Annotated in this window: 50 protein-coding genes, 1 pseudogene and 1 riboswitch; of the genes and pseudogenes, 36 read left to right on the top strand and 15 right to left on the bottom strand. The window is 39.7% G+C overall.

Features of this window, described 5'->3' with window-relative positions:
- Window positions 1-348: 348 nt before the first annotated feature.
- Window positions 349-1090 (top strand): annotated as a pseudogene (locus tag AC1TO9_RS23220) (IS1634 family transposase); the annotation flags it as partial.
- Window positions 1091-1323: 233 nt separating this feature from the next.
- On the opposite strand, the gene AC1TO9_RS23215 reads toward AC1TO9_RS23220, so the two are convergent.
- Entirely contained in the window at window positions 1324-1617 is a 294-nt protein-coding gene (locus AC1TO9_RS23215; protein ID WP_482060653.1) for a hypothetical protein, read from the bottom strand.
- A 994-nt stretch (window positions 1618-2611) separates the two neighbouring features.
- Window positions 2612-2956 carry an avidin-fold protein gene (locus AC1TO9_RS23210; RefSeq protein WP_482060652.1) on the bottom strand — a complete coding sequence of 115 codons (345 nt, stop codon included), beginning with the start codon at window positions 2954-2956 and terminating at the stop codon, window positions 2612-2614.
- Window positions 2957-4256: 1300 nt separating this feature from the next.
- Here AC1TO9_RS23210 and AC1TO9_RS23205 point away from each other — a divergent pair.
- The 6 genes from AC1TO9_RS23205 (at window position 4257) to AC1TO9_RS23180 (ending at window position 11134) form a co-directional block, all read left to right on the top strand.
- Window positions 4257-4826, top strand: coding sequence for a hypothetical protein (locus tag AC1TO9_RS23205; RefSeq protein WP_482060651.1), 570 nt, complete (start codon window positions 4257-4259; stop codon window positions 4824-4826).
- Between the two features lie 12 nt (window positions 4827-4838).
- Window positions 4839-6062, top strand: coding sequence for a DUF6421 family protein (locus tag AC1TO9_RS23200; protein ID WP_482060650.1), 1224 nt, complete (start codon window positions 4839-4841; stop codon window positions 6060-6062).
- Window positions 6063-6129: 67 nt separating this feature from the next.
- Window positions 6130-7383 (top strand): valine--pyruvate transaminase, encoded by a 1254-nt coding sequence (locus AC1TO9_RS23195; RefSeq protein ID WP_482060649.1) that lies wholly within the window; start codon window positions 6130-6132, stop codon window positions 7381-7383.
- 16 nt (window positions 7384-7399) lie between these two features.
- Window positions 7400-8581 carry an ATP-grasp domain-containing protein gene (locus AC1TO9_RS23190; RefSeq protein ID WP_482060648.1) on the top strand — a complete coding sequence of 394 codons (1182 nt, stop codon included), beginning with the start codon at window positions 7400-7402 and terminating at the stop codon, window positions 8579-8581.
- A 27-nt stretch (window positions 8582-8608) separates the two neighbouring features.
- Entirely contained in the window at window positions 8609-9877 is a 1269-nt protein-coding gene (locus AC1TO9_RS23185) for an ATP-grasp domain-containing protein (protein ID WP_482060647.1), read from the top strand.
- Window positions 9878-9940: 63 nt separating this feature from the next.
- The gene (locus AC1TO9_RS23180; protein ID WP_482060646.1) at window positions 9941-11134 is read left to right on the top strand and encodes an MDR family MFS transporter; all 1194 of its coding nucleotides are present in this window, start codon (window positions 9941-9943) and stop codon (window positions 11132-11134) included.
- Between the two features lie 950 nt (window positions 11135-12084).
- Here the strand turns inward: AC1TO9_RS23180 and AC1TO9_RS23175 are convergent.
- Window positions 12085-12342, bottom strand: coding sequence for a hypothetical protein (locus tag AC1TO9_RS23175; protein ID WP_482060645.1), 258 nt, complete (start codon window positions 12340-12342; stop codon window positions 12085-12087).
- A gap of 15 nt (window positions 12343-12357) precedes the next feature.
- Complete coding sequence (locus AC1TO9_RS23170; protein ID WP_482060644.1) at window positions 12358-12522, bottom strand: hypothetical protein; 165 nt, start codon at window positions 12520-12522, stop codon at window positions 12358-12360.
- A 292-nt stretch (window positions 12523-12814) separates the two neighbouring features.
- Between AC1TO9_RS23170 and yunB the strand changes: the two genes are divergently transcribed.
- Window positions 12815-13609 (top strand): sporulation protein YunB, encoded by a 795-nt coding sequence (gene yunB, locus AC1TO9_RS23165; RefSeq protein ID WP_482057589.1) that lies wholly within the window; start codon window positions 12815-12817, stop codon window positions 13607-13609.
- Window positions 13610-13713: 104 nt separating this feature from the next.
- Here yunB and AC1TO9_RS23160 read toward each other — a convergent pair whose 3' ends face one another.
- The gene (locus tag AC1TO9_RS23160) at window positions 13714-14802 is read right to left on the bottom strand and encodes a M23 family metallopeptidase (RefSeq protein ID WP_482057588.1); all 1089 of its coding nucleotides are present in this window, start codon (window positions 14800-14802) and stop codon (window positions 13714-13716) included.
- A 202-nt stretch (window positions 14803-15004) separates the two neighbouring features.
- On the opposite strand from AC1TO9_RS23160, the gene lipA reads away from it, so the two are divergent.
- Window positions 15005-15886, top strand: a complete 882-nt coding sequence (gene lipA, locus AC1TO9_RS23155; RefSeq protein WP_482057587.1) for a lipoyl synthase — start codon at window positions 15005-15007, stop codon at window positions 15884-15886.
- 38 nt (window positions 15887-15924) lie between these two features.
- Entirely contained in the window at window positions 15925-16227 is a 303-nt protein-coding gene (locus AC1TO9_RS23150; RefSeq protein ID WP_482057586.1) for a YutD family protein, read from the top strand.
- A gap of 31 nt (window positions 16228-16258) precedes the next feature.
- Here AC1TO9_RS23150 and AC1TO9_RS23145 read toward each other — a convergent pair whose 3' ends face one another.
- A complete protein-coding gene (locus AC1TO9_RS23145) occupies window positions 16259-17062 on the bottom strand; it encodes an NAD kinase (RefSeq protein WP_482057585.1) in 804 nt (267 codons plus the stop codon).
- A gap of 67 nt (window positions 17063-17129) precedes the next feature.
- Entirely contained in the window at window positions 17130-18389 is a 1260-nt protein-coding gene (gene ylbJ, locus AC1TO9_RS23140; protein ID WP_482060643.1) for a sporulation integral membrane protein YlbJ, read from the bottom strand.
- A gap of 425 nt (window positions 18390-18814) precedes the next feature.
- Here ylbJ and AC1TO9_RS23135 point away from each other — a divergent pair, with 425 nt between their 5' ends.
- Window positions 18815-19177 (top strand): globin domain-containing protein, encoded by a 363-nt coding sequence (locus tag AC1TO9_RS23135; RefSeq protein ID WP_482057609.1) that lies wholly within the window; start codon window positions 18815-18817, stop codon window positions 19175-19177.
- Window positions 19178-19405: 228 nt separating this feature from the next.
- On the top strand, window positions 19406-20116 hold the full coding sequence (locus AC1TO9_RS23130; RefSeq protein WP_482060642.1) for a DUF2225 domain-containing protein: 711 nt from the start codon (window positions 19406-19408) through the stop codon (window positions 20114-20116).
- 84 nt (window positions 20117-20200) lie between these two features.
- Here the strand turns inward: AC1TO9_RS23130 and AC1TO9_RS23125 are convergent, their stop codons facing one another.
- Entirely contained in the window at window positions 20201-20431 is a 231-nt protein-coding gene (locus AC1TO9_RS23125) for a hypothetical protein (protein ID WP_482057582.1), read from the bottom strand.
- Entirely contained in the window at window positions 20428-20595 is a 168-nt protein-coding gene (locus AC1TO9_RS23120; RefSeq protein ID WP_482057581.1) for a YycC family protein, read from the bottom strand. The genes AC1TO9_RS23125 and AC1TO9_RS23120 overlap by 4 nt, the downstream gene beginning before the upstream one ends.
- A gap of 120 nt (window positions 20596-20715) precedes the next feature.
- On the opposite strand from AC1TO9_RS23120, the gene AC1TO9_RS23115 reads away from it, so the two are divergent.
- The 3 genes from AC1TO9_RS23115 to AC1TO9_RS23105 all read left to right on the top strand — a co-directional run bounded on the left by AC1TO9_RS23115 (window position 20716) and on the right by AC1TO9_RS23105 (window position 23183).
- On the top strand, window positions 20716-22515 hold the full coding sequence (locus AC1TO9_RS23115; protein ID WP_482060641.1) for a M3 family oligoendopeptidase: 1800 nt from the start codon (window positions 20716-20718) through the stop codon (window positions 22513-22515).
- A gap of 7 nt (window positions 22516-22522) precedes the next feature.
- Complete coding sequence (locus AC1TO9_RS23110) at window positions 22523-22660, top strand: hypothetical protein (protein WP_482057579.1); 138 nt, start codon at window positions 22523-22525, stop codon at window positions 22658-22660.
- A gap of 115 nt (window positions 22661-22775) precedes the next feature.
- Window positions 22776-23183, top strand: a complete 408-nt coding sequence (locus tag AC1TO9_RS23105) for an O-methyltransferase (RefSeq protein ID WP_482060640.1) — start codon at window positions 22776-22778, stop codon at window positions 23181-23183.
- 101 nt (window positions 23184-23284) lie between these two features.
- Here AC1TO9_RS23105 and acnA read toward each other — a convergent pair whose 3' ends face one another.
- Window positions 23285-25999 (bottom strand): aconitate hydratase AcnA, encoded by a 2715-nt coding sequence (gene acnA, locus AC1TO9_RS23100; protein ID WP_482057577.1) that lies wholly within the window; start codon window positions 25997-25999, stop codon window positions 23285-23287.
- Between the two features lie 259 nt (window positions 26000-26258).
- On the opposite strand from acnA, the gene AC1TO9_RS23095 reads away from it, so the two are divergent.
- The 14 genes from AC1TO9_RS23095 to AC1TO9_RS23030 all read left to right on the top strand — a co-directional run bounded on the left by AC1TO9_RS23095 (window position 26259) and on the right by AC1TO9_RS23030 (window position 42242).
- The gene (locus AC1TO9_RS23095) at window positions 26259-27272 is read left to right on the top strand and encodes an amidase domain-containing protein (RefSeq protein ID WP_482057576.1); all 1014 of its coding nucleotides are present in this window, start codon (window positions 26259-26261) and stop codon (window positions 27270-27272) included.
- Window positions 27273-27323: 51 nt separating this feature from the next.
- Complete coding sequence (locus AC1TO9_RS23090; RefSeq protein ID WP_482057575.1) at window positions 27324-28418, top strand: D-alanine--D-alanine ligase; 1095 nt, start codon at window positions 27324-27326, stop codon at window positions 28416-28418.
- Between the two features lie 39 nt (window positions 28419-28457).
- Window positions 28458-28778: a hypothetical protein gene (locus tag AC1TO9_RS23085; RefSeq protein ID WP_438349173.1), complete on the top strand. Its 321-nt coding sequence runs from the start codon at window positions 28458-28460 to the stop codon at window positions 28776-28778.
- On the top strand, window positions 28775-29776 hold the full coding sequence (uvsE, locus tag AC1TO9_RS23080) for a UV DNA damage repair endonuclease UvsE (RefSeq protein WP_482057574.1): 1002 nt from the start codon (window positions 28775-28777) through the stop codon (window positions 29774-29776). Before AC1TO9_RS23085 ends, uvsE begins: the two co-directional genes overlap by 4 nt.
- Before the next feature lie 159 nt (window positions 29777-29935).
- A complete protein-coding gene (locus AC1TO9_RS23075) occupies window positions 29936-30814 on the top strand; it encodes an inositol monophosphatase family protein (RefSeq protein ID WP_482057573.1) in 879 nt (292 codons plus the stop codon).
- A gap of 166 nt (window positions 30815-30980) precedes the next feature.
- Window positions 30981-32243, top strand: coding sequence for a stalk domain-containing protein (locus AC1TO9_RS23070; protein ID WP_482060639.1), 1263 nt, complete (start codon window positions 30981-30983; stop codon window positions 32241-32243).
- A 658-nt stretch (window positions 32244-32901) separates the two neighbouring features.
- A complete protein-coding gene (locus AC1TO9_RS23065) occupies window positions 32902-34659 on the top strand; it encodes a sensor histidine kinase (RefSeq protein WP_482060638.1) in 1758 nt (585 codons plus the stop codon).
- The gene (locus AC1TO9_RS23060) at window positions 34660-36219 is read left to right on the top strand and encodes a response regulator transcription factor (RefSeq protein ID WP_482060637.1); all 1560 of its coding nucleotides are present in this window, start codon (window positions 34660-34662) and stop codon (window positions 36217-36219) included. It begins immediately after the preceding gene.
- 184 nt (window positions 36220-36403) lie between these two features.
- Entirely contained in the window at window positions 36404-37708 is a 1305-nt protein-coding gene (locus AC1TO9_RS23055; protein ID WP_482060663.1) for an ABC transporter substrate-binding protein, read from the top strand.
- 156 nt (window positions 37709-37864) lie between these two features.
- A complete protein-coding gene (locus tag AC1TO9_RS23050; protein WP_482057607.1) occupies window positions 37865-38752 on the top strand; it encodes a carbohydrate ABC transporter permease in 888 nt (295 codons plus the stop codon).
- A 5-nt stretch (window positions 38753-38757) separates the two neighbouring features.
- Window positions 38758-39594, top strand: a complete 837-nt coding sequence (locus tag AC1TO9_RS23045; protein WP_482057569.1) for a carbohydrate ABC transporter permease — start codon at window positions 38758-38760, stop codon at window positions 39592-39594.
- Window positions 39595-39615: 21 nt separating this feature from the next.
- A complete protein-coding gene (locus tag AC1TO9_RS23040; protein WP_482060636.1) occupies window positions 39616-40752 on the top strand; it encodes a rhamnogalacturonan acetylesterase in 1137 nt (378 codons plus the stop codon).
- A gap of 44 nt (window positions 40753-40796) precedes the next feature.
- Complete coding sequence (locus AC1TO9_RS23035; RefSeq protein ID WP_482060635.1) at window positions 40797-41831, top strand: glycoside hydrolase family 88/105 protein; 1035 nt, start codon at window positions 40797-40799, stop codon at window positions 41829-41831.
- 15 nt (window positions 41832-41846) lie between these two features.
- Window positions 41847-42242 carry a sensory rhodopsin transducer gene (locus AC1TO9_RS23030; RefSeq protein ID WP_482060634.1) on the top strand — a complete coding sequence of 132 codons (396 nt, stop codon included), beginning with the start codon at window positions 41847-41849 and terminating at the stop codon, window positions 42240-42242.
- 108 nt (window positions 42243-42350) lie between these two features.
- On the opposite strand, the gene AC1TO9_RS23025 is transcribed toward AC1TO9_RS23030, so the two are convergent.
- On the bottom strand, window positions 42351-43655 hold the full coding sequence (locus AC1TO9_RS23025; RefSeq protein WP_482060662.1) for a glutamate-1-semialdehyde 2,1-aminomutase: 1305 nt from the start codon (window positions 43653-43655) through the stop codon (window positions 42351-42353).
- Between the two features lie 18 nt (window positions 43656-43673).
- Window positions 43674-44684, bottom strand: coding sequence for an LCP family protein (locus AC1TO9_RS23020; RefSeq protein WP_482060633.1), 1011 nt, complete (start codon window positions 44682-44684; stop codon window positions 43674-43676).
- A gap of 148 nt (window positions 44685-44832) precedes the next feature.
- On the opposite strand from AC1TO9_RS23020, the gene bcp reads away from it, so the two are divergent.
- On the top strand, window positions 44833-45303 hold the full coding sequence (gene bcp / locus AC1TO9_RS23015; RefSeq protein WP_482057564.1) for a thioredoxin-dependent thiol peroxidase: 471 nt from the start codon (window positions 44833-44835) through the stop codon (window positions 45301-45303).
- Window positions 45304-45426: 123 nt separating this feature from the next.
- Here the strand turns inward: bcp and clpP are convergent, their stop codons facing one another.
- The 3 genes from clpP to AC1TO9_RS23000 form a co-directional block, all read right to left on the bottom strand.
- Window positions 45427-46011 (bottom strand): ATP-dependent Clp endopeptidase proteolytic subunit ClpP, encoded by a 585-nt coding sequence (gene clpP / locus AC1TO9_RS23010; RefSeq protein ID WP_482060632.1) that lies wholly within the window; start codon window positions 46009-46011, stop codon window positions 45427-45429.
- Between the two features lie 156 nt (window positions 46012-46167).
- Window positions 46168-46857, bottom strand: coding sequence for a sigma-70 family RNA polymerase sigma factor (locus AC1TO9_RS23005; protein ID WP_482060631.1), 690 nt, complete (start codon window positions 46855-46857; stop codon window positions 46168-46170).
- A gap of 141 nt (window positions 46858-46998) precedes the next feature.
- Window positions 46999-47646 (bottom strand): DedA family protein, encoded by a 648-nt coding sequence (locus AC1TO9_RS23000; RefSeq protein WP_482060630.1) that lies wholly within the window; start codon window positions 47644-47646, stop codon window positions 46999-47001.
- 117 nt (window positions 47647-47763) lie between these two features.
- Here AC1TO9_RS23000 and AC1TO9_RS22995 point away from each other — a divergent pair, with 117 nt between their 5' ends.
- The 6 genes from AC1TO9_RS22995 (at window position 47764) to AC1TO9_RS22970 (ending at window position 57193) form a co-directional block, all read left to right on the top strand.
- Window positions 47764-49137, top strand: a complete 1374-nt coding sequence (locus AC1TO9_RS22995) for a polysaccharide deacetylase (RefSeq protein WP_482060629.1) — start codon at window positions 47764-47766, stop codon at window positions 49135-49137.
- A 150-nt stretch (window positions 49138-49287) separates the two neighbouring features.
- Window positions 49288-50220: an AAA family ATPase gene (locus tag AC1TO9_RS22990; RefSeq protein WP_482057605.1), complete on the top strand. Its 933-nt coding sequence runs from the start codon at window positions 49288-49290 to the stop codon at window positions 50218-50220.
- Window positions 50217-51515, top strand: a complete 1299-nt coding sequence (locus tag AC1TO9_RS22985) for a DUF58 domain-containing protein (RefSeq protein ID WP_482060628.1) — start codon at window positions 50217-50219, stop codon at window positions 51513-51515. Before AC1TO9_RS22990 ends, AC1TO9_RS22985 begins: the two co-directional genes overlap by 4 nt.
- Entirely contained in the window at window positions 51475-53775 is a 2301-nt protein-coding gene (locus AC1TO9_RS22980) for a transglutaminase TgpA family protein (protein ID WP_482060627.1), read from the top strand. Before AC1TO9_RS22985 ends, AC1TO9_RS22980 begins: the two co-directional genes overlap by 41 nt.
- Window positions 53776-53848: 73 nt before the next feature.
- Entirely contained in the window at window positions 53849-55387 is a 1539-nt protein-coding gene (gene guaA, locus AC1TO9_RS22975; RefSeq protein WP_482060626.1) for a glutamine-hydrolyzing GMP synthase, read from the top strand.
- Window positions 55388-55571: 184 nt separating this feature from the next.
- A riboswitch (purine riboswitch) is annotated at window positions 55572-55670 on the top strand.
- Window positions 55671-55822: 152 nt separating this feature from the next.
- Window positions 55823-57193 (top strand): NCS2 family permease, encoded by a 1371-nt coding sequence (locus tag AC1TO9_RS22970; RefSeq protein WP_482057542.1) that lies wholly within the window; start codon window positions 55823-55825, stop codon window positions 57191-57193.
- Window positions 57194-57671: the final 478 nt, after the last annotated feature.

Here is a 57671-nt window from a genome sequence, read left to right as displayed (position 1 = left end):
TGATGTTATCCCCCACATTGGTATTATGTTCATATCCAGCTTTTCATGTTCGTGATTTTGCTTGCGGACAATAACTCTTCTTCAAGGCCATCGATTATTTTGTTTTAGATGCTCTTGTCATCCGTTGCTTTCTGGCTATTAGAGTAGAGATGAAAAGATACCCTCCTGATATCTTTGATTATTTGGCCACTTCGTTTTTTCACTTCTTTATAATTCCAATTCATCATAAATGAATGGTAATACAGATTGTACTTTCTTCAATACGTTGGGTGAAAAGTTAGGTGTCGTAGTGGATTGAAGCAATGTTTTTCCGATAAGTATAAGCAGATTCTGTCCATTGCTTACTATCTAATCATGGATCGCCGATTCTACAGCGAAGGGAACATCAACGCCTTGTACCAGAATCATCTTAAGTTTCTCATTGGTGTCAAAGTACGCTGAAAATTGTACAAACTGAACTGACTCATGCCAGAACCTTCATTCAAAATTGGGAGAACTTCCATCCTGGTTATAATCTTTATGCCCATTCATTCATGATCACTTGGAAGTATACCCAAGAGCGTCTCTATAAAGGGACGTGCTGGAGGGAGAATGCCGCGCTTATCTTCACCTCTATTTTAATAAAGAGAAGGAGACAGAGAATGCTTTTAAACTCAATCGGTTACTTATCAAGCTAAAGGACGAACTGGAAAATGGAAAACGTGATCCCGCGCATGAAAAACAATATAACAAGTACTTTGAAGTGAAATCAACGCCTAAACGTGGGACAACCATTTATCTTAAACAGGAAGCCATTAATGAGGCAGTGGAAAATAATAGTTGCTTTGTCCTGCTCAGTAATGAAATCAAGGATCCGATTGAAGCACTTGAAATATACCGGAACAAGGATATCATTGAAAAGGCGTTTGGTAACTTAAAAGAACGCTTAAACTTCCGTCGGATGGAAGTATCGTCGGAAATAAGCCTAGATGAGTTTGACATTATCGAATGCTACGAGCAACCCGGGCTCAGTTTGCGATTAGGCGAAATGACCAAGCGTCAGATGGATTTATATAATGCGTTGGAGGTTGTACCACCAACCTCGTTATAACTTTGGCGGGGATTCAGGTTATTTGGATAAGCCCAGACGAGTATAAATTTCTTATTCAGCTATCCTACCGCAGATTCCGAAGAGATGATTACTCCTCTTTCATATTTTTTGATGCCGAATTCTTTTTATTACAATAGAATCACCCTGTGTAGCCGTTAATGTTCCGTACATAACAATTCTATATGATCGCGTTTCATGTTCCAAAAAAGTAGTATCGTTTTTTTCATTAAACCTTAGTCTTCTACATAAACGAATGTTGTAGTACTAACGTCTTTCCATAAGTGAGGTAAATATTGCTGATGTTGAGGTTTTATCGTTAAGTTAACAAAGGTGACTAGGTCGACTTTAGATGTATACTTAAAGCTACCGATGATCACACCATATTGACCAGCAATGTTAATATCCAGAACACTATTTTCCAGTTGTTCTGACGATAGTGTTTCAGCGGCTAAAGCCTTAGCCATGCTGAATTGAGCAATCGTTAACAATAAGACAATTATAACCAATACAGCTATTATCCTTCTCATGACGTTTGTTCCTAAAATGTTTGCTTTGTTTATATTACCATCTCTTGTTTTAAAACTAAACTTCTGTAAGTTATCACTCGATATGGTAATATAACTATAAAAAGGAGATGTATGTGGGTTGAGATATTGTGGAGGTCGCGCAATCTCTATAAGAGGGGTTTCGAGTAAAGATTGGTTGAGGGATAAAATGATTAAAAGAGAATTTCGATCCATACCTATAAATCTATAAACGACCTGTCCATTTATGGGTAACAACCATAGTGGTCAAGTAGAGTATTTTTAATAAGAAAATATCTGCAGACAGAAATATAAAGATTCATCAGATTCGCAACTCTACTCGATCTGTTTACTACAAAGATTTGAAGAAAGTAACTACTGTTCTAAAGCTCAATTACAAAACCGTAAATGGAGAAATAGCTCTGTTGGAACTGGACCCGTTTTTGGGGACCTGTGATAGCAGCTGGAAGCTTGATTTAACGTTTGTATGCAAGCCAACGGAGGTGTTGCAGAACAAGTTACAAAGTTTCAAATAGAACTTGGTAACAAGAACGAAGGATGAAGACACTAACTCGTGAATTAAAACGAAGAGATGCCACATTAGCTGTATCGGCAACTAGGGGGAAATCTATTTTACAAACTATATCTTTAGTGGAACGGCGGGGAATTTCGTACTAAGCAAGCAATTTTAATGCTTTATAGTAGTTCCCACTATCCTCGTGTATTTCCTTTAAAGGGAGGATACATGAAAGAAAGGAAGTGGAAACTTCATACACTTAAACACTTAAAATTTACATGATGAACATTATATTTTGCGTGGCAGTTTAATTATTCTTTACCATTATCTGAAGTGTAAGCTTGTGTATGAGTTCAAGAACTTCCCCATAAAAAGGAAAGGATCTTCTACTATTAAACGTACTCTAATGGGTATATTTGTTTAGGAACGTCTATCTCTTACTTGAATATACTAAATGGTAGAGTTAGCTTCATCAACTATCTAAACTTCTTCTATTATTGAATGTCCATTTGAATTGTCTTTACAAGTCCATTTCCATTCTTCATAAAGTCTAATCTTACCTCGAGTAGTGATTTCAGGTCTCGACCAACATGTTCCTGTCATTAATTCGTTATTATCGTTAACATGCTGATATCTTATATCTAGATACCCCAACTCATCAACCAATGCCAATAAATTTCCATTTACTATTCCTCCTCCAGAATAAATTGCCCAAACAATATTTTTTTCCTGGTAATAGTAAAATAAAGTTTCGGAATTGACTTCACCATTGTCTGAATTGCTAATTGATCTAAATATTTTTCCGTTGTAATTGATTTGATCCATCTTATATCAAACCCTCCAATGTTTAATTGTATTTTATTTTACTCTTCCATGTTCAATTGTTATATAAATTTTAATAGATAAATAGATCTTGGGAGTTCTTCATAACTTATTAGTAGATGATAGTAGTCCTCTTATATGTTTTATAGTTTTGTGATGGAGAGATGTAGAAGGATAAAGAGAACATAAAGAGAACATAAAGCAAGCCGGAGAGTTGGTTTATTATTAAATTTACTCTTTTAAATCTATTAATGATCAAAAGTTTATTGGAATCCTAAATAGGTAAGTATCTTCAAACACTGATACTAGGTAAATCAATAAAATATATAAAATCTGTATAATACAGGGATATATTAACTATTCGTGAGTGACTAGTTAATATATCAGTGGTAGGCTAAAAAAGTATTATTATAAATTTGGAAAAAATAAAAGCCACATTAGGAGTTCAGTCGAAAGTAATCATCGGATAAGGAACATTGTTTAGTTTTTGAATCACTTTTACAATCTTAGAATATGTATTCAATAAATCAAGGATGATGCAGTTCTCTCTTTAGTAAGAAGTACCTTTTCAAAAAAAAAGTCTATTTAATCAGTTGTTAGCTGCATTAAGAATGAACGTTCTCTTGGAATAATTATAAGACGACTACAAGTCATTCGTTAATGGCAGATGTATGGTTGATTGAGATTTTTATAATTATATATATATAATCATTTGTACGTCTAAAAACCGGAAAAACTGTTTAATAAACATGCGAAGAATAACCTTATCTAAGGCTATTTATTCTTTATGAATCGATCCCGAAATATTATTGAAAAAATCTGAATTTAGGGTTGATAACTCATGTATTAATGTATTTAAATAAAAAGATAAGTCTAAAGAGGTATGATATTCTATGCACTTTATTCTGTCTATAACTATCCCATTTTTGTATTGTGATATTCAAAAAAAGTAATTGACTAATTCTCCTATTAATTGTATTGTTTATAAAAACATACAAAACAATATAAAAAATGCACCATGTCAACTTGGCGGGAGCCATGGCGCATAATGTACGCATCACCATAATCATGATGTATACATTTAATATTATAATGAAGTGTAGCTCGAATTTCAATGGAAAATTGATCCACTTTGTTATACTTAAAGGACTCCTGTGATATACAGGAGTCCTTTTTTTATGAAATTTTTTATTGTTAGAGAGGAGATTTTTCTGTAAGCAAATATAATTGTTCTATTCTCAAAAAAACGATTCAAGACAAATTAGTATTTTGTTGTGGGTCGGGTTAAAAATTAGGAGGAAATATGTATAAATATGGGTCTGTAATGGAAGAACTGCTGTCCACGGATTGGAAACAAAGCATCAAATCTATCTATACTTTAGGTCCTTCTGGTACAAATTGTGAGTTTGCTGCAAATAAGTGGCTCACTAAGAATAAATTAATTGGGAGCGTACATTTGCTTTCAACATTAGAAGAAGCAGTTATTCAAGTTATAGGTAGTCCGGGCAATGCCCTCCTTGGTTGTATAGTATATCCTGACCTTCACAAGATTGTTTTTGAAAATTTGGGAAAATTAATTTTGATGGATAGCTTTATTACGCCTACCATGAATATGGTGCTAGCAAGTAAGAACGGTAATCTCAACAAGGAAAATCCAGTAATATTTTCACACCCTGCACCAGTAGCCCTAACAATGGGATTCAGTAATAATATTTCTACGGTAAACAGTAACTCACAGGCAGCCATAGACTGTCGTAAGGGGAAATGTGACGCTTGTATTACAACAATCGCAGCTGCTAAAAAAAATGGTTTGGCTATCATAAAGGATTTTGGTCCAGTTTCAATGGGGTTTACCATTCATATTTCCGTATAAGGAGACGATAAAGTGGAATTTTCCGATAATTATGTACAAGCTATTAAGAATGAAATTGACAATGAGATTGTAAATAAAGTGAATTTATTTCGAACTCTACAGAACAATAAAGGTTGCATAATTAGAGATGTTGAGCTAGCTGAAATGTTGCTACGAGAAATATATGCTGCTGTTAATATTGTATGCAATAAATTAAATTCAGTGCATTTTGCTCAAACGTTTGAGAATGATTGCTTAGCTTGGATAGAGGGGGGACTTCATGAAAGACCATATTTTGACAAAAGTCTCAAATCATATCGTGTGCCTGAAAATCATGAATTATCATTCTTTATAGCACCTTTTAACGCTCCAAATGGTCCAAGGCCAAAAGGATATTTTCTAGAATGTTTTTTGACCATTAGGGAGGAAGTTGAAGAAACAGATTCATTATCAGTGCAATATCCTCATCCCAAAAACGCTTGTCAATCTACACACTTGATAACTGGTTCTAAAGGTTTGCTTGGTGGGAATTGCATTGTTTTTTTTCCAGAGAATGTGTCAACTAGTGCAAAAGTCATATCACAGAAGTTTGCCTTATTTTTCTTTAATAAATTTAAAGATATATATATAAATGAAACCGTCCCACGCATAAAACAATTGCTTGGAGAATTAGAGTTGTCTTCTACAGAATTATCTTATCAAGAATTTTACCGTGCACGCTGTGTATGGGGTTACCTACATGATTATTTTCATCACATTGGAGTCAGACCATTGGATGAAAATTTACAAGCCAAATTAAACTTTTTTGCGGGACTATTAGAGGAAGTTAAAGTTGATTGTCAAACAGCGATTGTTTCATCGAAACCCGGTGTTCCATTTGGAACAGAAGTAGTCGAGTTTATACTATTTGAACGACTCTTCCGGTATCCTGCTCAACCTGATTCTCTTGTGAATTTTGATTCAGCAACTGGATTCTTTATGTTTGATTGGTTGATTAAAAATGGGTATGGATTCGTAGAGGAGGAAGGGAAATTAAAATTTGATATTGGTAGTTGTCTTAAGGGGCTCCCTTTATTAATTAGTGAGATTGAAGAGATAGAACAAATTGAAGATAATCAGCAGTATAAAATAGCTGCAGAACAGTATGTACGGAATTTTCTTCCTACAGGTGATGAGGGTGGTAAATATAAAGTCCCAAACTCGTACAGAAACCTGATTGATTTGAAATTGAATTTTTTTAATACAGCTGGAAATTGAGAATAGACTGCAGAGATTTTTCTTGTTACTAAATGGAGATGACATCAAAGTACTTGGAGGAGACCGAATGCAATTATCAAAGATCGGGCAAAAAATGAATCATTTATCAGGTGTTCGTTCGATTATGAAAGATATAAAAGAAACTTTACTAAACAACCAAACCGTAAACTATGTTAATCTTAGTGCCGGAAATCCCCTCATTCTTCCTGAAGTTGATGCAATTTGGAGAGAGCATACAAATTATATTCTACAATCGAGCTTTAGTGAAGTGGTAGGTAGGTACGGTTCTAGTCAAGGATACGAGTGCTTTATTGATGCAATCGTTAATCTATTTAATGAATTATATAATTGGAACTTAACCCCAAAGAATGTACTTATAACATCTGGTAGCCAAAGTCTATATTTTATAGCAACAAATACATTCTGTGGTATGGATGAATCAGGAAAGGTTAGGAAGGTCTTATTACCCATGTCTCCTGATTATACTGGATATGGGGGAGTGGTTTTGGATGAAAATATGATTGTTTCTAATAAACCAAAGATCGAAAAAACTGGATCCCACAGATTTAAGTATAATATAGATTTTGATTCATTAAATATTGATTATAGTATTGGTGCAGTGTTGTTATCAAGGCCTTCTAACCCAAGTGGAAATATAATACCAATGGATGATCTCAAAAAGGTAGTTGGTATGGCAAGAGAATATCAAGTGCCAGTATTTATAGACGCAGCTTATTCATCGCCATTTCCAAATCTTGTATATACGGATATGGACCACATCTGGGATGATAATGTTATTCATTGTTTAAGTTTTTCAAAGGCCGGATTACCTGGTGAAAGAATTGGCATTGCTATTGGGCCGGAAAAATATATAGACACAATGGAATCGTTTCAATCGAATTTATATCTTCATTCATCGAGATTTGGCCAAGCACTAGCTGCTCAAGCTATTTCGTCTGGTGATATGTTGAGGGTATCTAAGGAAACTATTCGTCCTTTCTACTTAAAGAAGAAGGAGTTACTTGAGCATGCGTTAGATAGAGAAATGCCAGATATTTCTTGGTATCTTCACGAAATTGAAGGTGGGCTATTTGGTTGGTTATGGTTTGAGGGTATGCCTATTTCAGATATTAATCTTTATGAGATGTTGAAAAAGGAAGGATTATTGATTGTTCCAGGATTCAGTTTTTTCTCTGGTTCTTATTACGATTGGAAACATAAAAATGAATGCATCCGAATAAGTCTTACGGCATCCGATGAGGATTTACTAAAGGCTGTAGCTATTCTTGGGAAAGTTATAAAAGCTCTATATACGGATTAAGGGAGGAAGATTATAGATGGCAATACTTATCATTTCTAGAAATCAGAAATATTCTTATGCAGAGTGGTTAGCTGATTCTGGGGAAGACTTGGTAATCTTATCGCAAGAAACAAGAAATGATTTTCCCAAATATGCATATTCTGAAGTGATTCCACATTTTGATCAGTCAAGTATGTATGAAACGCGTGCTATTGAATTGAACGAAAAATTTCGATTTACTAGCATTATTGCTACTTCCGAGTTAGACATTTTAAGAGCGGCATATTTACGTGAATACTTTAGAATTCATGGTCAAGGTGTAGAGAGTGCCTTGGCGTTTCGGAATAAATATATAATGAAAAATTACGTTAATAAATCTAAAGTTCTTTTACCGAAGTATGCTCTAATAAATAATGCAGTCGAAATACGGAGATTTGTTGAGAATGTACAATATCCAATAGTATTGAAACCAGTAGATGGTGGAGGTGGGATCAATACATTTATAATTAAGGATAATGAGTATCTTAATATGATAAGCAGCCAAATAAATCCTACTAACCTATTTTTGGTAGAACAATTTATATCAGGTGATATGTATCATGTAGATGGAATTATGATGAATGGCCAACTAGTGTTTGTATGTGCTGGAAAGTACATTAATGGTTGTTTAGCATATCAAGATGGAAAATCGCTGGGTAGTATATTGATTGATAAAAAGAGTGGATTATACAAGGAGTTGGAGTACAATCTGCTATCAGTACTAGAAAGTTTACCAACGGATGCAGTAATTCCTTTTCATGCTGAGTTTTTTATTATGCTAACAGGCGATGTCGTATTCTGTGAAATTGCTAGTCGAATTGGAGGAGCTGGAGTAAATGACACTGTAGAGAGTGTTTACAATATTAATCTCATTAAAGGCTGGATTCGCCTTCAATCGAATCTAACAATTGATGATGTCATTAACGAAGAGCCAGAAGAACTTGGAGGATGGCTTATTGTACCGCCACAAGTTGGAACTATTCGAGATTATCCTAAGAACATACCGTTTAGTTGGGTCGTTAAATATACTCCTACTATTCATGGTCATTTAACCGAGAATGCTAAACATTGTGTGGATAATATTGCTGAATTTGTAGTTAGGGACTCTACAGAGGATGGTTTATCAAAAAAAATAATTGAGTTGGACAGCTGGTTCAGACAATCTGTTAAGTGGGAATAATAATATATGATAAAGTAGGTGGATATTTTGAAGTTTAAACATATCGCGATAATATATCAAAATCTAAACATACCATTCATCTTTGAAGAGGCGGAAAATCTACAGTGTCGGGTTACACTTATTTTACCATTAAGTAATACTCAATCCGTTACTTTTCCTATCGTGCAGCGTATCTTGAAACTTAATATATTTGATCAAGCGGAGGAGTCATTAAAAGTAATGGAAGAACTCCATTGTAAAGATCCATTTGATGGAGTTTTGACCCTATATGATCCTGCTGTTCTATTTACTTCTATATTGGCTGGTCGACTTAACTTGCCTTATATTTCAGAGGACGCAGCATTGTTATCCAGAGACAAGAAGTTAATGAGGGATAAGTTTGTTGAGTATGGATGTAATTACCCCAAATTCTTTAGCATTTCAAACTCATATGATGAAATCCAATTAGACAACTATCAGTTCCCATTAATTGTTAAACCAGTAAGTGGATTTTCTAGTCAAGGAGTGGTGCGAGTCGAAAATCAGAAGGAACTATCTGATGCATTAAAAATTGTTGATGGAATTAATCAAGATAAAATCAAAATGTTATCTAATTTTAGAGGAGAGCCATTTTCTGGGATATTAATAGAAGAATATATCGATGGACCAGAATATGCGGCTGAATGTTTCGTTTATAAAGGAAATGTATTTGTTTTATCAATTGGTTATAAGGGATATATACAAGGGCCGTACTTTGAAGAAACAATTTATCTGGCTCCTGCAGATTTAGGCCTGGATGTTCAGAATGTAGTAATGAAAGAGGTGAAAAAGGCAGTTGCTTCTATTGGTATCGAGAATGGCCCTGTTCATGTGGAATTACGGATACGGCAGTTGGACCAAAAGCCATATATTATTGAGTTAGGTGCACGAATTGGTGGTTCAGGGATATCACATTACATCGTAAATAATAGCACGGGTGTAAACTTTGCTCAACTTACATTACAATTTATATTAGGTGAAACAATATACGATTTGGGTGATTTACCTGTTATTAAAAGTTATTCCAGTAATTACATTATACAAGTTAACGGTAATGGAACTGTTGAGAAAATAGAAGGAATAAAAGAATTACGCGAACATCCGTCAGTGAAAGCAGTTATTCAGATGATGAAACCTGGAGACTATGTACCGCCATATCCGAAATTTGGAGGATATCCGGGATTTGTACTTTCCCTCCATGAAACTTTCGAGGAAGGGATAGAATTTTACAAATTTATTGAGAAGCAAGTAAGGATACATTATGTTGATATTTCTTGATAGGTCTAATGAAATACTGAAATGGATGTGTAATTTAAATTGATATCTATACCGAATTATGGAATGGTATTATGGATCAGAATTATTGGTAACGGACTAACTTCGGGTCTACAGTTTATGATAAGACCTTTCATGGTGCTTTACTTACACGACCGCTTAGGTAACAGTGTGTATATTCCACTTCTGATCGTCAGTCTTCAGCCCCTCGCTGCAACTCTAGCTACGTTAATAAGTGGTAGATTAGCAGATATATATGGCCGAAAATTATTAATGATCTGGGGTCTTTCTTTACAAATTCTAGGTATGGCAGGCTTCATTTTGGAATATAACGCTTTATTTTATGCGGTTATGACAATATTATATGGAATAGGATGTAGCTTGTTTCTACCTGCTGGTCAAGCACAAATTGCTGATTTGGTAGATGCCGACAAACGGAAAGAAGTATTTTCTATGATGCATCTTGCACTAAATCTTGGTGCTGCAGTAGGTCCAATTCTAGGATTGTTTTTATTTCAAATTAATCCGTCGTATGTTTTTATTTTCGTAGTTACATCGTTGGTAGTATTCCTTTTATTACTTATTTGGAGAATTCCTGAGACGATTCCGCAGGGTGAAGAACAGGAAAAGTTTGAAAAGAACACTATTGAAATTAATAAGACATCCTCTAAGAATTTGTGGATAATGATGATATTGGTTTTACCTGCTGGAATCTTATATTCTCAAATGGGTAGTATACTACCTCTTCATCTAAAGGATAACTTTGATAATTATGTTCCGATTTTAGCAATTCTAACATCTATTAATGCTATTTGTGTTGTGCTTCTTCAAATGAAGGTAACCCGAATGAGTACTTATTTCTCTACTCATTATTTAATTTTGTCTTCCTACATGGCATTAGGGCTAGTTTCTATAGTTTACGGTTATGGAACTCTTTTATGGATTCTCATAATTGGGGAGTTATTATTTTCAATAGCTGAGATGGTGTTATGGCCGCAATTACAACAAATCATATCGGATATTGCCCCTCCTTCTGAGAGAGGAAAATATTTTTCGATATATCAAATGCAATTCTATGTTTCGGGTTTTCTAGGTCCCATGACAATGGGGTTTTGTTACGAGTATTGGAATGGGGGAGTGTCATTCACTCTAATTGGCATAATACTTTTAATAACGGGTGTAATGCAATTTAGGTTCTTAAAAACGTTATTTAGAGAAAAACAACATAGAGAAAAAGTTGAATTCTCAAGTAATGTTTGAATTATAAAATGAATACTAATACTTAGTATTCTAAATCCTGAGTGGATTAAGGCTTCATGGTAAATTTGAATGCAGATTAAAATAATTTGAAAAGTTGGATAACGGAATACGTGTTTTGTTATCTCTCACCGCTACAAAGTAAAACCATATCCGCAATGCAGATATGATTTTACTTTGTATTTAATTTCAGATATTAAAATATAGGTATATAGGTTTTTTATTTTTCGGAATTTACTAATATAAGTTCGCATCAAGGACTCCTATAACCCTTAGTGAATTATCTGATGACATTTTTATCTCCCTAATTCAAACTTCGGAGCTTGAGTTAGGGAGATAATTTTTGATGTAACTGTATAAATCAGCATTCCATTGTTGGAGTTGACTTTTGATTAATTTAGCAAGCTTCTTATTGGGTTGGATAGAAACTTTCTAAATTAACTCAAGGAGTTGCTGTAAGACGACCGCCCAGTCAATGAGCTGACTTCATCGCATAACAAATAAAATAATTCGCTAAGTGTCCGCGAGTCGGTGCTACCACGCGAGCAGAATATAGCGGGAAAATACTAGTCTTGAAACTCTTTTTACAAGCGCATCAAGGATTGTACACATTTAAAGAACACCTCAATGACCAAGGGATGGAGTAGATTTGAATGATTTCATGGGCACTTAGCATGAGGTCGGTGGAGAGGATTTCTCTCCACCCTTGTTTCTTTGTTAGATGCCGAATAATGATCACCTGAAGGGAAATGCCTGGTATCGGTTGCGTTTGGATTGATCTAAGGATATCAGACTTTTCCTTTCAACTTGTGGGGTTACTTGATACCAATCCTTCAAGGATAAGCGTTTTCCGTTCACAAGATATCGCTTTTTTTCATTATTATTCATCCCAATGATTGGAAGATCTCGGTCTACGAGGATCTGGATCAACTGTCTAATAAGACGTAAGAGGTCTAGGCTTCGGCAGCGATCGTGCGATCAATCATAGAAACAACAACCCTTGGGGCAGGAAGTAGCGCTTCTTCCCGGCGTTTATTGCCGATGCTTCGTTTGTCAATGCTGTCTGTCATAACATTGATCTGCGATTTCATGGAGCTAAGTAAAGCAAAATCTATAGGGATAAACGTATGCCTGTCCGACCACTCCATCATCAACATGCAAAAGCCTTTATAATAGGCTCCACTGGTATGATCACTAAATCTTGCTAGCACCTTGATTCAGAGGTTTTATTTTCCGGGTGAGATCCCATCAATTTTATTTAGGATATTCTCGGTTTTCTCCAATGTGTCCGGATCTAGAATTACATCTACTGCTTTCACATTTTCTTCAATCTGCTCAGGTTTGCTGGCGCCGATCAGAGCAAAGCTGAGATTGCTTTGACGAAACCTCATGCAAGGGAGAGCCTATATAGTCTAAGATCTAGACTGATGGACAAATCGTTCAGTTCTTGTACAACGTCAAGTACGTTATCTCTGAAACAACTTCGGATCACCTGATTGACGGAATTGTCCTAGGGGATGCTTTGATCAAGTTTGTATTTGCTTGTTATAATTTCTATTATAGTTTACAGCAATTAAATTAGATGTACCAGTTTATCAATCATCCAAACAGCACGTTCTTCTTTTTCGCTACACCTCATCATATGCTTGTATAGAGACGTGTTGTTGGCATTGGAGGTTAACGATGAGAAGAAGGGTGAAGTGGCGTAGCCAACGAAGCAGGAAACCTGGTAGTAGACGGAGGGTGTGGCTCGTAGGAATCCTTGTTTTTTCAATCATTCTAATTCAGGGATTAGCGTACATAGATCGTAATTTGAAACCTCCTATTATGCATCTTGCGAAGATCAAGGTGAAGCAAATAGCAACGAAAGCGATTAATGAGGCTATTAGCTCACAGGTAACACAAGGACAAGAATTCGATAAATTGGTCAATTGGAAAATGGATACATCAGGTAGAGTAGCTGGGTTTATGTTAAATTATGCGGAGCATATGAGAATTACAGCAAGTACATTTAATGTCGTTCAAGCTACCTTAAATGATGTTCATCAATTATCAGAACATATTCCGGTGGGAATGGCATTAGGAAGTCCTATGCTGGCTTCATTCGGTCCAAGCATTCCAGTTCGAATTGAACCACAAGGAGCGGCTAAGGTAGAGCTATCTACGAGACAGCATGATGCTGGCATCAATATGATTCTAGTAGAAGTGTATATTCATGTTAGTGTAGATGTCGCTGTAGTTATTCCCTTCGATATGGAGCAGGATGTGGTAGATACAGAAATTCCAATATCGTATTTGCTTGTGGTGGGTGATGTGCCTATGTATTATTATAATTCAAAGGGTCAGCCTGTTGGAGGAAATGGAGAAAATGCTCCGAACATTTCAATACCATTAGGGGAAGGTAGTAAATCAGGAGACGTTAGTGACATCAACCCAGTAACCGCCACCCCCAAACAGTCCGAATTTGAAAATCCATGAAATAAACAAAAATCAATACTTACATAAATACAAGGCTAATGTTCGAAGTAGTGAAGGTAACCGAATTGTCCTGAAGCAGCAACAGCGATCGTAAGGACAATTCGTTATCTTAGCGGTCTTCCAATATTCCTTTTACTTTGTTTATGTGATTTCTCTTCTTCTTGCTCCCAGCGATGAAGAAGCGGATATGGATCAAAAGACCATTCATTCAGTCCGCTATCGCGATAGATGCCATAATGGAGATGTGGGGGGAACTTCCCTTGAGTACCCGGTTTACCATATCCAGAACTACCCACATAGCCAATGATCTGCCCAGCTGTAACGATATCCCCTGTTTTCAATCCTTTTTCATACCCTAACAAATGTGCGAAGTAGTGATAATGGTTGTTAATATCTCGAATACCGATTCGCCATCCTCCGAATGAATTCCAGCCTTTCATTTCTACGATTCCATAGCTTGTACTCCGAACAGGGACACCATATTCAGCGAAGAGATCCGTTCCTTCATGAATACGATAACCACCCCAATTACGCCCAGTACCCCAGGTGCTACGGTAAGAATACTGGCTCTTCAGGGGAAGAGGGAAGGCGTGATGAGTTAATTCTAATGCAGTGAATTTTTCGTATAATTTAGAGAATTGTTGAATACGTTGAACGGCACGACTATTATGGTAATATTCCCAAAGAGCAATGCTGAAATCATTCTGAGATTGTCCGTATTGAAGCAAGTAAGTAGCCATACTATATACGATATCCATATCGTTATTGACATCTGCAAGTTGGTCGCCTGATCCATCTCTACCTAAGCCACCAAATATGGATATAGATAATGGATTATTATCAATCAGATTAGGATTGAGCGCTCCAGACCAGGCAGGTGAAGAAATATAGACACCGCTAAGACGAGGAGGATGTGATCGACTTTTTGGATTGGCTTTTGTTAAGGTTCGTTCATATTGATCAATGGCTGCAAGGCGATACCAAGGAATTTGGGTGACTGTGCTGATTTTATCATAGAGTATTCTTCGCGATGAATAGACGTCGTTATTCTGAAGTACGTCACTTCCTTTCGATACCTGAGGGGCTTCAGTAGCATCCAGAGGAGTGCTGTAGTATAACGTTAGGGCGGCAGCGATTGAGATACTAATCGATCTGCATAAATGTTTGCTATTTGTATTGCGAAGGGGAAACATCTGTCTACCTCCTTATTGTTTGAAGATCACTTCGTACCATTGGATTGGATTCACTCAACAGTGCCTTTCCTTAGGTTGAATCAACAGGGACGATTTTATCCAAACTGTTTAAGTGAGGTGTGAAAATAAGGTAATTAGCTAGCTTTCGTGATATACTAAGAAAATTGAAGCGATATAAGTGTATGAAAGGTGGTATATTTAATTGTCGAGAAGTACCACGAAAGAACCTAAACCGGATTGGATAAAGATTAAGTTAACTACTGGAGATAATTATCAAGAAATAAAGAGTATGATGCGAGCGAAGACTCTTCATACGGTGTGCGAAGAGGCGAGATGTCCGAACATTTATGAATGCTGGGCTAACCGTACGGCAACATTTATGATTCTGGGTGATATATGTACACGGGCTTGCCGATTCTGTGCAGTCAATACGGGTATGCCAACAGAATTGGATCTAGAAGAACCTGAACGTGTAGCTGAAGCTGCGGAGAGTATGAATTTGCAGCACTGTGTTATTACTAGTGTTGCGCGTGATGACTTGCAAGATGGTGGGGCATCTATTTTCGTAGCTACAATACATGCTGTTCGTAAACGTTTACCACTATGTAGTGTGGAAGTATTAATTCCGGATTTCCAAGGGAATGCGGATGCATTACGGATTGTTATGGAGGCTAAGCCTGATATACTGAATCACAACATTGAGACGGTAGAGCGTCTATCTGATCGTGTGCGTGCTAAAGCTAAATATAGTCGCTCTCTAGAATTATTACACAATGCTAAAGTGTTAAAGCCTACGATTCCAACGAAGTCGAGTATTATGCTTGGGCTTGGAGAAGAATGGGATGAAATTTTACAGGCTATGGATGATTTGCGAGCGGTTGATTGCAATATATTAACGTTAGGCCAGTATTTACAACCTTCACCGAAGCATCTGGATGTAGTAAAGTATATACCACCTGGAGACTTCGCATTATTGAAAGAAGAAGGATTGAAAAGGGGCTTTAGCCACGTAGAATCGGCTCCACTTGTTCGTAGTTCATATCGTGCGCATGAACAAGTGAAGTCTGCAGCTCAACATATGTAGGATGGATTCACTTATGAGGAAAGGCAGGGGAATAGGGCTTGATTGTTGAAGATGGAAAAAACTACGAAATATTAAAAGATCATAGAGATGGCTGGAACCCAGAGGCCTTCCATGATCGGTATAGCGATGTGTTGGAAAGATACGATTATATTATTGGTGACTGGGGATATAGTCAATTGCGTTTGAAGGGCTTCTACCGAGACAACCATCCAAAGGCTACGAAGGAGTCCTCATTCTCTAGTATGGTGGATTATATTAACGAATACTGTAATTTTGGATGTGCTTACTTTGTTCTTCAGAAGAGCCGTGAAACGCAGCCAAAGGAAAAGAGCAACCCTTAACTTTAGGGTTGCTCTTTTTTTATTGAATGGATTAGCGTAGAAAGGCTGATCGTACTCGATTCCAGAAAGGATAAGGTCGGTATCTTGCAAAGCTAATTTTGTGTTCAGCTACTTTGCAACTAATTGATATCAAGTCATCGACGGGTATGGCAATATGGTCAATGGTAATTAATAACCGTTGATCTTTATTAGGGTAAATATCGCAATGGTGATGTTTGGGAAGCAGAAGGGGAGCTCCCATTGTACGGTAAACACGATTATTAATGGAGGCGATTTCGGCAATTTGTATGGCTTCAATAGATGGATGAACCATCGCTCCTCCGAGACTTTTATTATAGGCCGTACTTCCTGAAGGTGTTGAGACACAAATACCATCACCTCTAAACATTTCGAAGGTGGTATCGTTAATGTCGATTTGAGCTACAAGTGTGCTATAAACACCTTTGAGTGTAAATTCATTCAGAGCGATGTAAGTGCTAGTACCTGACTGCTTATGGATAGTAAGCTCTAGAAGTGGGTACTCCACGATGCGTGCAGTGTTGTCTTCAGATAAGAGATTAGTACTCATAAGGTCAACTAATTCGGCCAGTTCGTCTGATTTCCAATCTGAGTAAAACCCTAAATGGCCCGTATGAACTCCAACAAATGCAATGTTAGGAATATGGTCAGCAAACGTATGAAAGGCGTGCAACATGGTGCCATCCCCGCCAATCGAAATTACAATTTCGGGTGTTTCTGCATCCATTTCAAAATTACGCTGTGCCGCAAGTTTATGGAATTGTTCTGCCAAGTCAACAGATAATTGATCCCCGCGGTCCAGAACATAGTATCTCAAGGGTGATAAGCTCCTTTATCGTGAGTTTACATCGATCATAATCAATATTGCGAAAGAACACAACTGTTCATTTACTAATAATGTGTATTAGATGCGTCCATAATGATCTGATGTAGGTACAAATAATGGATAGTATGGTTATTGCAAAGAGCATCAATACAAAGATACAAAGGACATACATATATCCTTGCGGCGAAGGAATGAAGGTTGAGACCTGGGTAGACAAACCAACAGGACTAATTGTGCTCTGGGACTCTATCCCTCCAGCTAGCGGCACCCAAAGTATTTGTACGATGCAAGCGGCGATAATTCCATGTGCCAAACGTGCAACGAGAAAAGGCCAGTATCTTAAATTTGTAGAATGGAGGATACTTACAATTTGTGCATGAACGGATAGTCCACCCCATGAGAGTATAAAAGCTGCAGCAGTCACTTTAAAGGAAAGAGGTATGATGGCTGTAGGCTCACCGGCATACCGTGCACCCAATGTAACTTCGAAGATCCCCCCAACTAATGATTTGGATAGAGCAGGAGGCATTCCGAAGAATGACAGTAGTTGCTCAATAGCGAGATACAGCCACTTCATAACGCCCACTTGTGTAAGTAGTTCCAGAAACACAGAGAAGAAGACGACCAGGCCCCCAACGACAATAATAAGGTGTAATGAGGATTGTATAGCTTGTTGAAGAAGTTCGCTCAAGTTTCTGCCATCCTGCATTCGTGCTTTATGCATAGCTCTCAGTGCTTCTCTCAGACGATTATGATGTGGTTTAGTATGTATATTAGATATAAGGTTCGCTTGTTGTAATGATCTTGCACCGTGATAACGCATAAGAATACCGACCAGAAATCCTCCACCGTAGTGAGCAATGGCCAATATGGGAGCAATCAGTTGGTTATGAAAAAAACCTATAGAAACCGCACCAATTAGGAAAATGGGGTCAGAAGATGTAGTAAAAGCAACTAAACGTTCTCCTTCATCTCTGTCTATCATTTTTTGTTCCCATAATTGCGCTGTCAATTTAGCCCCTATTGGATAACCAGATACATAACCCATGGCTGCAACGAACCCTCCACTTCCAGGGATGCGAAAGATGGGCTTCATAAAGGGATCGAGTAGCGTACCCATCAAATGAACGATACCAATTCCGAGTAGAACTTCAGATAGGATAAAGAAAGGGAAGAGTGAAGGGAATAACACATCCCACCAAATAGCCAATCCGCGTATGGCTGCTTCTAGGTATGCAGCTGGATACACAAACATGAGCAAACATAGCCCCGTTAGAAGGGTGATAAAAATTTGGACTCCCAAGGATTTAATACTCAATATTTGCGCCTCCCGACCTAGTGGAATCTTATACAAATACCTTCTGTCATACCTATTTTTATGACACAGATAGGACAAACAGTACTACAATAATTTGGCAAGCGCTTACATTGTGCGTGTATTTTTAGAAAAACTATGATAAAATAGATATATTGACGCTTATCTTCTAATGATATATATGATAAGGATGGAGTGATGGGATCGTGGGTATTATTGCTGGTATTATCGTCTGTGCTTTCGTGTATGTCATTCGTGCCTCATTAATTCATTCTGGTGAAGAGGATTGGAGAAGCTATTAATGTTACATAAGGGCGCTGAACACAATCGTGTTTAGCGCCTTTTTCTATTTTAAGGTATAATATAATTCAGTTCTATATATTATTGAATTGAAAGTTGGTGTCTTCTAATTGGATCCAAATCAAAGTATGTATGATAATCTTGGCGGGGAAGCAGCCTTGCGTGCGCTAGTTGAAGCTTTTTATCCGAAAGTACAAAATGATCCGTTATTGAGTCCGTTATTTCCAGCGGATATAAACCCTGTTATGGAGAAACAGTATATGTTCTTAAGTCAATTCTTGGGGGGGCCTACTCTGTATTCTGATGAATTTGGACATCCTATGATGAGGGCAAGACATTTACCTTTTCCAATTACAGAAAAGCATGGCGAGGCATGGCTCAAATGTATGGGAGAAGCTCTTACTGATATTGGTACAGAGGAGACTCTACGTAGTTTTGTATTAAATAGACTTTCTGGTCCTGCACGTCACTTCGTAAATACTCCTTCATAAGGTAGCGATATTGAAATAGAATGCATAAGTGCGAGTTCAAAAAGTCAGGTTTTCAGCACCAAGAAGATTGAATGAAGATAGGGAGTGAGGAGCGGAGCGTAGGCAGTACCTACGTGAGCACCGGAAGGACCGGCTGAATTCAATCTTCGATGTCGAGTAGGCTTCTTGCTATACTTCGTGATCAAAAGATGACTTTTTGAACAACCTCTATTAAGAAAGGAAGTTGAAATGTTGAGTACGTTGGAACCTCTATATACGATCAAAGTGACTTGTTTAAATTGCAATCATGAATTTAAGACCTCACGAGTGCGTCCTAGCTTCAAGAAAGCGGTGCGTACGGATGCTGATTTCTGCGCATATTATAAGAACGAGAATCCTGATTACTATGTGGTGCGTGTATGTCCTAAATGTGGATTTACATCTACTGAAAATTCGGCTGTGAGGATTACGGAGAATCAAAAGAAACTTATCAAGACACAAATAAATATACGCTGGATTGAACGGGATTTCGGTGGAAAGCGAGATTGGGAGACAGCACTCGAGACATATAAGTTAGCATTACTATCAGCCCAGACCATTGGCGATTCCCAGACCATTATTGCAAGTCTTCTTCAACATATTGCATGGTTGTATCGTTATAAGGGAGATCATGAACAGGAACAACGATTTTTGAATTTCTGCTTAGATTCGTACATTCATGTGTATGAGAATGAAGGCATAGGAACGAATAATGCTCGTTTATTATATTTGATTGGAGAAATCAATCGAAGAGTAGGCAACTTTAATGAAGCTGTGAAGTGGTTCTCACGCGTTATTAATGATAAAAGGATAATGGATGCTGCCATGATTCGTGCTTCAAGAGAACAATGGACCGTCTTACGAGAGCAAATGATGGCCAAACAAATGGATTTGCCTGACCAGATGAAGGATTCGAAATAATGATATGCGCTTAGAGAATAACAGATGTCGCATATCAGTATGCCTACCTGTTGAACTCTAAGCGTGCTTTCATTTAATGTTGGGTTAGCGAATAGGTTGATCAGATAATAAGTAATCGGTATCAGTGTCAATGATATTGATCTTATTATTGCAACAGGGAAAGACAAGAAGTTTTTTCTTTCCCTCATGGATGACTTGAAGTTCCTTCGGTTTCATAGGAATGAGAATATTGTTTTCTGCACAAAAGGGACAAGTTTGTACATAAATATCACCCATAATAATGTCATAAGGCCAAGTGTTTTGGAATGGAATCACGATGGATCCTTTTCAACAGAAGGCTTGGGAGCTTCCTCTGTGCTAAGCTCAGCAATTTTTTGCATTAGAATATGTTGTGGCATATGCATGAGGTGTTCAATGGGAACACCTAATTTTTTCGATAGAGTGATGGCCGTTTCGGCTGATATTTGTAATGGTCTCATGTTACTATCCCTCCAATATAAATATGTTTTAGTACGATCGCATATTATAGTTATACCGTTTCCTGTAGTTCAATTCAAATGAAATATGAATATAGTAGAGTTTGAAAGGGGATTTACATTATGAAATCCAAGTTATCATTAACATGGAATCTAGAATCTGTTTTTCCAGGTGGGTCATCATCTAAAGAATTTAGCGATTTTTTAGGCAAATTAGACGAAGATGTAAAGCAGATTCAGACAACTATTATGGAAGCGTCTGCTCCTTCTGATATTGAAGGGACCAAAGCGTTCGACGGATTTATTGCAGCATATGCAAGTTGTATAGAGCGGGCTTCTGAAGCTAGTTCTTTCGTCTCTTGTTTGGGAGCTCAAGATCAACAAGATAAGAGGGCCGTGCAATTATCTGGTAAAGTGACAAATTTACAAGCACAGATTCAGAGTGTTAGCGCTGAGTTTGAACATTTGCTACGTAGTACAGAAGATGGAATCTGGAAGCAATGGATGGAGCGGGAGGAGGTTCGTGAACTTTCATTTGTTCTAAGTGAGAGTCGTGAACAGGCCCGGGAGAAGTTAAGTCCAGAACTTGAAAGCCTTGCGCTTGATTTGGCTGTGGATGGATATCATGGGTGGGGTGAATTCTATGATACGATTGTCAGTCATGTGCAAATTCCATTCGATGATAATGGCACAACAGTAATGTTGTCTGCAGGGCAAGCAGCCAACAAACTTCATGATTCGAGTCGAGATACCAGAGAGGCTATGTTCGACAAATGGGAAGAAACGTGGACGAATGCAGAGGACTACTGTGCAGATACATTGAATCACTTGGCAGGCTTCCGTCTTAAATTGTACGATCGTCGTGGCTGGGATGAAATACTTAAGGAACCACTGGCGATTAACCGTATGTCTCAACAAACATTAGATGCGATGTGGAACGTCATTATTGATAACAAGCCTGTGTTTGTAAAGTATTTGGAGCGCAAAGCACAAATTCTTGGTGTGGAGAAATTAAGTTGGGCAGATGTGGAAGCACCGATTGGCACAGTGTCAGGCAAAATTACTTATCAGGAAGCAGCAGAAGAAATCGTCAAGCAGTTCCGTACGTTCAGTCCGAAATTGGCTGAATTCACAGAGATGGCTTTTGATAATGAGTGGATTGAAGCGGAAGATCGTCCTGGTAAACGCCCAGGAGGGTTCTGCACCTCACTTTCTGTAAGTAAAGAAACACGGATATTCATGACTTATGCTGGTACAGCTTCTAACGTATCCACGCTTGCTCACGAGCTTGGCCATGGGTATCATCAGCATGTTATGAATGAATTGCATGTATTGAATCAAAACTATGCGATGAATGTCGCAGAGACGGCATCTACATTTGCTGAGATGATTGTAGCAGATGCATTAGTCAAGGCTGCGGTAGATCCACAGGAGAAGCTTGCTTTGCTGGAAGAGAAGATTCAGAATAGTATCGCTTTTTTTATGAATATTCATTCCCGATTCTTATTCGAAACTCGTTTCTATGATCTTCGCAAGAAAGGTCTTGTCAGTGCTACAGAATTAAGTAAGCTTATGGAAGAGGCGCAGCAAGAAGCTTTCTGTGGAGCATTATCGTCTTATCATCCACATTTCTGGGCGGCAAAGCTCCATTTCTATATCACGGATGTTCCATTCTATAATTTTCCCTATACATTTGGGTACATGTTTAGTACAGGACTTTATGTTCGCGCACAACAGGAAGGTGCATCATTTGCCGAGAAATATGATCTTTTGTTACAGGACACGGGTATGATGACTGTGGAAGAATTGGCACTTAAGCATCTAGGCGTAGATTTGACGGGACCTGAATTCTGGCAAAGTGCTATTGATCTATGTGTCGCCGATGTGAATGAGTTTATGGAGATGACAGAACATTTGGTGTGAGTAGATAGTGAATAAATATAACGCAGAAAAGGATGCCCTCTTTGAAAAAGGATGGCGTCCTTTTCTACTTGATAGTGCACCTAATATTGCTGTCGAATTAGAACGACTTTTAGCTAAAATTATCGTAAAAAAATATCATAATTAATATTTTATAGGGATAAGTACCTAATTATGTATAATTATGTTGATGGTATTTTGGTGACCATCTATAATAAGTCGTAAGCCCTATATCAAGGGCGTGAAAAGGGGAGGGTGGTTTAGTGATCAAGATTGATCAATTATCGTTAGCGCGGCAAATGGACATCGTATTTAAAGAATTAGAACATGAATTAGCTGGATTAACTGCTGGCACTTTGTTTATGCAAATACGCAATAATGTGGTTGGTAAATTTGGAATTCGTCATAATCCAATCGCGGGACGCAATGGTGGGTTCTCATTATCTAATGAGGGACTTAATGCAACACAACAACTATCTTTTAGGAACATGGCAATAGAAAGTCTTAAGTATAAGCATCATTGGACGCACGGGGAGATTAGTTACGACTTCATGTTACGACAGGGGATTCTTATGGTAGATGCTCTTCTTGAATCCAATTACAACATGGCGAATCTAATGATCCGGTATTCGCGTCATACATATCGAGAAGCTTCATCGGACTTATTATAATTATATAGAAATATTTTATTTGTTAATGAATACTGATTGGTCAAAAAAGAACAGAGTCCCCTTAGTTACAAATGTAACTAAGGGGACTCTGTCAATTTTCATTATTGATCTTTAATCATTTGGCGTAATACAGTTTGTAGAATACCACCGTTATGGTAGTAATCAACGTCTACCATACTATCTAATCTCGCAATTACTGTGAAATTGAACGATGTACCATCTTCACGAGTCGCAGTGACGGTAAGCTCTTGACTAGGCTTGATATCATTGCTAACACCAACGATATCGAAGGTTTCACGGCCATTTAATCCAAGAGTAGTCCAGCTAGAACCGTCTTGGAATTGTAGAGGTAGCACACCCATACCTACAAGATTACTACGGTGAATACGCTCATAACTTTCGGCAATAACGGCTTTGACGCCAAGCAGAGTAGTTCCCTTAGCAGCCCAGTCACGCGAACTGCCTGTTCCATATTCTTTTCCAGCAATGACAATAAGATTCTGATTGTGATCTTGGTAGTCCATGGAAGCATCGTAGATAGACATAACTTCATCCGTCAATAGATTCGTCGTTACACCGCCTTCTGTTCCGGGAGCGACTTGGTTACGTATACGGATATTAGCAAAAGTTCCTCTCATCATAACTTCATGGTTACCACGACGGGAACCATAGGAGTTAAAGTCTTTGCGTTCCACATTATGCTCCTTCAAGTAAAGACCAGCAGGGCTAGAAGGTGAAATATTACCTGCTGGAGAGATATGATCCGTTGTAACCGAATCACCTAGAAGAGCTAGAACACGAGCAGAGCGAATATCTTTAATGTCTGTAAGTTCAGGCTCTAGATTCTCGAAGAAAGGAGGGTTCTGAATGTAAGTGGACTTATCGTCCCATTCATACAATTCACCTTCCGGTACAGCAATAGCATTCCAGCGTTCATTGGCTGTAAATACATTCGCATATTTGCGACGGAACATCTCAGGAGTAAGAGACATCTCGATGGCTTCTTTAATCTCAGCTGATGTTGGCCAAATATCTTTTAGATATACAGGTTGATTGTTCTGATCATAACCCAGTGGATCATTGTTCAGATCGATATTGACTGTACCTGCAAGGGCGTAAGCAACAACCAATGGAGGAGATGCTAAATAGTTAGCTTTCACTTGTGCGTGAACACGACCTTCAAAGTTACGGTTACCTGAGAGAACCGCAGCCACAGTTAAATCGTTATCTGTAATAGCTTGGCTTACTTCATCTGGAAGTGGGCCTGAATTACCGATACATGTAGCACATCCGTATCCAGCGAGGTAGAAACCAAGTGCTTCTAGTGATTCCAGTAGTCCGGCTTTCATCAAATATTCGGTAACGACAAGCGAACCTGGTGTCAAGCTGCTCTTCACATAACCTGGTTTCTTGAGACCCCGTTCTACTGCCTTCTTCGCTAGTAGTCCAGCACCTAGCATGACACTTGGATTGGAAGTGTTCGTACAGCTTGTAATTGCAGCAATAACGACTGCTCCCGTTCCAAGTTGACTAACAGAACCGTCAGTGTGTTGAACGCTTATGGTTTGATCAATTTTCTCTTCACTAAGACCATAGCCACCTTTATCAACAGGGGTTCGTATAATTTCATTGAAAGCTTCTTTCATATTGGTCAATTCGATACGGTCCTGTGGACGTTTCGGTCCAGCTAAGCTTGGTACAACAGAAGCCAAATCTAATTCAATGACATCTGAAAACACTGGATCAACAGTATCTTCGGTACGGAACATATCTTGTGCTTTATAATAAGCTTCTACGAGCTCAACCTGTTCATCAGAACGACCTGTATTTCTCAGGTAAGACAGCGTTTCTTTATCAACAGGGAAGTAGCCAATCGTTGCCCCATATTCTGGAGCCATGTTAGCAATCGTTGCACGGTCAGCAAGACTAAGATTGAGTAATCCAGGTCCGAAGAATTCAACGAACTTACCGACAACGCCACTTTTTCGCAAAATTTGTGTCACAGTGAGAGCTAAATCAGTCGCTGTAGCTCCTTCATTCAGACTACCTGTGAGCTTGAATCCAATAACTTCAGGCATGATGAAGTATAGTGGTTGTCCAAGCATACCTGCTTCAGCTTCAATCCCACCTACACCCCATCCTACAATACCGAGACCGTTGATCATTGTTGTATGTGAATCCGTTCCTACTAGGGAATCAGGATAAACAACCGTTTGACCATCAATGACTTTGGTTGCTGCTACAGAGGCAAGGTACTCAAGATTGACTTGATGTACGATTCCTGTTGCTGGTGGAACAGCTCGGAAATTGTTAAATGCCGTTTGAGCCCAACGTAAGAAACGGTAGCGCTCCTCATTACGTTCAAATTCAACTTCCATATTATATTCCAACGCATCTGCTGTCCCGAATGCATCTACCATAACGGAGTGATCAATTACGAGGTCCACAGGTACAAGTGGATTGATCTGCTTAGGATCACCGCCAGCGTTCTTCACGGTGTCTCGCATTGCGGCAAGATCTACTACGACAGGCACGCCTGTGAAATCTTGAAGTACAATTCTTGCTGGAATAAATGGGATTTCATTGTTCTCGTTACCACCCTTATTCCAATCTGCAAGTAATTTAATATGATCTTCTGTAATTGCTCGCCCATCGAATTGGCGGATAGCAGCTTCTAGTAGTACTTTAATGGAATAAGGAAGTGTAGAAATGCTTCCTATACCCTGCTCTTCAAGAGATTGTAGACTGTAGTAACGGTAGTTCTTGCCACCGACTTCTAAATTACGAGCAGTAGAGAAGTGATCCTTTCCTGGCATACGTATTCCTCCTTAGTTATATAAATCTCATTTAACCGTTTCATCAGGTGAAACATAATTTCAAAATTTCAATGTTTTCTTAATTATAACGTTTACAATGAAGAGAGTAAAGGGATATCTGGATCTAATTCCAGCTTTGAATGGTAAATATGACTTGATTAAGGTACTTCATAAGAATTAATGGATAGTGTGAGGTCCACGTTCATATATTGTTATCAATAGGGCGTATATCATTCGGAATAAGGGGAGAATTGATCTTATGGGACAGGTATGGAAGCAGGCATTATACACTTATGTTAATCAATATAATCAAAGTCAGATTGATTGCAGAGCGGAGACGAGACAACAAGTTGTAACGGATGTTACTTATTTAATGGACAAATCTGAGCGAATGAAGAGATTGACGGATTGGTATGAAAAGCGTGAATCTCAACCATTGCGAAGTGAGACACGAGCAAAATTACTACGAATGATACGGGAAACAGGGCAAGAGGTGATCGCTGATATGCAACTTCATACACAAATTCTGTACATGAAGGGAGGAATGAATCATCGTGAAGATACGATACAAAGAGAGCGTCTAACACTGATCCGTGATGGGGAGCAATGGGTAATTGTATCGGTAGAGCAACTGATTATTGAACGTCACCCTGCATCATCAAAGACCATATTGTCGAATGGTGAGGAGATAAAAGATAGTGGGGGAACAGAGTCAGGAATCTACTTGAATTCAAATGTATGGGGGAACGGGGTTGGGAGTCGCCGTCCTACGAAGTATATGCGTGAAGAAGCTGTGGCCTACGCAGATCGTTGGTGGGATTCTGAGAATCCTGAGTTCATAACGTTTGACGTGAATTGTACGAACTATATCTCACAATGTCTCTTTGCAGGGGGGGCTCCAATCCATTATACTGGTAACAGAGCTTCAGGATGGTGGTACAAAGGATATGCCAGTGGTAAAGAGTGGTGGAGTTATAGTTGGGCAGTAGCCAATAGCCTAGAGTATTTGTTAAGTAGCAGTACTTCGGGCTTGAGAGCTGAAGTTGTTGATCGAGCGGAACAATTAATGCTGGGTGATGTAATCATTTATGATTGGGATGGTGATGGAACCTACCAACATAGCACGATTGTAACGGCCTTTGATGCAGGTGGAATGCCGCTGGTTAATGCGCATACAGTAAGCAGCCAACACCGTTATTGGGATTATAAAAATTCTTATGCGTGGCAAGAGAATACTAAATATAGGTTTTTGCATATTCCAGACGTATTTTAAGGTGAAAGATAAATACGAAATTCATTATATTAGGATAGAAAGAGGTTAGGCATGAGTAAATATATAGTAGGTCTTGTATACGGCGGTAAATCCGGAGAACATGAGGTATCATTACAAACAGCTTTCGCGGTGATGAATGCCTTTGATTATAATAAATATGACATTATTCCTTTCTATATCACGAAGCAAGGTGAATGGCGTAAAGGGGAGATTCGACACACTCCTTTTACAGAGATTGAAGATCTTAAGCTTGCCGTAAATTCAGAAGGAACACAGGTTGCGTTAAATGTATTGTTCAGCCGATTAACTGGTGATGAGTCTGCCCACAAGGTCGATCTTATGTTCCCACTTCTTCATGGGACCTTTGGTGAAGACGGTACAATTCAAGGGTTATTCGAAATGGCTAACATGCCTTATGTTGGTGCTGGAGTATTGGCATCTGCAGCAGGGATGGATAAGGTGATTATGAAAAAGTTGTTTGCTGAAGCAGGTTTACCACAATGTGGTTACCGTTATTTCACACGTAATCAATGGAAGCACGAGAGCTATGAACTGATTGTAGGCGTAGAAGATGACTTGGGATATCCATGTTTTGTCAAGCCCGCCAATCTAGGTTCCAGTGTAGGGATATCTAAAGCTAAAGATCGGGAAGAGTTGAAACAGGCGATAGAATTTGCCTTTCGTTATGATATCAAAGTAATTGTTGAGGAATTTGTAGATGCTAGAGAGATTGAAGTGAGTGTGCTTGGGAATGATGAACCTATGGCATCAGTTCCTGGTGAGATTGTATCCTCAAGTGAGTATTATGACTATGCTGCGAAGTATACCGATGGTCAATCCCAAATGCTGATTCCAGCACCTTTGGATTCCGAATTAGCAGATCGAATTACTGAAGCGGCTATTGTCGCATTTCAGGCGATTGAAGGAAATGGTATCAGCCGTGCAGATTTCTTCGTACGTAGATCGGATCAGGCTATTCTTATTAATGAAGTGAACACCATGCCTGGCTTCACACCATACAGTATGTATCCTTTATTATGGCGGGAAACAGGATTAAGTTATGCTGCGCTACTCGATCGTATGATTGAATTGGCATTAGAACGGTACGCCAGTAAACAGGCACTAGATTATAATAACGATTTGTAATCATGTCGTCCTAACTTGAATAGAAGAGGGGAATCACTAATGGGATTTCAGACGGAATTCAATTCAGTATGTAAATTCAAGAATGAACAGGAACTTTACGAATTAATGGAGTATGGGCGTGGTAAAATGGTGAAGAAAGGCTTCCGTGTTTTTCCAACGGGGCAAAAGGTTATAGCGTATACGCCCGATAATCTAGCGATTGCCATCGTTAAAATTGTTGGGTACATCGCTGAGATTAACTTTCAAGGGGAAGAAGTCACGGAAGTGGAGATGGAATTTATTCGTAAGCTGAACGATGAAGAATCTCGTATTCAGACGGATCTAGCATACGAGATGTTCTTTCGGGAACAACAAGAATGATTGTTCGCCTAGGATATGTAGCAATGTCTAAGGTGTTGCATAATGCATCTCCTTCCAAGACGATGACGATGACGAATTTTAATAAGCTAGCAGATCGAGAAGCGGCTCTTCAGAAGCTAGAACAAATTGCACAGATTAATTTGCATAATACACTTCGGCTTCTGAAACATAGTGTCGCTCATGATATTAAGGTATATCGATTTTCATCCAAGCTAATACCATTAGCAACACATTCAGATCTTAAAGATTGGGACCCTATGCCAGCGCTGAAAGATTCATTTGCTGAAGTAGGAGAGTATGTAAAGAGTCATGAGATGAGAGTGTCGTTTCATCCAGACCATTTCACTGTATTAAGCACGCCTCGTAAAGAGGTGTTAATTAACTCTGTACATGATCTGCATCATCATGTGAACATGTTGAATGCAATGGGACTTAATGCTACAGCTAAGAACAACATTCATATAGGCGGAGCATATGGGGACAAGCTTTCTGCGGCGGGTCGGTTTGAAGATCACTTCTTACAACTGAGTCGGGAAATTCAAGAGAGGTTAACCCTTGAGAACGACGATAAGACATTTAATGCTGTAGAGACTTTGGATGTATGCTTGAACTTAGGGCTACCCATGGTTATGGACATTCATCATCAATGGGTGAACAATGAAGGAGAGAAACCATGGGATTTATGGCCAGACATTCTTAAGACATGGCAGAGTGAATTGGCACAAACTGACGTACAAGTAGATAAACCACTGGCACCCAAGATTCATGTGTCCAGTCCTCGAAGTACGACGAATATTAGAAGCCATGCAGATGGTGTGGAAGTATCTGTGTTACTAGAATTTCTGCGGAACATTGCTAGGGATACGCCGTATCTCGATGTTATGATTGAAGCTAAAAGTAAAGATGTTGCGCTGTTTGAGCTTATGCAGGACTTGGAGCAGTTCACATCTGAAGGGGTATCTATTCTGGATGGAGCAAGTATTGAAATCCTTCCGTAAACATCATGAAAGTTAGGGATCAATGATAGTAGCCCTTGAAACATGAGGTAAAATAAGGTACTTTTAAATATGAATACAATGAGACTCGGAAAAAGACGAATCATATTATTATGATAGCGTTATTCGTCCGAATCTTTAAATAGAAAGTAGTTGAGTGCATTGAATCAAAAGGATAAAGTTCCTTATGTTGTGACAAGCAAGGGCCATACTGCTGTTGCTATTAATGCAGCGGCAAAAGCTGGAGAATGGATTAGGAGTAAACTTGGTACAGTGAAAGAATTAAATACCAAATATTCATCTCAAGATCTAGTGACGGAAGTAGATAAGGGTGCAGAACAAATGATTCGCAAACTTATTCTGACTCATTTCCCGGATCATGAGATTCTTGGTGAAGAGGGTGTAGAGCCTGGACCAGAAGCATCTACACAAGCATTACAGGGCTCACTGGATGCGAACTCGGATTATTTATGGATTATAGACCCTGTGGATGGTACTACGAATTATGTGCATGGTTTTCCATTCTTCGCTGTGTCCATTGCTCTTGCTTATAAAGGAGAGGTCATAGTAGGTGTTATTTACGATCCCTCAAAAGATGAGTTATTTGTTGCCGAAAAAGGTAAGGGTGCGTATGTTCATGGAAGCCCCACCAAGGTCTCTCAGGAAATGTCGCTAGGAACAAGTCTTCTTGCAACAGGATTTCCGCCGGATCAGAATTTCGCCTTTCCAGTAAATATGGCAGGTTTACAGCATATAGCTCCTCAAGCTCGTAGTATTCGGGCAGGGGGTTCAGCTGCCTTGCATATGGCGTATGTTGCGGCTGGAAGGCTTAGTGGATTCTGGGAAATTGGACTGAATTCATGGGATTTAGCTGCTGGAGTTCTGTTGGTGAAGGAATCAGGTGGGGAAGTCACGGATACGTTGGGACGTCCTTATGAATTGGGAGTTAGACATGTCGTAGCTAGTAACGGTTATATTCATAATGAACTGATTGAATCATTGAAACAGGCGAAAGCGACAGGACTGACTGTGAAAAGTTAGCAGATGCGTGATTAAGAAACATTCGTTAGAACGGCGTAAAGAGTAAATTCCCTTCAAAAATAAGGGGGTTTACTCTTTTTTATGTATACATGTAATGGTAATATAAACATACCGAGTCCTAAATGATCATCATTGGGTAGCGAGTAATAAAAGAGGGGTTGAAGATTTGCTACAAGTATGGAAAAAGAGGATTTCAGCAGTAAGCGTTAGCTTGATGCTGTCTGTTGTGCTAATGAGCAGTGTTAGTATGTCAACGTCAGTACAGGCACAAAAGGTTGATCCGGAAACGTATCGCATTGTTGCACTTGGTGATTCCCTGACCGCTGGATATGAGCCTGGTATGGATCTCAGTAGTATACCTTATGGGTTCGTAGATAGGCTACATGAACAGGGATTGTTCCATGGTCGGACGCAGACGTTAAACTATGGAATTTTGGGATTAAAAGGAACAGGGTTAGAGAATTACGTAGAAGCAGCAAAGTTGGGTAAGGTGATTACGTCAGATGCGATTCAACCTGGACTTGTTGATCCAAGAGCTGAGCAGTTGGGTGCTTCAGCAGTTCAATTGAAATCTGATCTTGAATCAGCAGATCTCATCACCATTACGATTGGCGGGAATGATCTTGCGATCATTATTACGGAAGCATCAACCTTGGGAAGCGATGAGCTTACTTTAAGAATAGAGCAATTATTAACTTCTTATAAGTCGACGATGACGACGGTGATTGCTGATTTGCATGAATTGAACAAGGATGCACTTATCGTAATAGCTGATCAATATCAGCCTATTCCTAAAGTCGCTAATCAGGCAATGTATCCAAAGTTAATTGAAGCTGCGCAGTTATTTACAGATGTTGTAGAGAAACTTGCTGCGGATTCACAGAGTAAAGGTATCCAAGTGAAAGTTGCTCATATAGCTAAAGAATTTGAGGGTCGTGAGGGGACGATGACCCATATCATGAAGAATCGGGATATTCACCCTAATCAACCGGGATATGCTGCTATAGCTCAAGTGTTCGCAGGAGAAATTTGGGGTGAGCATCGTAAGCCAACGACAATCGATAAAGACTTACCTATGACGATTGTTGTGAAGGGGCAGGAACTGAAGACTCCTTATCAGCCAGTTCTACGTAGTAACCAGAACTTCGTCGCGATCAGGGATATCGTCGATGCTGTCGGCGCAACCTCGGTATGGGATAGTGCATCTTCGAGTGCTACCATTACATATGGTGATCGAACCGTTGTTATTACAATAGGCTCATCAAGTGTTATTGTGGATGGAGAAGCCGTAGCTGTAGATTCACCAGCGTTTCTTAACAAGGTTGGGAACGAGGGTAAGACTTATGTTCCTTTGGCCGTATTGGCAACAGGACTTGGGTTTGATGTACAGTATATCTCCTCGTTAAGAACGGCTTTTATTAATCTTTAAGACAATTCCGTTACCTTCGCTACATCGAACTTGATTCCTTGTTTTCTGTAAGTATGGATTTTGGTTTAAAGGCATCTTTTGCACAATCTAGTCGTGTGAAAGATGCCCTTTTTCGAAATATAAGAAAGTATAAGTTTCACTTGAATCAATTTCATAATCGCCGATGCAGCTAAATCGGGTTGCGTGATTATGAAATTGATTCTTGATACTCTAATCCTTATATTTCCGCTGAAACGGGTGCCGTCCTTGAAAAAGGACGGCGAAGCCGTTTCTACTTGTATAATAAAAGTATCTAATTCAGGAAGGGGTCTACGACAAATCCCACCCTCCTTTTCTCTAAGTCTATACATAGCATTTACGATTTTAGTGTTGTGCCTAAAGATAATATGTTACGTCAAATGGATGGCCTCGTAGATTTTTATTTTGTGCAAGAAGAGTTATAGAATAAGTATTGCCTCGATAATGGTCGCAACGCAAGAGCATTATCGAGAGCATGTTACAGTTAAAAACTTCCACGCCAAATAAGAACTAACGAATTGGCAGATGAATTTGAGTTCAATAAAGATGTAAGAAACAATAGATTATGCTCGAAACAGCGATCGGAAGGACAATCCGTCATCGTAGCGGGCTATATAGAAGGGCGGAGGGAACCATTCTAATGCGAAAATATAAAAGCGCTTTCAACAATGTGGGAATTCATTATAAGGTGATAGGTCTTATATCATTGTTAATGTTAGTAAGTTTTGCGGTCTACATAACGGTTCTAAAAAGTGTATTCAGTATATACGATGAACAAATTTACGAGAAATCATCACAAGTATTGACGATGTCCTCTATCGGAATTGAGAGTCAGCTTAAGGAAATGGAGGAGCTGTCTTTTAAAGTGGTATCGGATGAACAAATACAAAGTTATCTAACGAAGCTTCAGAGTAATAGTTCTGCTTATGAGAAGCTAGTATTACATAAAAAGATTACAGATCGAATCATTGCCTTCGCGGGATCGGAGAAGTACGTATATTCCATGATGGTTATAGATAAAGAGAGGAACGTCATGGTTGCTGGTAATCGTGAGGGCATTCCAGACTCTCTTCAGAATGAGCTTGTTTCGTTGGCTGAAGAATACGATGGGTCGAACGCCTGGATGATGGGGGGAAGAGGGTTCTCATTACTGGCAGTTCGAGAAATTAAATCATTCACGAATGCGACATTCACGTTGGAGAACCTTGGTACACTTGTCTTTCGAGTACGAATTGATCGTATTGTAGACGACCAAGTTCAGGATGCGGGGAATGAAGGGCAATTAATTATTGCGGATGGGAAGGATATCCTCTATCCTGAAGAATCCTTATTAACAGAATCAGAAATAATGATAGAGATGAATAATGATAAACCATATAGTATAGAATCTTATGAACAGGGTAGATATTTCACGGCGAAGTTCCGCTCATCGTATACAGATTGGACCTATTTTCATATCACCCCTTTTCACCACATGTTTGAGCGGATTACGTTCATCAAAACATTTGTAACCGTTATCTTTATCGTGATCTTCGTGGTAGCGATCCTTTTTGGTACGAAGCTCGCACTTAGTATTACTAGACCAATTGATCGTTTGATCAAAAAGATGAGGGTTATTGAGGAAGGCGATCTTGATAGTCTTGAAGAACTTGCTCTGGGGGCAATACCATCCTCACCGCAATCTGAGGTAGGATTACTCCATCGTACCTTCAAAATGATGATTCAACGTATTCGTGAATTGATTAACGAGAATTATACGAAGCAGCTTCTTATCCGTGAGACTGAATTGAAGGCACTTCAAGCGCAAATAAATCCACATTTCTTATACAATACTTTGGAATCTATCAATTGGTTAGCCAAAGTAAACAAACAAGATCAGATTTCTAAGATGGTAGAATCTCTAGGGTTTTTACTGCGGAATTCAATAAGCTTTAGTGAGCAATTGATTCCTCTTAGAAGTGAATTGGACATTGTCATGAGTTATGTGACCATTCAAAGAGAGCGGTTTGAAGAGCGCCTTGATTTTGGTGTGGAGATGGGATCGCATCTTGAGAATGCTCTTATTCCGAAGCTGACGCTTCAGCCACTTGTGGAGAATGCTATCCATTATGCCTTAGAGCCTAATATCGAACCTTGTCGTATTCGGATTATAGTGATGGAAAGAAACGGAGTCGTAACTATCTCTGTGCAAGATAATGGACCAGGAATGAAGCCTGAATTCATTAAGAGCCTATTAGAAGGCAAAATTCAGACCGCTGGAAATGGGATCGGTTTATCTAATATTGAGGAACGGATTAAATTGACCTTTGGAAATGAATGGGGGATCGATATCCAAAGTCAACCTAACATACAGACTTCCATACAAGTGAGAATTCCCTATGTAAAGGAGACAATGTAGATGTATAAAATAATGTTAGTGGATGATGAGCGAATGATACTTGATGGGATATCACAAGTAGTAGATTGGAGAAGCTCTGGTACGGAGCTGATAGATACGGCTAGGAACGGTATTGAAGCTTATGAGAAAATTAGATTGAATCAGCCTGATATTGTGATTAGTGACATATGTATGCCAGGGCTTGATGGGCTTGGTCTAGTGGAGAAAACGTGGTTGAACTTCCCAAGAATACAGTTTATTATGCTGTCTGGATACAAGGATTTCGATTATGCAAGACGTGCTATGCAGTATGGAGTGAAGCATTATTTACTCAAGCCTTGTAATGAGTTTCAGATTCTTGAAGCTATTCATGAGTTGCTTAAAGAACGTGAAGAGCAGAATGAACGAGATGACTTTGTGAATCGTATGAAGCAGGGTCTCAAAAAAGTACTACCACATGTTAAGGAACAGTTCTTGAAGGAATTTATTACGAATAAAACATATGGAACTACCGATGTAGAGTATTATCAGGACTTATTCGAACTACCATTAAACAGTCAATCTGTGAGGATGATTCTATTTCAACTGGATGATACTCATGAATATGAGCATATATTTGCCTTGAAGAATATAGCAGAGGATATACTTAAAAGTGTCCTGCTCAGCACAACGATCGAGGGACATCTATTGATTCTGCTACCAGAAGTAGAACGTGTCGAGACACTCATTCAAGATATTGAAATGGTGCGAATTACTTTTCATAAATTTTACAAGCTGGATATCACGATTGCACTTAGTGAGGCAGATCGAATGGTGAATTCCCGTAAATTATTCCGTGAGATGCTTCAATGTATGAATCACCGATTCTATATTGGTGAAGGAAGCTTGATTATGATGCATGACTTGGCGCTACAAGACCGTGATGTTGCACTTGACCTTAATTATATCGTTGATGAAGAGAAGTTCTGCCTGCTTATCAAATCGGGTAATTTGCAAGAAGTATCCCAAGAAGTAGAGAGATTATTTAGTAATTTAGATGAGATGAGATTAGAAATTGCCTTGACTCGTTCCTATGTTCTTCAACTCTATGCAGCTATGATACGAATTTGTCCGCTTGAAGAAACAAACTCCTTCACCAAGGGGTTGACGGTGCTTACTGAAATAGAAACATTGGCTGGATTGAAGACATATGTATTTGAAGCAGCAAATCAATTGACTGCAGGATACTTTAACAATAATATGAATCGTCAGTCTTCAACGGTAGATAAGATGATCTCTATTATAGAGCATAATTACGGGGATGATGAATTATCTTTAAATGGCGTTGCCAATCAAATTTTATATATGAACCCTGATTATTTAGGAAAGATATTTAAAAAAGTCACAGGGAGTAACTTCTCTCTTTATGTGAATCATTATCGTATTCAACAGGCCTGTGAATATATTCGTTGTAGTGAAGATGTGCGGGTGTTCGAGCTTGCTGATACATTTGGATTCTCGGGAAATTCGCAGTATTTCAGCCAAGTATTCAAGAAATGTGTAGGTATGACTCCAACTGAATTTAAAAAGTCATGCGAATAGAATGTTGAGATAGCATACGAAATGGAAACTCTGTTTTTTTAACCAAGAGGTCTGATTTGTGTATTCAATTCCAAATGCTAATTTGGGAGAATAAATCTACAATAATGAAAGCGTTGCCAACTTGATGAAAGTGCAAATGATCATACTTGAAAAGGGGCGAAAAGAATTGAAGAAAAGAGCGACAATGTTGTTGACGGTGTTGATGCTTCTGTTTGTAACAGCATGTGGAAACGCAGCGAACACGAAAGAAACGCAAGCTACCACTACTGAGGGAGAAAGCAAAAGTACTGAAACCGCTAAGAAAAACGTAACTTTACGGATTGCTTGGTGGGGATCAGACACACGTCATGAATATACACAGAAAGTCATTGATATGTACAAGGCTAAAAATCCACATGTCAAAATTGACTTTGAGTACGCGTCCTTCGATGATTATTGGAAAAAGCTAGCCCCTCAAGCAGCAGCTAATCAGCTACCAGATATTGTTCAGATGGATGTCTCATACATTAGCCAATATGCAAAGAATGGACGGTTAGAGGATCTCAGTCCTTACTTGAATAATCAGATTCAATTAGCAGATGTCAGTGAGAATGTTCTAAGTACAGGAATTATAGAAGGGAAGCAGTATGGTATTCCTACAGGTGTCAACGTGCTTGGATATCAATATGATCCAGCACTTCTGAAGAAGGCTGGGATTGATTCTATTCCAGCGGACTGGGACTGGAATAAATATGAAGAGTTAGGTCAGACGGCGGCTTCGAATAAACTGTACTTTGATAATGGTATGGCACCGGACATATTCTTTAACTACTATCTTCGTACGAAAGGCTTGACTCTATACAATCCAGAAGGTACAGCGCTTGGATATGAAGATGATGCATTGTTTGTAGATTATTTCGATCGCCTTGCTCGTATGGTGAAATCAGGTGCAGCACCTGATCCAGGGGTGGCCAATCAATCTAAGGGAATTGTAGAAGAATCGGACATTGTGAAAGAAAAGGGTATAGGAATTTGGCAATGGTCTAATCAATTCACTGGATTACAGACGGTCGTAAATCGCCCTATGGAATTAGCTCCAATGGTAGGCCCAGATATGAATAAAGGTCTTTACATGCAACCGAGTATGTACTGGGCGGTAACTTCTAACTCTAAAGTTAAAGAGGAAGCTGCAAAGTTTATTGATTATTGGATTAATGATGTGGAAGCCAATCAATTGATCAAGGGAGACCGTGGGGTTCCTATTTCGAGCAAAATTAAAGAATCATTGGCATCTCAACTGAGTGATCAGACGAAACAAGTCTTTGAATTCGTAGCAGCTATGGAACCCAATGCTTCGCCAATGAGTTCACCTCCTCCTGTAGGATCACCGGAAATCATTGCTATGTTGACGGATTACGCAGAAGAGATCAACTTTGGACAGAAGACAGCAGCAGAAGTTGCACCTAAATTTAGAGAAGCTGCAAATGCCATCCTAGCAAATAACAAGTAGAAGCAACAAGTAGAATTGAATATGATGTCTACTTGCCCGAACGATGCCTAGTGATTCGGAGGTGGAGGATATCCATCTCCGAATTCAATAGATAATGCATGGGGTGTGGAGTACATCAGATCAATAGGGAGGCCTGGTATTGTGCGGCGGAATGGTATGCTGAAATCGAATTTGACCGGATATGCTTTCATTAGTCCGTTTATAATAGGCTTTCTAGCCTTTACACTTATACCGATGTTTATTTCATTGTATTTATCCTTTACGAATTATAATTTATTCGCTTCGCCTAAATGGATTGGTTTTGATAATTACGAAAAGATGTTCTCTAATGATCCAAACTATTGGAATTCCGTAAAAGTCACATTAATCTACGTATTTCTAGGAGTCCCTCTCCGACTTATATTTGCTTTGTTTATTGCCATGATTCTAAATACAAAGTCTCGTATGGTTGGAGCGTATCGCACGATGTATTATCTACCTTCCATTATTGGAGGAAGTGTAGCGGTATCCATTATGTGGCGTAATATTTTTAGTAATGAAGGAATTGTGAATAGCCTGATAGGCTGGTTCGGACTAGATCCGGTACAGTGGTTCGGAAATCCTAACGCATCCTTAGTTATGCTGATTTCCCTATCTGTATGGCAATTTGGATCTTCTATGCTCATATTTCTCGCAGGGCTCAAAAATATTTCACCAGAAATGTACGAAGCGGCAGGTGTGGACGGTGCAAAACCGATACGCAAGTTTTTCAGTATTACACTACCTTTGTTAAGCCCTATTGTGTTATTTAATATGATTATGCAAACGATTAGTGCATTCATGACATTTGTACCCGCATACGTTATTTCTAAGGGTGAGGGTGGTCCAATGGGGGGGACGATGCTCTATTCTCTATACTTGTTCCGTCAAGCCTTTATGTTTAACAATATGGGGTATGCTTCAGCAATGGCTTGGATCATGCTCATTCTTATCGGAATCATGACAGGACTCCTGTTTATGACTTCTAAATTCTGGGTCTTTTACGAATCGGAAGGAGGCCGTTGAGCGATATGGCATGGAGAAGATTCAAATGGCCTATATATCATATTATAGTAGCAGTACTCGCAATTGTTATGCTCTATCCCGTTCTATGGATGTTATTCAGTTCGTTTAAAGAAAGCCGGGTTATATTCCTAACGGCGAATACTTTGTTTCCAGACACCTGGATTTGGAGTAATTATTCTGTAGGGTGGAAAGGAACATTATATCCTTTCAGTAAGTATATGATGAACACTTCGGTGATCGTTGTTATAGCGACGATTGGCGCAGTTATCTCATCTTCATTGATTGCATTTGGATTTGCGCGACTTAAATTTGTGGGGCAGAAGTTCTGGTTCGCACTCATGATGGTAACTTTGATGCTACCAAGTGATGTAGTACTTGTTCCACAATATATTATCTTTACGAAGTTAGGTTGGCTGAATACGATTCTACCACTTGTCGTTCCTTCCTTTTTCGGAATGCCCTTCTTTATATTTCTAATGGTCCAATTTATAAGAACAATTCCTGGCGAATTGGATGACGCGGCAGCTATTGACGGATGTGGGAAGTTTCGATTGTATTTGCAAATCATTATGCCACTACTTAAATCATCACTGGCTACAGCGGCTATATTCTCATTCTATTGGCGTTGGGAGGATTTGCTTGGTCCTGTACTTTATCTCAACTCTCCGGAGAAATATACCGTATCTATGGCACTTAAAATGTTTCTTGATAGTGAGTCTGCATCAAATTGGGGTGCGATGTTCGCGATGTCCATTGTTAGTCTAATCCCAGTTATCGTTGTATTCTTTGCTTTTCAGAAACAGATTGTGGAGGGTATGAGTAGCAGTGGCTTGAAGGGATGAGAAGGGAGATGTAGAGAACGGATGAGTAGCCTCAATCAAGAATGGACATTTGATTTCGGACTTGGCATACCAACAGAAGGGTATATCGGTGTATCACCTGATTCTCGATATGATGATGAAACTGGATATGGATTTGAGGGTAATGGTCAAGTGTTTGGTCGGAATCGAATGGAACGACCGGAGGTGTCTTCAGGTAAGGAGCATCTGCGACAGAGCTTTTGTATACCTATGGGGATGGACTTTGTGGTGAAGGTTCCTGATGGAATATATCGCGTTACGGTAGAGATTGGAGATGCGCTTGCAGATACGTTGACCATCATTAGGGCAGGTGAGAGTAAATCGGTACTGCCATATATATCGACCATTCGAGGGCAGTTCAAGGTGGCGATGTTCACCGTTGCTATTCATGATGGAAGATTAGTGCTTAGATTCTCAGGCGCAGCTCCACGTATCAATGTCGTGACAATTTCTCCAGCAGAAGAAACACTAACACTGTTTCTAGCTGGGGATTCGACAGTGACGGACCAACCATCAACGGGATATCCGTATGCAGGTTGGGGACAAATGCTTCCAGCACTATTCAAACATGATGTGCTCGTGGATAACCACGCGAAATCTGGGCGAAGTTCACGTAGCTTTATTGAGGAGGGGAGATTGGACGTTATTGTCGAGAAAATGAGAGCGGGGGATTTCTTCTTCATTCAATTCGGCCACAATGATGAGAAAAGTGACCCCAATCGAGGGACAGAAGCCTTTACGACATATAAGCAACATCTGAAAGTGTACATAGATGCTGCTAAGGAGAAGCAAGCTCGTCCTGTATTCATTACTCCTGTCCACAGGCGTTATTTTAATGATGACGGGGGACTTACGGACACGCATGGTGAATATATAACAGCGATGAAGGAACTGGCAGTTGAAGAGGATGTACCGCTGATTGATTTGGCGGCAGAAAGTAAGATTCTTTTTGAAGAAGCGGGAATAGAGGGAAGTAAACAATACTTCATGTGGACATATCCAGGTGAATATTTGAATCATCCCGGGGGTGTAGAGGATAACACACACTTCCAAGAATGGGGAGCGTTACGTCTAGCAGAACAGGTGGTAGATCAGATCTGTAAGTTAGATATGCAACCCCTGCGGATGTATTTACGCTAAACAGATGAGGGGAAGTTCAAAAAGTGAGAAAGAGGGGAAAGAACATGGCTGCATTAGTATTTGATGAACAGGAAATTGTTAAGGTGATAGATCGTGTAGTGGATCGAACATTTAACATGGACTTCCACTGGGACTGGCCTGGAGGTGTCGCATTCTACGGTATTTGTGAAGCCTATCAGGCAACAGGCAAGCTAGAATATTTAGAACGCTTAAAAAGTTGGGCGGATGAGAATATAGAAGATGGCTTACCGAAGTTATCAGTTAATGGGGTATCCGTTGGGCATTCCATGCTAACCTTGTATGAAGCTACACAAGAGCAGAAATATCTAGACATCGCCATTGAAATGGCTGAGTTTCTGACGCATACAGCGGAACGATTCGGCGAAGGGATCTTTCAACATACAGTGAATTCAGTCCATGATGTATTCCCAGAGCAGGCTTGGGTGGATACGATGTTCATGGCAGGCTATTACCTGCTTCGCATCGGATATTTAACAGGAAATAGGGCTTATATAGAAGATGGATTGAAGCAGTATCATGGACATGAGAAATATCTTCAGGACCCAGGCACGAACCTGTATTATCATGGATGGGATCATCTTGACCAGAATCATATGTCAGGTATGTACTGGGCAAGAGGGAATTCATGGGCAGCACTGACCATGTCCAAGGCCTTGAAGTTAGTCGAAGTAACGCATCCTTCCTATATGATGATTGATGGTTCACTTCGGGATCAATTGAGTGCCCTTGTTCGATTACAGTCACCAGAAGGATTATGGCATACCGTTCTTGATGATGACTCTTCCTATCTCGAAGTGTCAGGATCAGCAGGGATTGCAACAGCCATTCTAATGAGGGGGCGCTTGTATAACAAATACACGCAGAAGGCGATCGATGGCTTATTAGCACGGATTAAAGAAGATGGAACGGTCACCGAGGTGTCTGCAGGTACGGCAGTCATGAACGATATTCAAGGTTATCGTGAGGTGCCATACAACCGTATTCAGGGCTGGGGTCAAGGATTAATGTTAGCCTTTCTTGCTGAACTATTACGGACGAAGGATAATCTATATGGCTGAGAACAGGGAGTGTTTATGATGAATCCATTAAGCGGATTACAGACTGAAGGACATGGAAGTAAGCAATGGATCATACCTGATGGGTACATACCAGAGGTTAGTAAGGGGATATTACAGAGTCATGAGAGCATTTGTGTACTGAATTGCGGGAACGAAGTAGCGGAACTCCAGATTACGATTTATTTCGAGGATCGGGAACCGCTTGAGGATATTACTGAGATTGTTGAAGGGCGCCGGACTAAGCATATTCGGACAGCTTCATTACAGAGTGTAGGAGAGCATATTCCTGTAGGTGTGCCCTATGCCATTCTTGTGAAGAGTTCTATTCCTATTATCGTGCAGTACAGTCGGCTAGATTCAACGCAAGCCGAGCTAGCGCTGATGAGTGTGATGGCACATCCTATATTGTGAAATCAAAAGTTAAAGGCACTCCAAGAATTTAAACTTGGAGTGCCTTATTTAGATATATGAAAGTATAAGTTTCATTAGAGTATCGAATGTTCAAGTAGTGGCAACCAGTTACATGAGGCGAAAAGACTTCTCCGCTGCATCTATGGTCAGTTCGATATCTTCATCTGTATGGGCTGTTGTTAGGAACCATGCTTCGTATTTAGACGGAGCCAAATTGATGCCATGATTCAACATATGGCGGAAGAACGAAGCGAAGACTTCACCATCTGTATCTTGGGCCTCCTCATAATTCGTAATCGGATGATTACAGAAATGAGTAGAGAAGGAACCACGAATTTGGTTAATAGTGAGTGGAATACCATGACGATCTGCCGAAGCCTGTAGACCATTAGTTAGCTTCACTGCAAGACGATTCATCTCTTCGTAGACGCCATCACCCTGTAGAACTTCTAAGCAAGCAATACCTGAAAGAATGGAAGCAGGGTTACCTGCCATCGTTCCGGCTTGATAAGCAGGCCCAAGTGGAGCGACCTGTTCCATGACATGTTTTCTACCGCCGTATGCACCAATCGGTAAACCACCACCAATGATTTTACCTAAAGCTGTAAGGTCGGGTGCGATGGCCTCATGATTGTGTAAATCTGCGAAGGTCTGAGCTGATCCATAATGGAAGCGGAAAGCAGTGATGACTTCGTCATAGATCACGAGTGATCCATTATCATGAGTCATCTTGCAGAGTCCTTCTAGAAAACCATCGTGTGGCATAACCATTCCGAAGTTACCTACAATCGGCTCGACCATAACTGCGGCGACATCATCGCCCCAACGTTCGAGGGCAGCTTTAAGTCCATCTAAGTCGTTAAATGGCACAGTAATGACTTCCTGAGCGATGCTTGGTGGAATACCAGCACTGTCTGGAATGCCTAGTGTGGAAGGTCCAGATCCTGCGGCTACAAGGACTAGGTCTGAATGACCGTGGTAACAGCCGGCAAATTTAATGATTTTGTTACGTTTCGTGTAAGCACGTGCTACACGAATCGTTGTCATAACCGCTTCTGTACCAGAATTAACGAACCGAACCTTATCCATAGAAGGGATAGCGTCTTTCAACATGAGTGCAAGCTGAATTTCCCATTCTGTAGGAGCGCCATACAGTACACCATTCTCTGCTGCTTTAGTTATGGCTGCGGTAATATGGGGATGAGCATGTCCAGTAATAATAGGTCCGTAAGCTGCAAGGTAATCAATATATTTATTGTCATCGACATCCCAGAAATGAGCTCCCTTAGCCCGTTTCATAAAGACAGGAGCCCCCCCTCCTACAGCTTTGAACGAGCGAGATGGGCTATTGACGCCACCTACAATATGCTGCAAAGCCTCGTTATATAAATGTTCGGATTGTGTACGTTTCATCATCTGCTAAACTTCCTTTCAATCAGTAATCGATCCAACTTGTTCTTCATCAGTTACAACTTCTACATTTGCAACAGGCGGAATTACAATGTCTTGTACATATTGCTGTAACTTCTCTAAATTTTTTACGGTAATAACAGACGCACCACCAATTGTTTCTTCAAGGAGCATATTCATTGGAGGAATTTGTTCGCTGCCAGACATCTTGCTCTGATATCCGATGTTCGCTAGTTTCCACATATCATTGATATCCAGGTTTGTGTCAACAAATGGACTAACCTGCTCTAGAATGGATGGTAGTTTTATAATCGAAGTTGTACTTTTCATTTTATTAGCGATAGCCTTCAGGAAATCACGTTGTCGCCCTGTGCGAGTGAAGTCAGATAAGGCGTCGTGACGAAAACGGACATACTGTAACGCCATATCTCCATCGAGGTGCTGTTGCCCCTCTTTGAGATCGATATCATATTCGTGTTTATCGGCTTTACTGCTATATTTCATATTCTTTTCCACATAGAAATCAACACCGCCTATGGAATCGACCAGTTTAATAAATCCCTGAAAATCAGTGTAAACATAGTATTGCACGGGAATACCCAGAAGATTGCTAACTGCTTTCATAGCTGTATTAGGACCATGCGTGATGGCCGAATTAATTCGGTCACTTCGGTGATCAGGAATATCGACATAAGTATCTCTCAAAATGGAAAAAAGATGAATTCTTTTCTGCACAGGGTCTAATGTTGCGACCATCATACTGTCTGATCGGGGGATCTCACCATCCGAAACGCCTCGACCATCCACACCCATGATCAGAATACTAACGAGTTCCGTCCCTTCCCATTTGGGAGGTTCTGGTGTTGCGGCCTCGACTTGTTGCAATTGACTAAATGGAGAGACCTCTCCCTCTTTTTGCAATCCTTCTAGACCATTGTAGATAGATGTGAAATAATATACAGCATAACTGATCACTGCAATTATAAGTATAGCAAGAACCCACCAAATGGTTCTTTTCGTTTTCTTTGACATCAAGCTTCTTCCTTTCACAACTCTCGGTAATAAATGCAACTTTCGACAAGATCGGATTCAGTTCCACTATATTATAGTTATTATTGCGGATACAATCAATTTATAAGAGTACAAGTAGAATAATGATAGATGAAGGGGAAGATGATTTATGGAATTATTGGAAATAGGATGCGTTGTGCCAGAATTTACACTGATGGCTTCAAATGGAGAAACAGTGTCACTTAGTGACTTTCGCGGACGCCAGGTTGTGCTATATTTTTATCCGAAGAATATGACGCCTACTTGTACGCAGGAAGCTTGCGACTTTCGAGATGCTAATACTGCTATTGAAGAGCTAGATGCAGTCATTCTTGGAATCAGCCCAGATGACTTGAAGTCGCATCAGAAGTTTGTAGAGCGTCATCAACTTTCATTTCTTTTATTATCGGATACGGATCACGTTGTTAGCGAAAAATACGGTGTGTGGCAGCTTAAGAAAATGTTTGGGAAAGAGTATATGGGCATTGTACGCTCTACTTTTCTTATTAATGCAGAAGGAATACTTGTGAGGCAATGGCGTAAGGTTAAAGTAGCTGGACATACGGAAGAAATATTGACACTATTACAATCCGAACAATAATTAGTATTAAATGTATGATTGGAGATCAACTGACATGCCTGTATGGCAGCAGTGATCTGCTGTTTTATGTAAAGAAAGCCAACATCTTAGGGATTTAAGATGTTGGCTTTTTGATCATTTACGTTACAAGGGGGAACACACCACTTCATCCACAATTCCATACGATTTAGCTTCTTCAGCAGATAAGTAATAGTCTCGTTCCATATCCATTCTTATCTTTTCTAAGGATTGACCAGTCTTTTCAGCATATAAACAATTCAATTGATCCTTTATTTTTAGAATACGTCGTGCGGTTATTTCAATGTCTGTTGCTTGACCTTGTGCTCCGCCCAAAGGTTGATGAATCATAATTTCACTGTGCTGTAATGCAAGTCGTTTACCTTTATGTCCAGCTAAGAGCAGTAATGATGCAGCGGAAGCGGCAAGTCCTGTGCATATAGTTCTGACTTCCGGTTTGATAAATTGCATCGTATCATATACTGCGAAGGCAGCTGTAACGGAACCACCAGGACTGTTAATGTACAGAGAAATGTCTTTGTCAGGATCATCTGCTGCTAGAAAAAGAAGCTGTGCAACAATGCTGTTGGCCGTAGTGTCGTTAATCTCCGATCCTAGAAATACAATGCGATCTTTCAGTAGACGAGAATAAATATCATATGATCTCTCTCCGTGAGAGGTCTGCTCAACAACATAAGGTATAATACTCATTTTGGATCCTCCTAAAATTTTTGCGTAGCAAAAATACTTCGAAAGCATAAGCTTAGTTTTTTGAAGAAAAACTCTCTTCATAAGCATGGGTGTTAAAGTTTTTTGAAGAAAAACTAACATCGTAAGCATAAGCCTAAATTTTTGCGTAGCAAAAGTTTAGGCTGCCATTTGGATTGGCGATAATGATTGAAACTTTATGCAGACCGGTGAACGGGATTCTTTGTTTACACGTTTCTGTATGGTTGGTTCACTAATGGCAATAATCAGTTCTTCTAGAACGGTAGGACTCTCATATTTAACAGCTTGGAGCAGTCGATCTTTAAACCAATCTTGAGAAATGTTGAGCCAGTGGTGACTAAAGTCTCCGGGATGGTCTTGGGATTTCTGGCGAGCCCGATACAAGAGTGCTTTGACTGCTGTTTCCTTGATCTGTAGTCTAATTGCGATCTCAGACAATGAATACATGAAGCCTTCCTTCATAACGAACGCTAACAGTTGCTTGGGAGTTAACCTCTCCATTAGCTGTTCCAACCCTTCTTGAAGATCTTCAGAGCTCTGATCTTCATGGCCACATTCATCTATTGGCCCTAGCTGTAACTTAGACTTTTTGCGCAACTCGTCAATCCATGAATTTTGCGCAATGGTACGCAGTAGGGGCATGGTGATATTGGGTTCGCATTTAGACGCATAGAAGGATAATGTCTTAGCGAGGGTCTCTTGTGTTAAATCGTCAGCGTCCCAACGATTATTAGTGATGGAGAGACAGTGTTTTTGCAATATTGTATATAGATCTTCACATTGTGTCTTTAGTTCAATTTGTGTTTCAATTTTTTTTTGGATTAACATGTTAATCACTCCTTCAAGGCCTATATTTATATAACGTATGAGAAGGGTGGAAAGATACGCCCTCGATTTATTTATAATAAAATAAAGTGAAAAGGAGCCTTACATATATACCGTGTAAGGCTCCTTTAGTATGTGCAAAGTTTATGATGAACGTTTAACTTTATTCTTGCTTTCTTTAACAAACACAGCGTTTCTCACTTTTTCACGGAAGCGATAGATGATCAACACTAGTACGATAATACCGAGTGCTAAGAAGATCCAAAGAGAATATAACTCTACTAAATGGAACACGACGGACCATTGTGGACCGAATATCTTACCGAGACCAAGAAAGAGAATGACCCAGAATAGTGCGCCGCTATAGGCATAAAAGGCAAACTTACGAAAGGGGAGAGCATTCAATCCAGAGAAATACCCAGTGAAATGTCGTACACCTGGAATAAAGTAGCCGATAAAGATCAGACCATGTCCATATTTGCTAAACCATATTCTCGTTTTTTCTAATTTGTGAGGAGATAGGAACAACCACTTCCCAAATTTATTTATAAAAGGTAGTCCCGCCTTTAGACCAATGAAATAAGTGATGGTTATACCGATAGTCGTACCCAGAAAGGATAGAATTAGAAGCCATCCGAAATGGAGCGTACCCAGATAGGAAAGATAACCTGCGTAGGCCATCGTTGTTTCCCCAGGAAAGGGAAGAGCGATGAATTCTAATAATAAGCCTATGAACAAAACTAGATAACCATGTTTCTCGAAAAGAAGATGAACCCAACGAAGTAATTCCAAAATACTCACTCCTATATAAATTGCTACGATATATAAATACTCTAGTCTTTTATTATAAACTCCGCCATATAATCTATCAGAATAGTTCATTTCATAGAAACGGTGGAGGTTGAATGTATGATTAAACGATGGTTAATACTTCACAAACACAAAATTCGTGTCACGCTCATGATGATATTAATGTCTGTGGTGATCTTGTCAGTGCAGATGCAGCAAGATCATGTCCTACCAATTGATATAACGTTTGCAGATAATAAAAGTTCGTTAACCTCATTGCCTAAGGTGCTATCAACAACATTACTAGATCATAATGATATAAATGAAGGTGTGTCCAGTACTCAAACGATAGAGCTACTGTCTTCAACAAAGAATAAGGCTGAAACGTCACTACCAGCGAAAACAGTGTATCTTACATTTGACGATGGACCGAGTAAACTTACAGGTAAAGTGCTTGATATTTTAGAAGAATCCAATATTAAGGCTACATTTTTTGTATTAGGTCAACAAGTCCATCGCTATCCTGAATTCATTACGAGAATAACGGAAGAAGGACATGCCTTAGGCAATCATACGTATAATCACAATTACGAAGAGCTATATAAGGGATTCTCTCCATTTTGGAACCAAATCAAACAAACCGAAGATGAGATTAGTCTCATAACAGGTTTCAGACCTTCCTTAGTAAGGGCACCTGGAGGAACAGCAGGACATTTTGATGATACCTATTTTACTCTATTGAAGCAAGGTGGTTATCAGGTTGTAGATTGGAATGTGGATAGTGGTGATTCGAAGCGAAGAGGTGTTCCAGCCCAAGAAATTATCAAGGGTGCGACGACAGACATTTCTAGTGATGAGATTATTGTATTGATGCATGATGGCAGTGGGCATGAAGAGACCGTGAAGGCACTTCCTGAAATTATTGCGTACTATCGAGATAAAGGATATAAATTTGATATTCTAACTCCGGAGCTTGAGCCGGTTCAATTTAAAGTGACTGAGCGTGCTCGCGCTCTTAAGCGTCAACAACCTAGTCAAGAGTGGACTGCAACCAATGTTGCGCCTAATTCAGCGCTTTTCACTAAAGGGAAACGGTTGGTGCTGGAGATAGATAGAATGGAGACGGATTTCAAATATGGGGAGTATCGGCTGACTGAAGGAAGAATGATGGTTCCGCTTCGAGCAACGATGGAGAAGTTAGGAGTTAAGGTGGAATGGGACAGCGAGAATAAAGTAGTTAGGATGAACAAGGGGACGGAATCCATTCAAATGAATGTGGTGACAGGTCATTTGATCAGCACTAATCGTATAATGAATCAGGTCGAAAGGACAATGAATGTACCTGTACAGTTAAGTGGAGATACTCTGTGGGTTCCACTTCGTGAATTACTTCAGGTTACAGGATATGCGCAGATCGCAGTTAGTACGAATAAAGTTGAATGGCGAGTAACAACAATAGACAACAAGAGAACAGCTCAACATCGTAATCTATGAAAATAATGCAATGAATGTCTACGATCCTTCTTTCATGGAAATAATAGTGATAGATTTCTTGGAAATCAATCCATGAGGTGAAGAGAGGTTATCATATTGTCTACTCCATTTATAAATCGCAAAGATATTGCGCCAGAGCTATTAAATAGAATGATCTCAAGAGTAAGTACGGTTATGGTAGGTAAAGAATCTGAGATCCGACTTGTGCTGATATCGATGTTAAGTGGTGGGCATGTCCTTTTAGAAGATGTACCTGGTGTTGGTAAAACGATGTTAGTTCGAGCTATTGCCGCCTGCATGGGGGGATCTTTTGGACGTATTCAATTCACATATGACCTTATGCCTTCAGATATTACAGGTATTTCAGTATATCATCCTAAAAGTGGTCATTTCGAATTTAGACCAGGGCCCATCCTGTCTAATGTAGTGTTAGCGGATGAGATTAACCGTGCATCTCCACGGACACAATCGGCTCTACTAGAATCGATGGAGGAGAAAAAAGTGACCGTTGATGGTACTACCTATCCATTACCGCGACCATTCTTTTTAATGGCAACTCAGAATCCACTTCAATTTGAAGGGACATATCGGTTACCCGAAGCACAACTTGATCGCTTTCTTATGCGGCTTAGTCTAGGTTATCCAAGCCCTGAGCAGGAGTTGGATCTATTATCACGGATGCAGATGAATCATCCGCTGGAGCGGGTGAAACCTGTCATTATGGTTGAAGAGATGGAAGCGATGCAGCGGGAAGTGAGAACTGTATTTGTAGATGATTCTATCAAACAATTGCTAGTATCTATAGCGGATGCTTCTCGTAGACATTCCAAACTGAAGCTTGGGATCAGTCCACGAGGAACGTTGGCTTGGATGTTAGCATCACAAGCTACAGCCTATATGAATGGAAGAATGTATGTAACGCCAGATGATATTAAAGAGACTGCCATTGCTGTGCTTGCCCATCGCATCATAGTTCATCCGCAGAGCCTAATGGGGGGCAATACGGGGGAAGAGATTGTATTGGAGCTACTATCTAGAATCAGTATGTCTGCGCATCGAAGCCGGCGTGGGAGCCAACTATGAAAGACAAGCTACGTGAATGGACGATTGTTGCTGCGTGGTCGGGAGCATTAGTAGCGTTATTTGTATGGTACGGAGGGGCATCGGTGTGGTTCTTGATCATGTTGAGCGCGACCTTTATATTGGTTGGCCTTGGCTTTCAACTGTTCGGTGCCCATCATATTGAGATACAACGACATATTAATCCGAGACGACCAACGGTAGGAACAGAAGTTGAAGTAGAGGTGAACATTCGATTTCGATCGATACTTCCTCTCCCATGGATGAGTGTCACTGATTATTTCACTGAAGGAAGTTATAGTAGTCTGTTATTTCCAGGTTGGCGCAGATCCTTTACCTATACGTATTATCTACACAATATTCCAAGAGGAATGTTCACTTTTCAAAGCTATCAGGTAGAATGGGGTGGGTTATTTCGTTATTTCAAGAACAGTCATATATTACATTATGAAGATAATATCGTTGTATTCCCTTCACCTACAGTCATTTCTTTGGAAGAAGGATGGACAAGCAAGGATGTCAGGGAAGGTGATCTTGAGGGATATCAGCAACGCCGACCGATGAGTCATTGGGGGCAAGAAGTTCGTGATTATACCGTGGGAGATCCACTGAGTAGAGTTCATTGGAAAAGTTCAGCTCGACTCGGAAGGTTGCAGATTCGGCTTCCTGAGGACGAAATGGATCATGAGCTATGTATCATTCTAGATCAGTCACCAGAGAGTTATAGGATGACTGAATCTGGAAAAGAAGGTGGTGAGGATGTGGTGAGAGAGTCATTTGAATGGGCGATATCCGTCGCTACGGGTCTACTTCAGACTGCCAATGAAGAGGGTATTCCAGTCGAGTTGCTTAACGGAAGCAGGTTCCCTTCTACCCAGACCTCCTCATCCATCTCTCACCTAGCTACTCTTGCCGTTATAGATCTAGATGGAACAAGCAGAATATCTCATCTGATAGAGGAACAGGCGGCTCAATTACGTCTTGGAACTAGACTTACTGTCGTTACTGGACGATTAGATCAGGAGCTTGCTCGGTCAGTAGCAAGAATTCAACATAAAGGACTGCAATTAGATATTTATTCTGTCCAATCTCCTACTTCGCTAGCAAATCTCAAGGAAACAGAAGCGGAACGAATAAGACAAGATATGCTTGCTAATTCACTCATCTGTCTTGGAGTTAGGTTGTTTAGGTTAAATGTTGCTTCTTCAGGGATGAAATATACTGTGGATGCTGTTTCAAGTAGGGGGGTGACAAGCCATGATAATTCCTATACAGAGCACAGACAACGTTATATATAATCCGATGGGGGTAGCTCCTCACAGAACGAATGACTCTCTTCAAAAGTCTCGAAAAGGGGATACACTTCTATATCGAATGTTGCTAACGATACCGCTTGCAGGTCTGTTTACGGAATGGTTATATCCTCTTCAATCCATTTATAATGGATCTTTAAGTGTTTCGTTAATAAGTGTATTGTATGGTCTCACAGCATGCATGTTACTTGTGGGGATGTTTCGTTGGAAGCTACTTATAAGTATTCCATTGCATCTAATGCTAACGATTGGGTCATGGGTATTTCTTATTAAAGAAGATAGTGGGCTTGAATCTTTCTTATCCTATGGGGCGGTTGTACAGCAGGATATAATGACCGTCATACAGAAATGGGACCTTTCGACAGTTAGTGCTGAGACCCGAACATTGATCCTTATTATAGGATGGGGTCTGCTAGTTGCGACGGTACAATCACTAGCTCTTGATCGATCAAGCATAGGGCTGTTTGCTTTGGCTACTGTAATCTATCTATTGTGTCTAGAAGCAGTGCTTGGATTAGATGTGTATGCAGATATTATCCGTTCTGCTTTCCTGCTTATGGTTGTTGTTGGGGGCCTATCTTTATCCAGACATCGTGAACAAGCATCACAAGTATATGCACTTCGTAATCGGCGTTATGTTGGCTGGTTTGTTTCTGTTTGTATAGTAACTGGAGTTGCCGTGGGTGTAGCTTGGTTGGGGGGGAGAATGATCACGGTTAGTCCTGCTCAGACAAAGGTTGTTCAATCTGTAGTGACGACATTAGAGGAATGGTCAGGCGCGGCGATGAATCAAATGAATTCAAAGTCAGCTGTGACAGGTTATGGTGCAGGGGAGGGTGATATGGGTGTACCTCTCAAACTTTCAAATGAAATTGTATTTACAGCAGAGTCACCCATCCCGTCTTATTGGAGAGGGGAATCCTTTGGATATTATGATGGACGCCGTTGGGCTGAGCCACAGGTGTACTTCTATGCGATTGATATGAAAGCACAATTGCGAAAAAGTGCCTCATCGGAAGAGGGAAAGACAGAACGCATCGTTCAGACCATAAGATTTAATCCATCCATGACAGGTGAAAGTCCTCTGTTTAGTGGAGGAATAATAGAGCGAATTCTAAATGTCACGACTATGAGCGGAGAAAGACCAGCGTATTTGTTACATGATGACATGTCGGGTACGATCAAATACTCAGCAGCCACCGGATCAAGTCCCGTAACGAGTTATCAGCTGGAAGTAGTACCTTCAGTCATTAATGCCAATTCATTACGTAAAAGCACTGGTTCTGATCCCGAGCCAATATCTCAGCGTTATTTGCAATTGCCAGAACAATTACCTTTACGCATTAAAGAACTAGGTGAAGAAATAACCCTTAACACGGTCAATCGATATGATAGGGTACTCGCAGTTCAGTCTTTTTTGCAGAATAACTATAAGTATTCTCTAGATACTAACGTACCTTCGGCGAATCAGGATTTCGTTGATCATTTCTTGTTCCAGACGAAGATAGGATATTGTAATCACTTCTCCACATCGATGGTTATTCTTCTTCGGAGTCAAGGTATTCCATCACGACTAGTGAAAGGGTATGCGCCTGGGACGCTAGAGAGTGGCAGTCAAAGTACATATGTTGTTAAATCTCTGAATGCTCATTCATGGGTAGAGGTATATTTCCCTCAAATGGGATGGATACCATTCGATCCAACTCCGGGATTCTCTATTCAGGAAGGGAACTCAGAACCTCCGACAATAGCTAAGCATGATACCAAAGGTGATAGTATAAGGGAATCGGTAGTTGATTTCTATACGAACACCATTCATGTCGTAGGCAAGAAATTACTGAAGGCAGGAAAGATTATAGCTGAATCAAGGTATCAGGTTCTAGGATTGATTTGTGCGACAATGTTAATAATAGCGTCTGTGTGGAGTGTTTGGAGGAGTCGTCGAACTCTATTTCTATGGCGTCTACGGTTTATTACTCGAAGCACGTTTCCGCAGAAAGCACAGTTGTTGAAGGCAGCTTGGGTCGTATGGGACGAGGTCGGACGACGATTCGGACCTATCCCTATGGGGGTAACAGTAAGAGAGTATATCCATTCTCTTAAGGAAGAAGATTTGCAGGAAGAATTACTGCAGTTTGTTGAACAATGGGAAGGAATCGCTTATGATGAAACATTCCTTAATCGTGCACATAGTATCATCTTTTTACAACGATGCTCACAACTGGCTCAATCACTGTATAATTAACTGTTCTAACTTTCTTGACGGTATGATTTATCGTTGCGTATAATTAACATCAATGAATTGAGGGAGGCACATAATGAATAAACCAAATGAAATGATTGTAGTCCTAGATTTCGGGGGGCAATACAATCAGTTAATAGCACGCCGCATCCGTGACATGGGTGTATATAGTGAGTTGTTACCGTATAACACGCCAATAGAGAAGATTCGTGAACTTTCTCCGAAAGGAATCGTATTCTCTGGTGGACCTTCTAGTGTTTATGAAGAGAATGCACCACATGTAGATCCTGCTATTTATGATCTGAACTTGCCGATCTTTGGTATTTGCTACGGTATGCAGCTTATGGCGCATCAGTTGGATGGAAAAGTAGAACGTTCGTCTAAGCGGGAATATGGAAAAGCAGATCTACTATTTGAAAAAGAGACTAAGTTTCTAAAAGGTTTGGAACTGAAGCAGACGGTATGGATGAGTCATGGTGACCACGTTGTGGAACTTCCTGATGGCTTCCAATTGGATGCAGGTACTGAATCTGCACCTATAGCTGCAATGAGTAATGTTGAGAAGAATTTATACGCAGTACAGTTCCATCCAGAAGTTCAACACACTGTGCACGGTAATGAGATGATTCGTAACTTCTTATTTGAAGTGTGTCAATGTGAAGGTAATTGGACAATGGAATCCTTTATCGAGGAAACGATTGCAGATATTCGCAGACAAGTTGGTAAAGAGAAAGTGCTATGCGCATTATCTGGTGGCGTCGATTCTTCCGTTGTTGCGATTCTATTGCATAAAGCAATTGGTGATCAATTAACTTGTATGTTCATCGATCATGGTCTACTTCGTAAAGGTGAAGCCGAAAGCGTAATGGAAACATTTGTGGGCAAATTCGATATGAAGGTTGTAAAAATCGATGCTCAAGAGCGCTTCTTAGGTAAACTGAAAGGCATAGATGATCCTGAGCAAAAACGTAAAATTATTGGTAATGAATTTATTTATGTATTCCAGGAGGAGTCTGATAAATTTGATGACTTCAAATATTTAGCTCAAGGTACTCTTTATACAGATATCGTAGAGAGTGGCACAGCTACTGCACAAACGATCAAATCACATCATAATGTCGGTGGATTACCTGATGATATTAAGTTTGAGCTGGTAGAACCATTAAGTGCATTGTTCAAGGATGAAGTACGTAAAGTCGGTAAAGAATGTGGATTGCCAGAAGAAATCGTATGGCGTCAACCATTCCCAGGTCCTGGTCTTGCGATTCGTGTCCTTGGAGAAGTAACAGATGAGAAATTGAAAATAGTTCGTGATTCCGATTGGATTCTGCGTGAGGAAATTGCTAAAGCGGGATTAGATCGTGAAATTTGGCAGTACTTTACGGCCCTTCCTAACATGAAGAGCGTAGGCGTCATGGGCGATGCTCGTACCTATTCCTATACTGTCGGCATTCGTGCGGTTACTTCAATCGACGGCATGACAGCGGATTGGGCTCGTATACCATGGGATATTCTTGAGAAAATCTCAGTACGTATCGTGAATGAAGTGGATAATGTTAACAGAATTGTGTATGACATTACATCTAAGCCACCAGCGACGATCGAGTGGGAGTAGTTCTTGTAATTACAATAGTCCATGGAGCGTAAAGCGCCATTGGCTATTTTTTTTGAAGAAATACGCTCAACGTACTGTGATATTAGTCATTTCCGAACGATAATGTTAGTTGCTTGTAAGAACATTCGTTTTTATGGTTGACAAGAGGTGACTTTCTACCTAAAATAATGTTTGTGAGTTACGACAATACTAACTAAATACTTTTCGTATAATCTCGGGAATAGGCTCGGGAGTTTCTACCGGTCACCGTAATGATCTGGCTACGAGAAGAAGAAATGGATAATGCTTTTCAGATTACACACTCCTTTATTAGATCGGGAGCGATTGAATCGTACCATTCCGTTACTTCTTTCTATGTAAGCCCTGAGATATCATATCGCCTTCAGGGCCCTTTGTCGTTTCTAACTTAATTATATTAAGGGGGTAAATTAGATTATGGATCGTTTCTTTAAACTGAAAGAGAATAGAACGAGTGTCAGAACCGAGATTATTGCAGGTCTGACTACTTTTATGACAATGGCATATATCTTGTTCGTGAACCCAATGTTCTTGGGTCCAGATGGTGCGGGGATTTCTTATAATGGTGTCTTTTTTGCCACAGCAGTGGGTGCAGGACTTGTCACGATAGCAATGGGACTGTTTGTTAATATTCCAATTGCCCTAGCTCCTGGTATGGGATTGAATGCATACTTCATGACCGTAGTCTTAAGTTCGAATGGTGCAATTACTTGGCAAGCAGCGCTTGGTGCAGTGTTTATTTCAGGTCTTGTATTTATTATATTGACCGTTACTAGGGTTAGACAAATGCTCTTAGTTGCTGTTCCGCAAAATATTAAAATGGCCATTACCGTGGGAATTGGTCTTTTCATTACTATTGTAGGTTTAAAACTTTCTAATCTTGTCATTGCGAATGTAAACCCTGGTACAGACATTAGTGAACCAGTACTTGGCGGAAGCTTTAATCTTGGAATGGGTAACTTAGTTACTCAACATGATGCACTACTGGCTCTGATTGGTCTTTTGATTATTGCCGTATTAATGGTACTTCGTGTTAAAGGGGCACTCCTTATTGGGATTGTTGCAACGACACTTATTGGAATTCCGATGGGAGTTACTAATCTCGAGGGATTAACTAATGCAAATTGGATCCCTTCCTTCAACGATCTTGCTGTTGGAAAATTAGATTTAAAAGGTGCATTTGGAATAGGGTTGTTTGAAATCATCTTTATCTTCACCTTTGTTGAACTATTTGACACTTTCGGTACGATGGTAGGGACTGCGACTCGTATTGGTTTGTTTAAAGACAAAGAAAAAGGTGAGAAAATTGTCGGTAAGGCGATGCTAGTTGATGCAGTCGGAGTCAGTGCCGGTGCTGTATTGGGTACAAGCAGTATTACAGCTTATGTAGAAAGTGCTTCTGGTGTAGAGGCTGGTGGACGTACTGGGTTGACGTCAGTTACAACTGGTGTTTTGTTCCTACTAGCTTTGTTCGTTGCACCACTTGCCCTCGTCGTTCCATCCGCAGCAACTGCACCAGCTCTTATTATTGTAGGTGTTCTAATGATGAGTCAGATTCGCAGTATAGATTGGGATGATTTCTTTCAAGCTTTCCCGGCTTTCTTAACTATTGTATTGATGCCTTTCACAGGAAGTATTGCTAACGGAATCTCAGCAGGTATTATTGCTTATGTGGTACTTGGACTATTCGTAAATATTGCTACCAAAACTAAAGTGAAGATTCACTGGTTAATGTGGGTATTGGCAGCGATTGTAATTTTCCGCTTCGTCTTCCTTGGTACAGAATAATATTCTTATTCATTTAACATGATGAGACTTAGATCTAAGTTGTAGAGATGTGAATTTCATACTATAAGAATGTAATAATAATGAGGGCCTTAATTCCATTAGGAATTAAGGCCCTCATTATTATTCATAAGGGATAAGGTTCTATCGCATTCAGGTACATAAAATTAATAGATAGGAATTGAATTATAATTTATTATTTTAAGGCTTGCTATTCCGTTGTAGTCGTGATATATTATTAGTCCGGCCAATTAAACAACGTTTAATTGAATCGGCAAGCAAATCATCGGATGAAACAAAAACGAAAATAAAGCTTGCATAAACGAACCGGACATGTTATGATATTGAAGTTGTCGCCGAGAGAGAATAGCGACAAACGAAAGAGAAATTGATCTTTGAAAACTGAACAACGAGTGAGTGGTTTTCACGAAAGTGAGAACAAAACAAATGAGAAATCATTTGGATTGAGAATGTAATATTC

It is taken from the genome of Paenibacillus sp. Y916 (genome assembly GCF_056786435.1).
The sequence above is the reverse complement of the archived record's forward strand: the minus strand, read 5'-3'. Positions and strand labels throughout refer to the sequence as shown.

Excerpts from the sequence above, each read along its gene's own strand:
- AC1TO9_RS23085 (WP_438349173.1), top strand. The coding sequence starts at position 28,458 with ATGGGATTTCAGACGGAATTCAATTCAGTATGTAAATTCAAGAATGAA.
- AC1TO9_RS22990 (WP_482057605.1), top strand. The coding sequence starts at position 49,288 with ATGATCTCAAGAGTAAGTACGGTTATGGTAGGTAAAGAATCTGAGATC.
- AC1TO9_RS23190 (WP_482060648.1), top strand. The coding sequence starts at position 7,400 with ATGGCAATACTTATCATTTCTAGAAATCAGAAATATTCTTATGCAGAG.
- guaA (WP_482060626.1), top strand. The coding sequence starts at position 53,849 with ATGAATAAACCAAATGAAATGATTGTAGTCCTAGATTTCGGGGGGCAA.
- clpP (WP_482060632.1), bottom strand. The coding sequence starts at position 46,011 with ATGAGTATTATACCTTATGTTGTTGAGCAGACCTCTCACGGAGAGAGA.
- AC1TO9_RS22995 (WP_482060629.1), top strand. The coding sequence starts at position 47,764 with ATGATTAAACGATGGTTAATACTTCACAAACACAAAATTCGTGTCACG.
- AC1TO9_RS23050 (WP_482057607.1), top strand. The coding sequence starts at position 37,865 with ATGCTGAAATCGAATTTGACCGGATATGCTTTCATTAGTCCGTTTATA.
- AC1TO9_RS23030 (WP_482060634.1), top strand. The coding sequence starts at position 41,847 with ATGATGAATCCATTAAGCGGATTACAGACTGAAGGACATGGAAGTAAG.
- AC1TO9_RS23130 (WP_482060642.1), top strand. The coding sequence starts at position 19,406 with ATGTTGAGTACGTTGGAACCTCTATATACGATCAAAGTGACTTGTTTA.
- AC1TO9_RS23205 (WP_482060651.1), top strand. The coding sequence starts at position 4,257 with ATGTATAAATATGGGTCTGTAATGGAAGAACTGCTGTCCACGGATTGG.
- AC1TO9_RS22985 (WP_482060628.1), top strand. The coding sequence starts at position 50,217 with ATGAAAGACAAGCTACGTGAATGGACGATTGTTGCTGCGTGGTCGGGA.
- AC1TO9_RS23115 (WP_482060641.1), top strand. The coding sequence starts at position 20,716 with ATGAAATCCAAGTTATCATTAACATGGAATCTAGAATCTGTTTTTCCA.
- AC1TO9_RS23035 (WP_482060635.1), top strand. The coding sequence starts at position 40,797 with ATGGCTGCATTAGTATTTGATGAACAGGAAATTGTTAAGGTGATAGAT.
- acnA (WP_482057577.1), bottom strand. The coding sequence starts at position 25,999 with ATGCCAGGAAAGGATCACTTCTCTACTGCTCGTAATTTAGAAGTCGGT.
- AC1TO9_RS23045 (WP_482057569.1), top strand. The coding sequence starts at position 38,758 with ATGGCATGGAGAAGATTCAAATGGCCTATATATCATATTATAGTAGCA.
- AC1TO9_RS23210 (WP_482060652.1), bottom strand. The coding sequence starts at position 2,956 with ATGGATCAAATCAATTACAACGGAAAAATATTTAGATCAATTAGCAAT.
- AC1TO9_RS22970 (WP_482057542.1), top strand. The coding sequence starts at position 55,823 with ATGGATCGTTTCTTTAAACTGAAAGAGAATAGAACGAGTGTCAGAACC.
- AC1TO9_RS23065 (WP_482060638.1), top strand. The coding sequence starts at position 32,902 with ATGCGAAAATATAAAAGCGCTTTCAACAATGTGGGAATTCATTATAAG.
- AC1TO9_RS23060 (WP_482060637.1), top strand. The coding sequence starts at position 34,660 with ATGTATAAAATAATGTTAGTGGATGATGAGCGAATGATACTTGATGGG.
- AC1TO9_RS23195 (WP_482060649.1), top strand. The coding sequence starts at position 6,130 with ATGCAATTATCAAAGATCGGGCAAAAAATGAATCATTTATCAGGTGTT.
- AC1TO9_RS23005 (WP_482060631.1), bottom strand. The coding sequence starts at position 46,857 with ATGTTAATCCAAAAAAAAATTGAAACACAAATTGAACTAAAGACACAA.
- AC1TO9_RS23055 (WP_482060663.1), top strand. The coding sequence starts at position 36,404 with ATGTTGTTGACGGTGTTGATGCTTCTGTTTGTAACAGCATGTGGAAAC.
- AC1TO9_RS23120 (WP_482057581.1), bottom strand. The coding sequence starts at position 20,595 with ATGAGACCATTACAAATATCAGCCGAAACGGCCATCACTCTATCGAAA.
- AC1TO9_RS23160 (WP_482057588.1), bottom strand. The coding sequence starts at position 14,802 with ATGTTTCCCCTTCGCAATACAAATAGCAAACATTTATGCAGATCGATT.
- AC1TO9_RS23025 (WP_482060662.1), bottom strand. The coding sequence starts at position 43,655 with ATGAAACGTACACAATCCGAACATTTATATAACGAGGCTTTGCAGCAT.
- yunB (WP_482057589.1), top strand. The coding sequence starts at position 12,815 with ATGAGAAGAAGGGTGAAGTGGCGTAGCCAACGAAGCAGGAAACCTGGT.
- uvsE (WP_482057574.1), top strand. The coding sequence starts at position 28,775 with ATGATTGTTCGCCTAGGATATGTAGCAATGTCTAAGGTGTTGCATAAT.
- AC1TO9_RS23040 (WP_482060636.1), top strand. The coding sequence starts at position 39,616 with ATGAGTAGCCTCAATCAAGAATGGACATTTGATTTCGGACTTGGCATA.
- AC1TO9_RS22980 (WP_482060627.1), top strand. The coding sequence starts at position 51,475 with ATGATAATTCCTATACAGAGCACAGACAACGTTATATATAATCCGATG.
- AC1TO9_RS23095 (WP_482057576.1), top strand. The coding sequence starts at position 26,259 with ATGGGACAGGTATGGAAGCAGGCATTATACACTTATGTTAATCAATAT.
- AC1TO9_RS23090 (WP_482057575.1), top strand. The coding sequence starts at position 27,324 with ATGAGTAAATATATAGTAGGTCTTGTATACGGCGGTAAATCCGGAGAA.
- bcp (WP_482057564.1), top strand. The coding sequence starts at position 44,833 with ATGGAATTATTGGAAATAGGATGCGTTGTGCCAGAATTTACACTGATG.
- AC1TO9_RS23135 (WP_482057609.1), top strand. The coding sequence starts at position 18,815 with ATGTATGATAATCTTGGCGGGGAAGCAGCCTTGCGTGCGCTAGTTGAA.
- AC1TO9_RS23020 (WP_482060633.1), bottom strand. The coding sequence starts at position 44,684 with ATGTCAAAGAAAACGAAAAGAACCATTTGGTGGGTTCTTGCTATACTT.
- AC1TO9_RS23180 (WP_482060646.1), top strand. The coding sequence starts at position 9,941 with ATGGTATTATGGATCAGAATTATTGGTAACGGACTAACTTCGGGTCTA.
- AC1TO9_RS23170 (WP_482060644.1), bottom strand. The coding sequence starts at position 12,522 with ATGAGGTTTCGTCAAAGCAATCTCAGCTTTGCTCTGATCGGCGCCAGC.
- AC1TO9_RS23215 (WP_482060653.1), bottom strand. The coding sequence starts at position 1,617 with ATGAGAAGGATAATAGCTGTATTGGTTATAATTGTCTTATTGTTAACG.